46 protein-coding genes, 2 tRNA genes, 1 rRNA gene and 1 pseudogene (1 of these 50 cut by a window edge) are annotated in these 52,475 nt (G+C 71.2%); 23 read left to right on the top strand and 27 right to left on the bottom strand.

Translation table 11 applies throughout. The features are described 5' to 3' along the window. Window positions 1-162 precede the first annotated feature (162 nt). Window positions 163-278, top strand: a 5S ribosomal RNA gene (rrf, locus tag FYW99_RS27990). Between the two features lie 982 nt (window positions 279-1,260). On the opposite strand, the gene FYW99_RS27985 is transcribed toward rrf, so the two are convergent. Further along, window positions 1,261-1,569, bottom strand: a complete 309-nt coding sequence (locus FYW99_RS27985; RefSeq protein ID WP_061082896.1) for a hypothetical protein — start codon at window positions 1,567-1,569, stop codon at window positions 1,261-1,263. A 726-nt stretch (window positions 1,570-2,295) separates the two neighbouring features. Between FYW99_RS27985 and FYW99_RS27980 the strand changes: the two genes are divergently transcribed. The 5 genes and pseudogenes from FYW99_RS27980 (at window position 2,296) to FYW99_RS27965 (ending at window position 6,053) form a co-directional block, all read left to right on the top strand. Beyond that, window positions 2,296-3,153 carry a helix-turn-helix domain-containing protein gene (locus FYW99_RS27980; protein ID WP_150254992.1) on the top strand — a complete coding sequence of 286 codons (858 nt, stop codon included), beginning with the start codon at window positions 2,296-2,298 and terminating at the stop codon, window positions 3,151-3,153. Between the two features lie 183 nt (window positions 3,154-3,336). Beyond that, a complete protein-coding gene (locus tag FYW99_RS32620) occupies window positions 3,337-3,459 on the top strand; it encodes a DLW-39 family protein (protein WP_014912962.1) in 123 nt (40 codons plus the stop codon). A gap of 262 nt (window positions 3,460-3,721) precedes the next feature. Beyond that, window positions 3,722-3,794, top strand: a tRNA-Ala gene (locus FYW99_RS27975). A gap of 899 nt (window positions 3,795-4,693) precedes the next feature. Continuing rightward, window positions 4,694-4,987: pseudogene (locus FYW99_RS32615) on the top strand (WhiB family transcriptional regulator); the annotation flags it as partial. Between the two features lie 421 nt (window positions 4,988-5,408). Then, window positions 5,409-6,053: a DUF1707 and DUF4870 domain-containing protein gene (locus FYW99_RS27965; protein WP_150254990.1), complete on the top strand. Its 645-nt coding sequence runs from the start codon at window positions 5,409-5,411 to the stop codon at window positions 6,051-6,053. Window positions 6,054-6,276: 223 nt separating this feature from the next. On the opposite strand, the gene FYW99_RS27960 is transcribed toward FYW99_RS27965, so the two are convergent. Next, window positions 6,277-6,903 (bottom strand): hypothetical protein, encoded by a 627-nt coding sequence (locus tag FYW99_RS27960; RefSeq protein WP_150254989.1) that lies wholly within the window; start codon window positions 6,901-6,903, stop codon window positions 6,277-6,279. A gap of 406 nt (window positions 6,904-7,309) precedes the next feature. On the opposite strand from FYW99_RS27960, the gene FYW99_RS27955 reads away from it, so the two are divergent. Both FYW99_RS27955 and FYW99_RS27950 read left to right on the top strand, forming a co-directional pair. Beyond that, the gene (locus FYW99_RS27955; protein WP_150254988.1) at window positions 7,310-7,834 is read left to right on the top strand and encodes a peptidylprolyl isomerase; all 525 of its coding nucleotides are present in this window, start codon (window positions 7,310-7,312) and stop codon (window positions 7,832-7,834) included. A 37-nt stretch (window positions 7,835-7,871) separates the two neighbouring features. Further along, a complete protein-coding gene (locus tag FYW99_RS27950; RefSeq protein WP_223839684.1) occupies window positions 7,872-8,792 on the top strand; it encodes a rhomboid family intramembrane serine protease in 921 nt (306 codons plus the stop codon). A 246-nt stretch (window positions 8,793-9,038) separates the two neighbouring features. Here the strand turns inward: FYW99_RS27950 and FYW99_RS27945 are convergent, their stop codons facing one another. The 8 genes from FYW99_RS27945 to FYW99_RS27910 all read right to left on the bottom strand — a co-directional run bounded on the left by FYW99_RS27945 (window position 9,039) and on the right by FYW99_RS27910 (window position 18,842). Continuing rightward, complete coding sequence (locus FYW99_RS27945) at window positions 9,039-9,293, bottom strand: cell division protein CrgA (RefSeq protein WP_013156232.1); 255 nt, start codon at window positions 9,291-9,293, stop codon at window positions 9,039-9,041. Window positions 9,294-9,667: 374 nt separating this feature from the next. After that, complete coding sequence (gene pknB, locus FYW99_RS27940) at window positions 9,668-11,503, bottom strand: Stk1 family PASTA domain-containing Ser/Thr kinase (RefSeq protein ID WP_150254987.1); 1,836 nt, start codon at window positions 11,501-11,503, stop codon at window positions 9,668-9,670. A 78-nt stretch (window positions 11,504-11,581) separates the two neighbouring features. Further along, window positions 11,582-13,090, bottom strand: coding sequence for a serine/threonine-protein kinase (locus FYW99_RS27935; protein WP_150254986.1), 1,509 nt, complete (start codon window positions 13,088-13,090; stop codon window positions 11,582-11,584). Beyond that, the gene (locus FYW99_RS27930) at window positions 13,090-14,544 is read right to left on the bottom strand and encodes a peptidoglycan D,D-transpeptidase FtsI family protein (RefSeq protein ID WP_150254985.1); all 1,455 of its coding nucleotides are present in this window, start codon (window positions 14,542-14,544) and stop codon (window positions 13,090-13,092) included. The genes FYW99_RS27935 and FYW99_RS27930 overlap by 1 nt, the downstream gene beginning before the upstream one ends. After that, window positions 14,541-15,950 (bottom strand): FtsW/RodA/SpoVE family cell cycle protein, encoded by a 1,410-nt coding sequence (locus FYW99_RS27925; protein WP_150254984.1) that lies wholly within the window; start codon window positions 15,948-15,950, stop codon window positions 14,541-14,543. The genes FYW99_RS27930 and FYW99_RS27925 overlap by 4 nt, the downstream gene beginning before the upstream one ends. A gap of 6 nt (window positions 15,951-15,956) precedes the next feature. After that, window positions 15,957-17,306: a Stp1/IreP family PP2C-type Ser/Thr phosphatase gene (locus FYW99_RS27920; RefSeq protein WP_150254983.1), complete on the bottom strand. Its 1,350-nt coding sequence runs from the start codon at window positions 17,304-17,306 to the stop codon at window positions 15,957-15,959. Then, window positions 17,303-17,818, bottom strand: coding sequence for an FHA domain-containing protein FhaB/FipA (locus FYW99_RS27915; RefSeq protein ID WP_190394839.1), 516 nt, complete (start codon window positions 17,816-17,818; stop codon window positions 17,303-17,305). Before FYW99_RS27915 ends, FYW99_RS27920 begins: the two co-directional genes overlap by 4 nt. Window positions 17,819-18,074: 256 nt before the next feature. Beyond that, entirely contained in the window at window positions 18,075-18,842 is a 768-nt protein-coding gene (locus FYW99_RS27910) for an FhaA domain-containing protein (protein ID WP_449289648.1), read from the bottom strand. A 230-nt stretch (window positions 18,843-19,072) separates the two neighbouring features. On the opposite strand from FYW99_RS27910, the gene FYW99_RS27905 reads away from it, so the two are divergent. Continuing rightward, window positions 19,073-19,155, top strand: a tRNA-Leu gene (locus FYW99_RS27905). A gap of 273 nt (window positions 19,156-19,428) precedes the next feature. On the opposite strand, the gene FYW99_RS27900 is transcribed toward FYW99_RS27905, so the two are convergent. The 9 genes from FYW99_RS27900 to FYW99_RS27860 form a co-directional block, all read right to left on the bottom strand. Then, window positions 19,429-20,172, bottom strand: a complete 744-nt coding sequence (locus FYW99_RS27900) for a cupin domain-containing protein (protein WP_150254982.1) — start codon at window positions 20,170-20,172, stop codon at window positions 19,429-19,431. Then, window positions 20,169-21,224, bottom strand: a complete 1,056-nt coding sequence (locus tag FYW99_RS27895; protein WP_150254981.1) for a DUF6807 domain-containing protein — start codon at window positions 21,222-21,224, stop codon at window positions 20,169-20,171. The genes FYW99_RS27900 and FYW99_RS27895 overlap by 4 nt, the downstream gene beginning before the upstream one ends. Before the next feature lie 50 nt (window positions 21,225-21,274). Continuing rightward, on the bottom strand, window positions 21,275-23,161 hold the full coding sequence (locus tag FYW99_RS27890) for an ABC transporter substrate-binding protein (protein ID WP_150255008.1): 1,887 nt from the start codon (window positions 23,159-23,161) through the stop codon (window positions 21,275-21,277). Window positions 23,162-23,226: 65 nt separating this feature from the next. Then, window positions 23,227-24,384, bottom strand: a complete 1,158-nt coding sequence (locus FYW99_RS27885) for an ABC transporter ATP-binding protein (RefSeq protein WP_150254980.1) — start codon at window positions 24,382-24,384, stop codon at window positions 23,227-23,229. Continuing rightward, a complete protein-coding gene (locus FYW99_RS27880) occupies window positions 24,374-25,459 on the bottom strand; it encodes an ABC transporter ATP-binding protein (protein ID WP_150254979.1) in 1,086 nt (361 codons plus the stop codon). Before FYW99_RS27880 ends, FYW99_RS27885 begins: the two co-directional genes overlap by 11 nt. Before the next feature lie 5 nt (window positions 25,460-25,464). Beyond that, complete coding sequence (locus tag FYW99_RS27875; RefSeq protein ID WP_150254978.1) at window positions 25,465-26,643, bottom strand: ABC transporter permease; 1,179 nt, start codon at window positions 26,641-26,643, stop codon at window positions 25,465-25,467. Window positions 26,644-26,646: 3 nt separating this feature from the next. Further along, entirely contained in the window at window positions 26,647-27,648 is a 1,002-nt protein-coding gene (locus FYW99_RS27870; RefSeq protein ID WP_026115342.1) for an ABC transporter permease, read from the bottom strand. 76 nt (window positions 27,649-27,724) lie between these two features. Further along, the gene (locus FYW99_RS27865) at window positions 27,725-28,840 is read right to left on the bottom strand and encodes a Gfo/Idh/MocA family protein (protein WP_150254977.1); all 1,116 of its coding nucleotides are present in this window, start codon (window positions 28,838-28,840) and stop codon (window positions 27,725-27,727) included. Between the two features lie 150 nt (window positions 28,841-28,990). Next, window positions 28,991-31,411 (bottom strand): beta-xylosidase/alpha-l-arabinosidase, encoded by a 2,421-nt coding sequence (locus FYW99_RS27860; protein ID WP_150254976.1) that lies wholly within the window; start codon window positions 31,409-31,411, stop codon window positions 28,991-28,993. Window positions 31,412-31,751: 340 nt separating this feature from the next. On the opposite strand from FYW99_RS27860, the gene FYW99_RS27855 reads away from it, so the two are divergent. Next, entirely contained in the window at window positions 31,752-32,375 is a 624-nt protein-coding gene (locus FYW99_RS27855) for a TenA family protein (protein ID WP_150254975.1), read from the top strand. A 126-nt stretch (window positions 32,376-32,501) separates the two neighbouring features. Here the strand turns inward: FYW99_RS27855 and FYW99_RS27850 are convergent, their stop codons facing one another. Further along, window positions 32,502-33,053, bottom strand: coding sequence for an SSI family serine proteinase inhibitor (locus FYW99_RS27850; RefSeq protein ID WP_150254974.1), 552 nt, complete (start codon window positions 33,051-33,053; stop codon window positions 32,502-32,504). Window positions 33,054-33,130: 77 nt separating this feature from the next. Here FYW99_RS27850 and FYW99_RS27845 point away from each other — a divergent pair, with 77 nt between their 5' ends. The 7 genes from FYW99_RS27845 to pheA all read left to right on the top strand — a co-directional run bounded on the left by FYW99_RS27845 (window position 33,131) and on the right by pheA (window position 40,343). Further along, a complete protein-coding gene (locus tag FYW99_RS27845; RefSeq protein WP_150254973.1) occupies window positions 33,131-33,463 on the top strand; it encodes a rhodanese-like domain-containing protein in 333 nt (110 codons plus the stop codon). A gap of 469 nt (window positions 33,464-33,932) precedes the next feature. Next, window positions 33,933-35,918, top strand: coding sequence for a sensor histidine kinase (locus tag FYW99_RS27840; protein ID WP_150254972.1), 1,986 nt, complete (start codon window positions 33,933-33,935; stop codon window positions 35,916-35,918). A 124-nt stretch (window positions 35,919-36,042) separates the two neighbouring features. Further along, on the top strand, window positions 36,043-36,660 hold the full coding sequence (locus FYW99_RS27835; protein WP_150254971.1) for an ATP-binding protein: 618 nt from the start codon (window positions 36,043-36,045) through the stop codon (window positions 36,658-36,660). Window positions 36,661-36,772: 112 nt separating this feature from the next. After that, on the top strand, window positions 36,773-37,129 hold the full coding sequence (locus FYW99_RS27830; protein WP_013156254.1) for an STAS domain-containing protein: 357 nt from the start codon (window positions 36,773-36,775) through the stop codon (window positions 37,127-37,129). Between the two features lie 11 nt (window positions 37,130-37,140). Further along, a complete protein-coding gene (locus FYW99_RS27825) occupies window positions 37,141-37,989 on the top strand; it encodes a glycosyltransferase (protein ID WP_150254970.1) in 849 nt (282 codons plus the stop codon). Window positions 37,990-38,025: 36 nt separating this feature from the next. Continuing rightward, a complete protein-coding gene (locus FYW99_RS27820) occupies window positions 38,026-39,306 on the top strand; it encodes a DUF4446 family protein (protein WP_223839683.1) in 1,281 nt (426 codons plus the stop codon). An 89-nt stretch (window positions 39,307-39,395) separates the two neighbouring features. Further along, window positions 39,396-40,343: a prephenate dehydratase gene (gene pheA, locus FYW99_RS27815; RefSeq protein WP_150254969.1), complete on the top strand. Its 948-nt coding sequence runs from the start codon at window positions 39,396-39,398 to the stop codon at window positions 40,341-40,343. 154 nt (window positions 40,344-40,497) lie between these two features. Here the strand turns inward: pheA and FYW99_RS27810 are convergent, their stop codons facing one another. Continuing rightward, the gene (locus FYW99_RS27810) at window positions 40,498-40,671 is read right to left on the bottom strand and encodes a mechanosensitive ion channel (protein ID WP_150254968.1); all 174 of its coding nucleotides are present in this window, start codon (window positions 40,669-40,671) and stop codon (window positions 40,498-40,500) included. A gap of 111 nt (window positions 40,672-40,782) precedes the next feature. Here FYW99_RS27810 and serS point away from each other — a divergent pair, with 111 nt between their 5' ends. Continuing rightward, window positions 40,783-42,054, top strand: a complete 1,272-nt coding sequence (gene serS / locus FYW99_RS27805; RefSeq protein ID WP_150254967.1) for a serine--tRNA ligase — start codon at window positions 40,783-40,785, stop codon at window positions 42,052-42,054. 145 nt (window positions 42,055-42,199) lie between these two features. On the opposite strand, the gene FYW99_RS27800 is transcribed toward serS, so the two are convergent. Further along, window positions 42,200-42,745 (bottom strand): bacterial proteasome activator family protein, encoded by a 546-nt coding sequence (locus FYW99_RS27800; protein WP_150254966.1) that lies wholly within the window; start codon window positions 42,743-42,745, stop codon window positions 42,200-42,202. A 33-nt stretch (window positions 42,746-42,778) separates the two neighbouring features. Further along, window positions 42,779-43,753, bottom strand: a complete 975-nt coding sequence (locus tag FYW99_RS27795; RefSeq protein WP_150254965.1) for an NAD(P)H-quinone oxidoreductase — start codon at window positions 43,751-43,753, stop codon at window positions 42,779-42,781. 813 nt (window positions 43,754-44,566) lie between these two features. Here FYW99_RS27795 and FYW99_RS27790 point away from each other — a divergent pair. The 3 genes from FYW99_RS27790 to FYW99_RS27780 all read left to right on the top strand — a co-directional run bounded on the left by FYW99_RS27790 (window position 44,567) and on the right by FYW99_RS27780 (window position 48,200). Further along, window positions 44,567-46,078, top strand: a complete 1,512-nt coding sequence (locus FYW99_RS27790; protein WP_394350382.1) for a MinD/ParA family ATP-binding protein — start codon at window positions 44,567-44,569, stop codon at window positions 46,076-46,078. Window positions 46,079-46,186: 108 nt separating this feature from the next. After that, on the top strand, window positions 46,187-47,095 hold the full coding sequence (locus tag FYW99_RS27785) for a universal stress protein (RefSeq protein ID WP_150254963.1): 909 nt from the start codon (window positions 46,187-46,189) through the stop codon (window positions 47,093-47,095). 178 nt (window positions 47,096-47,273) lie between these two features. Then, the gene (locus FYW99_RS27780) at window positions 47,274-48,200 is read left to right on the top strand and encodes a universal stress protein (protein WP_190394837.1); all 927 of its coding nucleotides are present in this window, start codon (window positions 47,274-47,276) and stop codon (window positions 48,198-48,200) included. A gap of 75 nt (window positions 48,201-48,275) precedes the next feature. Here the strand turns inward: FYW99_RS27780 and FYW99_RS27775 are convergent, their stop codons facing one another. The 3 genes from FYW99_RS27775 to FYW99_RS27765 form a co-directional block, all read right to left on the bottom strand. Next, window positions 48,276-48,650 (bottom strand): VOC family protein, encoded by a 375-nt coding sequence (locus FYW99_RS27775; RefSeq protein ID WP_150254962.1) that lies wholly within the window; start codon window positions 48,648-48,650, stop codon window positions 48,276-48,278. Window positions 48,651-48,721: 71 nt separating this feature from the next. After that, window positions 48,722-48,928: a hypothetical protein gene (locus FYW99_RS27770; protein WP_150254961.1), complete on the bottom strand. Its 207-nt coding sequence runs from the start codon at window positions 48,926-48,928 to the stop codon at window positions 48,722-48,724. Then, a complete protein-coding gene (locus tag FYW99_RS27765; RefSeq protein ID WP_223839681.1) occupies window positions 48,918-49,163 on the bottom strand; it encodes a GntR family transcriptional regulator in 246 nt (81 codons plus the stop codon). The genes FYW99_RS27770 and FYW99_RS27765 overlap by 11 nt, the downstream gene beginning before the upstream one ends. Window positions 49,164-49,661: 498 nt before the next feature. Here FYW99_RS27765 and FYW99_RS27760 point away from each other — a divergent pair, with 498 nt between their 5' ends. Next, window positions 49,662-49,895 carry a hypothetical protein gene (locus FYW99_RS27760; RefSeq protein WP_223839679.1) on the top strand — a complete coding sequence of 78 codons (234 nt, stop codon included), beginning with the start codon at window positions 49,662-49,664 and terminating at the stop codon, window positions 49,893-49,895. 1,275 nt (window positions 49,896-51,170) lie between these two features. On the opposite strand, the gene FYW99_RS27755 is transcribed toward FYW99_RS27760, so the two are convergent. Further along, window positions 51,171-51,665 carry a hypothetical protein gene (locus tag FYW99_RS27755; protein WP_150254959.1) on the bottom strand — a complete coding sequence of 165 codons (495 nt, stop codon included), beginning with the start codon at window positions 51,663-51,665 and terminating at the stop codon, window positions 51,171-51,173. Window positions 51,666-52,065: 400 nt separating this feature from the next. On the opposite strand from FYW99_RS27755, the gene FYW99_RS27750 reads away from it, so the two are divergent. Further along, on the top strand, window positions 52,066-52,475 hold the 5' end (the start) of the coding sequence (locus tag FYW99_RS27750) for an nSTAND3 domain-containing NTPase (protein WP_150254958.1). It continues 1,831 nt past the right edge of the window; 410 of the gene's 2,241 nt are visible here — the first part of the coding sequence; the start codon lies at window positions 52,066-52,068; its stop codon lies beyond the right edge, outside the window.

Below are 52,475 nucleotides of genomic sequence, written 5' to 3'. Positions count from 1 at the left end.
GGGTGTGGAAGCCCTGTGAGGGGTGGAGCTGACCGGTACTAATAGGCCGAGGGCTTGTCCGCTGCAGATAATTGGATGTTCGCGCACACTTTTCACGGATTTCCGCCGTGGATGACTCCTTGCCGGGTTGGTGGGTTGAGTTGTTCGGGGTGGTGTGGTTTCCGTGGTGGTTATTGCTGGAGGGTCACACCCGGTCTCTTTCCGAACCCGGTCGTTAAGTCTCTTTGCGCTGATGGTACTGCCCTGTGGTGGGGTGGGAGAGTAGGTCGCTGCCACGGTTTTTTGTGAGGGTGGGGGATCGTCTGTGGGCGGTCCCCTGCTTTTTTGTGGGGGGAGGGGTCGTCTTACGGGGCGGCCCCTTCTTTTTTGTGGGTGTGTTTGTGCGTTTGTGAACGCGGGTGGTGGTGCGGGGGTGTGGGTGGGCCCCCTGTTTCCAGTCAACCGTGTGGGGCCTGCCGGGGCCAGGGCGTGCTGCGTGCTGTGGACAACCCACACGAGGCCCTTGCGGGAAGCTGCTCCGGCTGACGCCCCGCCTCCAGCGGGCGAGACCTCTCGTGGGTGAGGCGGACGACGCTCCCGCTGACCCCGGGCCGCGGGGATCGAGGAGCGGGCCCTCCTCAGAGGCGAGGAACAGGCACCGTCACGGCAGAGGTGGACGAGGGACGTGCACGTCCTCCTCACCGGGCCCGACGGGCAGCCGAGCCCGACAACAGGCGCAACGCGGAAGCGCGAGTCACGGAAGTCCCTTCTCGGCGCACGCTGAACACCGTGGTCACGGCCTCGTTGTGCGCCTGGGGGTGAAGGGGTGGGGGCCCGCGTCGGGGGACTGCTTCTGGTTAGTCCTCGTCGGCTTCCGGAATGTCGATGAGCTGCCGCAGCAGCGCAAAGAAGTCTTCTTCGCTCATCGCTGACCAGTCCACGTACTCGTTCATGATCTGCGATTTTCCCCAACCGGGGGCTGATAAGCCTGTGTGCGCCGTATTGGTTCGGGAAGTCTCGGTTAACGAGGCGTTAGCGCAGGTGGTCGGCTTGGTCTTCTCAGGCCCGAGGAGCCCACCGGATCAGCTGAAGGACCCACCAGATCACCCCGGAACCTCAGCCGAAAGGAACCGAAACCTGTCCCGGTCAGCTTCCCCGCGGCAGGGCGCACAGGACACACACGACGCAACGGCTGTTCGATACCCCCCGTCGCGCTCGCCCCCGGGCTGCGCTCCCGTCCCCCAGCCCCCGGCAGCGTCTCAGAACACCCCCAGCAGCGCCTCAGACGCGCTGCTGGAGGGCTCCCCGGCACTCGGGGCACCGGCACCGCTTGTTGTACCCGGTGACGGTTCCATGCGGCAGGGAGGGGTCTCGCTGCTCGGTGAGCGTGAAGTCGAGCTGGTCGCCGAAGGCCGTGAGAATACGGCCGGTCGAGAAGATCTGGGCCGGGCTGACATCGAGTTCAGCCGCCGCCTCGTCGATGTGCTTCCCCATCCGGAGTTTCGCGATGAGACGGGAGCGGGTGCTCGGCGGCATCTCCGCCTCCGCGTTCGCGATCAGCTGCTCGGCGTCGTCAATGGGGTAGCTCATGGGTGTCCTCTATGTGTACGGTTACGCCCGCCGAGGCAGGCACCTCAAGCATCGTACGCTGTTTCTCCACGCTGGCATCAAGGTGAGACATACAGGACAGGGGCAACCAGGCGGTCCTCCCACCTCTGGAGCCACCGCACCTCTGGAGCCACCGCACTTCTGAGGTCACCGCACCCGCGGAGATACGGACCCGCAACACGCCAGCGGCCCCGACCCTCCCGTGGATTCCGGTCGCGTCCCGGGAACCCGGGCCTCCCAGGGGCCTTGAGGGTCTGAAGGGCCTGCGACTGATGTCATTCCTGGCTAACTTGTCTGGTGCGCTTGTTATTCCTGTTGCCCTTGTTGTCCCTGTTGTTCCTGTTTTTCAAGCGCCCAGAGAAACACTCTGTACCTCTCCTCCAGCCCTCGTCCTTCCCACGGTCTACCTCCGCCCCCAATCCTGCTCTGCTCGCACCTCCACTTCCGCTCCCAGTTCCGCTCCGCTCCTGCCGCACCTCACGTGTCCTCGTACGCCTTCAACTCCCCTTCACCCTCCCGACCCCCTCCAGCTCTCCCCCGGCTCTCGCCCTCATGACAAAAGACGGGTTTGTCGTTCTCCCACCCGGGTTTCCGCCCTCCGTAATGCATCGAATCGGCAGCTGTTTTCTAGAAACTCATTGCTAGATGCTAGGTAGCGTGTTTCTCTGGTGGTACACCTCCGCCACTCTGCGTCATGGGATCATCGTTATGACCAGCCCCACGGTCCGTCGTCGACGGCTGTCCGCCGAACTCCGCCGCCATCGCGTACGGGCGGGTATGACCCTCAGCGATGTCGCGGACGAGCTGGAGTGGTCCCCTGCCAAGCTCGGACACATCGAAACCGGCATCCGCAAGTGGCCGTCGGTCATGGAGATCTCCGCCCTCCTGCGCCTGTACGGCGTCACCGGCGGGCAGCGAGAGGCCATCTTGACCCTCGTCCGGGAGTCCCGTCTCCGCCCGTGGTGGACCGAGTACGAGGACGTCCTGTCCTCCGCGTACGTGGGCAACGAGGCGGGCGCCGTCTCCGTGCAGGCCTACGCGGGCATACTCGTCCCCGACCTCCTCCAGGTGCCCGACTACACCGCGGCGGTGGCGCGGGCCCTGGGCCACGGCGAGCGCACCGTCGAACGCATGGTGGCCGCCTACCTCAAGCGTCAGGAGGTCCTGGACCACGGCGGCCCCGACCTCGGCTCCTCAGGGGGCCTGGTCCGCTACCACGCCATCGTCGAGGAAGACGCCCTCCAACGGGTGTCCGGGGACCGCGAACTGCTGCGCGCGCAGACCAGCCGCATCGTGGAGCTGGCCACCGGGTCCGAGCGGGTGACGGTGCAGCTGCTGCCGACCTCGGCCGGCCCGCACCCCGGTGTCGCGGGGCCCTTCTCCGTCCTGGAGTTCGACGAGGACGAGGCCGCCCTGGCCTACGTCGAGGCCACCCAGGGCGGCTCCATCGTGGAGGCGGAGGAGTCGGTCGCGGCCTGCAAGCGGGTGTGGTCCGAACTCACTCGGATCGCGGCCTCCCCGCAGGCCAGTATGGGTATTCTGCGTCGGATGGCACTGCTGACCTGAGGTCCCGCGTGCGCTCTTCACGTATCGGGCCCAGAAGTTGGTGGAAATCGGTCCACTGTGGCGGGGACCGCTCCCGGCGGCTTGCTAGTCTGCTTGGTGACAACCTCATAAAGTTCTCCGCGGAGCCCCCGTCCCGGACGGGAGCCCGCGTTGACGCACCGGATCAACGAAAGGGTCCAGACAGTGAAGAAGATCATCGTTCTGGCGCTGGTGGCCCTCGGGGCTTTCGCCGTCTACCGCAAGATCCAGGCGGACCGCGCCGAGCTCGACCTGTGGACCGAGGCCACGGCGGCCAGCGAGAGCTGACCGACGGACCTCCTGGCCGCCTGACGCGGCCGTGGGGCTTCCACAGGGCGAACCGGGGACTGGCGCGCGCGCCGTCCCGGCCCGCTCGTGAGTGACACGAAGACGTGGGTGGGCCGAATAATCCCGAGGTGCGACCCACGGCTTTGTGCTGCTCTCAGCTCCGAACCGTGGCTCCGCGTGTGGGACCCCGGTCGGGTGAGCGGGACCGCCCTCCGATGAAGGTATGCTCTCCAGAGTGACCAGGGCTTGTGCCCGGGCTCATGGGGCCATAGCTCAGCTGGCAGAGCGCCGGTTTTGCATACCGGAGGTCAGGGGTTCGACTCCCCTTGGCTCCACCCAGGAAAAGCGCAGACAGGCGTTGTGACGGGGACTCCCTACGGGGGGTCCCCGTTTCCTTCTGGGGCACTGGGTCGGCTGCGGGCCGCGCGGTGGCGGAGCCCGTCACCTCGGGGCCTCTCCTGTGCTCTGGCCCTCGGTTCCCAGAACCCGGGGGCGGTCGCCCGGTGCGGTGCCTCCGGACGCGGTCGAGCCCTCGTGGTGCCCCTCCGCGGGAGGATCTTCCGCCCCTCCCGCGCGAGCCGTGCGGACCATGGCGGATACGTCGCGAAAAGGCGTAATGGGCGTTTCGTGTCGACCTGGAAAACCTCTTCCTTCGCCGAAGTCCACGAAACTGACTTTGTTACTAATCGGTAGTTCCGGTTCGTCCCCCACGGTGGAAAATGGGGGGACGGCGTGGTCCCACCATGTGTGCGACCGAGGGGTCCGTATAGCCCGTTCGGATGACATGGATGACGCAGAGTCCACTTCGCCCGGTCGCGTCCGGGTACCCGGTCCCACCGGTCGGACGCTATGAACCCGCAGGTCATCGCGCATGGAATGGAAAGCCGGGGCGGTGTCCTGGCGTCTTCGTGCCTCAGGCTCGCTTCTACCATATGCAGTTACTCTGCGTGTGTGTATGATGACACTTCCCCTAAGTGCAATGGTCCTACTGGGCCATATGAGAAATAGGCCTCTTGGGGTCTGTTGGTGAACTGGGACGAACCGTAGTTTCGACACCAGCGACAACGAGGAAGACAGCGCGCCGAAACGATCGACCCCCGAAGGCGAGCCTGGCGGCCCCCGCCCGGCCTCGTACCACCGTCCTCGGATCGGCCCGCGTCTCCTCACCCGCCGACGGTCGCGCCAGTCGGCGGATTCCGATCACCACACATGCTGATCTTGGGAGTGGGGCAACATGTGGAATGAGAAGATGGCGGCCCGTGCCAAATGCCGCGAGATCGACCCGGACGCGCTGTTCGTGCAGGGTGCTGCGCAGAACCGCGCCAAACTGATCTGCCGGGGCTGTCCGGTCCGGACGCAGTGCCTGGCAGAGGCGTTGGACGGCCGTATCGAGTTCGGTGTCTGGGGAGGCATGACCGAACGTGAGCGCCGCGCCCTGCTGCGCCGACGCAAGGACGTCACCAACTGGCACGAACTGCTCACCAGTGCCGAGCGCCAGTACGAGCGGGAGCAGGCCGAGCAGGACCCCCCGACCGTTCCGACCCCGGTCGCGGTCCCGGCCCTGACCTCGTCCCCCGCCCCGGGACCGGCCCCGGTCACGGCCTCGGTTGCCGCTCCGGCTTCGGTTCCGTCCGCGGAATCGACCAGGGCCCTCGCACCGGTCCCGACCCGGATCCCCGCCGCCGTCGCCGCTCGGTGACAACGGGCTTCCGGGGAGGGGAGCCCCGGTAGCCCGGCAGCCGGTGGCTCCGAGTTCCGGCAACCCGGCGTCCTGGGAGCCGGAAACCCAGCAGACGAAAGTCGATGCGGTCTCCACCGAAAGGGGGAGGCCCGGATCAGGGGAGGATCAGGGACGGCCCCGATAGCCGTAGCCGTTCCTATGGCGCATCATGAGGGGAGTACGGCCGAACCGTGCCGTACTCCCGTCGCCGTTGGGAGTGGGAGTGGCTGTGCAGGACCCTCAGTATCCGGCGAGGCGCCCCTGGGAACCGCAGGCCAGGCCGCAGATCCGCCTCACCGACGCCGAACGCGACGCCGCGATCACGGTTCTTCAGGAGGCCTTCGGCCGCGGTCAGCTCGACGAGGAGGAACTCGACGAGCGCACCGACAGGGCCATGCGGGCCAAGTTCGGGGCCGACCTGGCCCCCCTCACCGAGGACCTGGGCGTCACCCCCGCGGGGACGCCCCAGGCAGCGGCCACCGGCCCGTTCGGCCTGTTCACCGGCCAGGGCGGCCGCCAGAGGACGGACTCACGCGAGCCCCTGCCGAGCACCTCGGCCGAACGGGTCGTGGCCGCGGTCGGGCACGCGGGGAACTACTTCCTCCCCGTCATCGCCCCCCTGGTGCTCCTCCTCGTGAGCGACCGGATCTCGCCCTACGTGCGGCGCCAGGCCATGGAGTCGCTCAACTTCCAGCTCTTCTGCGTCATCACCGGGCTCACGAGCCTGGCCCTCTTCTGGCTCGTCGCGCCCCTGCTGGTGACGCTGGCGGTCGCCCTGGGCTGGGCGATCCTCCCGGCCATCGCCAGTATCTCCAGCCTCCTGGGCCACAACTGGCGCTACCCCCTGACCATCCGCGTCCTCAAGGGCCCCTGAGGGCCCGGCCGGAGCCGGGGCGGGGTGTCCGGGAGGGAAGCCGCCTCCGGGACGCGGCGGTTCTCGAACACGCCGCCTCCGGACACCCCCCGACGGACTCCCCGGCACGACGAAGCCGGGACGGAGGGATCCGTCCCGGCAGGGAGGGAGGGTAGCCAGTCCGGGGGCGGGGTCTCCCCCGCACGGCACGGCTGTCCGTCTCTCGTCGCTCCTGCGAACAGCCCTAGTGTCCGGGCTTGCCGTTCTCCTTGGCACGGTTCTCGCCCGCGGCGGTGCGAACGGTCTCCTTGGTCTTGTTCTTGGCGGTCTTGGCCGCCTTGGCGGTCTCCTCCGCGGCCTCCGTGGCCTTGTCCGCCGTCGCGGAGGCCCGCTCCTCCAGGTTCTCCCGCGTCTCGCGGACCTGGTCGCGCGCCTGGTCCAGGTGCTCCTGCCACTCGGCGTCCTGGGACGCCTGGCGCATACGGACCAGCGAGTACACGACGATGCCGCCGACCACGGCGGCGCCGCCGATCAGAATTCCCCGGGGGACCCGGCGGTTGCCCCGCCGGAACAGCATCAGCCCACGGCGACCCGGGTTCGGGTCCACGCGGTGGGCGGCCGCGGTGAGCACCTCGGCGACCCGCGGTGCCACGGTGTCCTCCACGCGCAGCGCGGCGTTCTCCAGCCGGGGTGCGGTCCAGCCGCGCGCCTGGAGGAGCTTCAGAGCGGCCTGGTCGCGTGCCTGGTCGGCATACGGGCCAAGCCGGTCGGCCTGTTCCCGGGCCTTTTCCCGGGCCATGCCCTGTAGGCGGGCGAGGCTCGCCTCAGTCTCTTTCTTGCGTGCCTTGAGTCGCTTGGAAGTGATAGGCACGTCGTCAGCTCCTTCGGTCGTTCACCGGTTCTACGGTCTCCATCCGGTGAGGCCGACGCTCGACGCCACACGGATGGTTTCCCCGTCGTCCTTACCCGTTACCCGGGTGTTATCTCAACATACGTCCTCTCCGTGTGTGATCTTCGTTTCGACACCGCCCGAGGGTTTTTCTCCTGTCCGCCCGCCGCGAACGGCGGGCCCGGGAGGAGGGAGGACCGCCCTGCGGAACCGAGAGGACACCCACGGTGAAGGAAGGTCCGTCCCGCCGAGGACGGAGCCCCGGCCGCGGCGGGCGGAGGAGCGGCGAGCTGCCCGGACGCCGCGGAACCGCGGCGGATCCAGGACGAGCCCGGGGGACGGACGGGTAACGTGAGCACGTAAACGAAGTCGATCGAAAGGTACGTAGGTGTCGGACTCCACGGCTCAGCCCACCGCGCGGCTGAACACCTCCAAGGGAACCATCGTCGTCAGGCTGTTCGAGAAGGAGGCGCCGGAGACGGTCGCCAACTTCATCGGCCTGGCCGAGGGCTCGAAGCAGTGGGTGGACCCCACCACGGGCAAGCCCTCCAGCAACAGCCTGTACCAGGGCACGATCTTCCACCGCGTCATCGACGGTTTCATGATCCAGGGCGGTGACCCGCTCGGCACCGGCCGCGGCGGCCCCGGCTACAAGTTCGAGGACGAGATCCACCCGAACCTGCGCTTCGACCGCCCGTTCCTGCTGGCCATGGCCAACGCGGGCCCCGGCACCAACGGTTCGCAGTTCTTCGTCACCGTGGACAAGCCGTACTGGCTCGACGGCCGCCACACCATCTTCGGTGAGGTCGTCGAGGGGGACGACGTGGTCACCGCGATCTCCAAGGTCGACACCGACTCCCAGGACCGTCCCACCGAGGACGTGGTGATCAACAGCGTCGAGATCACCCGATAGCGGTGACGGCGCCCCGGCTCCGAGGAGGAACCCGCCCATGACCGCATCCCCACCGCCGTCCGGAGCGGCTCCGGAGCCGGAGCGCCCGGCCCCGCGCACCTGCTACCGCCACCCCGACAGGGAGACGGGGGTCAGCTGCAGCAGGTGCGAGCGGCCGATCTGCCCGGACTGCATGGTCGAGGCGTCCGTGGGCTTCCAGTGCCCCGGCTGCGTCTCGGAGGGGAACCGCGGGGTGCGTCGGGCCAGGACCACCTTCGGAGGCAGGGCCGTCGCCAAGCCGTACGTCACCTGGACGATCCTCGGCATGATGGTGGCCGGGTTCCTCGCCCAGCTGGGTACGTCCACCCCGATCGGGCAGGCGGGCGCCTCGCCACTGGTCTGGGAGTTCGCCATGCTCGGCATCGGCCGGGTCGAGGACGGAACCCTGCTCGGGGTGGTCCCGGGCGAGTGGTACCGGCTCCTCACGGCCGCGTTCCTGCACGGCAGCATCTTCCACCTGCTGTTCAACGGGTACGCCATGTACCTGCTGGGAACGCAGCTGGAGCGCTGGCTGGGACACGTCCGCTTCCTGACCCTGTGGGTGCTCGGCGCGCTCGCGGGATCGGTGCTCAGCCTCCTGGCGGAGCCCAACCAGTTCTCGGTCGGCGCCTCCGGAGCGATCTTCGCCCTGTTCGGGGCGGTGCTCGTCATCGGCAGGCGCCTGCGCCTGGACCTGCGCATGATCGGCGTCCTGCTGGCGGTCAACCTCGTGCTGACCTTCGTGGTCCCCAACATCTCGTGGACCGCGCACATCGGCGGACTGGTCGCCGGGCTCGTGCTCGGCGCCGTGTTCGCCTATCTGCCCGGAAAGTCCGCCGGGAACCGGGCCCGCACGGTCACGCACGTCCTGCTGGCGGCGGCGTTCGCCGCTCTGCTCGTGGCCCTGGTGGCCGCGGCGCCGCTGATCATCCTCGGCTGACGGGGAAGGGGTCGGGGCCCCGGAGGAGACTTCCTCCGGGGCCCCGACGTTCACGGACACCCTTGCGCGACCCCTGGTCCCCGACGTGTGCGGGCATGCCGAAGAGAGCTACCCACAGCCTGTGGATAACTCTGTGGAAAACCCGTGTCGTTGCTGTTCATCGGGGTGCGGACATGCCTGTGGAGGAGAGCACCCGGAGGAGGGCCCGCGGTCGTCGTCGGGCGATCCGACCGCCCGGCCGAGGGGTCAGTGCCAGCGCGTGGACAGGATGACGGCCACGATGATGCCGCTGAAGCCGATCAGCAGGTTCCAGTTCTGCCAGTCCTGCATGTAGGGGATCTGGCTGCCCGCGATGTAGTAGACGGCGATCCACAGGATGCCCAGCGTGAAGAAGCCGAGCATGGCCGGTGCCAGCCAGCGCGGACTGACCTTGGGCTTCTCCTTCGAAGGAGGCGGCGTGTAGACGGCCTTCTTCTTGCGATCGCTGCGGGACTTGGGCACGGTCGCTGCTCCAGTACGTGGGGCGGGTTCCTGAACGAGAACACAGTCTACGCCCCGGGGGGAGCCCCCGTCACCGGCGGGACGCACCGGATCCGCGTCAGCTTCCGGGGACGCCGGGCCGGGTCCTTCTTCGGCGGCGCCTCCCCAGCACTCCGCACGCCGACGCCCGCACCGCCCGCCACCGCGCCGACGAAGCCGGTCCCCGTGGTGCGGTCCGCTCTGCCGGGCCGCGAATGAGCATCCTTCCAGGACACGGGACCGTACACGACGACCGCTCCTGCACGGAATCCGTCCGCTTCGCGGCGACCGCCCGCACACGGCGGCGGGCCGCCCCGTGCTGTCGCACGGAACGGCCCGCTGTCACGTCCGCTCCCTCAGTCCCTGCGCATGGACGGGAACTCGAAGCCGTCGTCACCGCCGGGAGGGCTCTCGCCGCCGTTCTCACCGTCGGGAGGGGTCTCCCCGCCCCCGTTCGGAGGGGACTCCCCGCCGTCGTCGCCGCCGGGCGGCGGCTCCTCCGTGGCCGGTTCGGTCGCGAGCACGACGTTCACCGTGCTCCCGGGCGCCACGCTCTGCCCCGACCCCGGGTCCTGCCGGATGACCGTGCCGACCGGCCCCTCCGTGCTCGGCTCCTCGGAGAAGGAGGCGCTCAGGTCCCTCTGCGCCAGCGCCGACTCCGCGCCATCACGGGTCATGCCGACCAGGTCGGGCACCTGCACCTCGTTGGGGCCCGAGGAGATCAGCAGCGTGATGTCGGTGTCCGGCGCGACCGACTCCCCGGCACTCGGGTCGGTGCCGATCGCCTGGCCCTCGGGCACGCTGTCGTCCGCCCTCTGCTCGGAGGTGACGTTCTCGAAGCCCGCGTCGTTCAGCGTGCCGGTCGCGTCGGACTCGGACTGGCCCTCCACGGACGGGATCTCCATGGCGTCCGGGCCGCTGGAGACGTGCAGGACGATCTCCTCGTCCACCGGGACCTCGTCGCCGGCGGGCGGGTCGGTCTCGATGACCTGGCCCTCCTCGACGTCCTCGCTCGCCTGCTGCTCCTGGGTGACGCTGTCGAAGCCCGCCTCGCTGAGGGACGTCTGGGCCTCCGCGACGGTGGACCCCGCCACGTCCGGCACCGCGGCGGTCTCCGTCTCGGGGCTCCCGCCCATCCTCAACAGCACGAATACCAGGATCAGGGAGGCGATCACGCCGACGCCCAGCAGGACCCACAGCGCGGTCTTGCCGCCGCGGTTCTTCCCGCGGTCGTCGTAGCGGTCGTCGTAGTCGTCGTAGTCGTCGTAGTCGTCGTACCGGTCGGCGGGCGCGGGCGGCATCGCCGTCGTGGCGCCGGCGGCGGCCATGGCCATGGTGCCCGCCTGGGTGGGCATCCCCGCCAGGCCGCGCTGGATGTCCGCGCGCATCTCGGCCGCGTTCTGGTACCGCTCCTCGCGGTTCTTGGTCATCGCCCGGAGGGTGACGTCCTCCAGCCAGTGGGGGATCTGGGGGTCGATATCGCTCGGCGGGATCGGCTCCTCGCGCACGTGCTGGTAGGCGATCGAGACGGGCGAGTCGCCCGTGAACGGCGGACGGCCGGTGAGCAGCTCGTAGAGCACGCAGCCCGTGGAGTAGATGTCGCTGCGCGGGTCCACCCGCTCGCCGCGCGCCTGCTCCGGGGACAGGTACTGGGCGGTGCCGATGACCTGGGAGGCCTGCGTCATCGTCGCCTGGTTGTCGTCCATGGACCGGGCGATGCCGAAGTCCATCACCTTGACGTCGGCGCCGCGGGTCAGCATCACGTTCGCGGGCTTGATGTCGCGGTGGACGATCCCGTTGTCGTGGCTGTACTCCAGCGCCTTGAGGATGCCGTCGACCAGCTCCGCCGAGCGCTCCGGCAGGAGGCGACGGTCGTCGTCCAGCAGCTCCTTCAGGGTCCGCCCGTCCACGTACTCCATGACGATGTAGGGGATGGACACCCCGTCGATCATGTCCTCGCCGGTGTCGTACACCGCGATGATGGCCGGGTGGTTCAGGGAGGCGGCGGACTGCGCCTCCCGCCTGAACCTGGCCTGGAAGATGTGGTCCCGGGCCATGTCGTGTCGGAGGGTCTTGATGGCGACGAGCCGGTCGAGACGCAGGTCGCGTGCGCGGTAGACCTCGGCCATGCCGCCGCGCCCGACGATGGTGTCGAGCTCGTAGCGTCCGCCGAGGAGCCGGGGCTGGGACATGTCGTGTAGTGATCCTCGTGTCTTCCGGAGGCCGCCCGCGGGCCGCCGCCTACCCTGAACGACTCTCGCTCACGGTCTCTAGGTGCTGCCTTCTGGGCCTTCTCCGCCGCCGATTCCGCCGCCGCCGTCCTCGCCGCCGCCGTTGCCTCCCCCGCCGTTGCCCGGGGGAGTCTCCTCGCCCCCTGGCGGTCCCGGGGTGCCGTTGTCGGGCGGAGGGCTCTGGCCGCCCTGGGAGTCGTCGTCCTCGCCGTCCTCGGGGGCGTCGCTCTCCTCGTCGCCCTCCTCCGGTGAGGGGATCGGGCTCTCCACCGGCTCCTGCGGCTCCGTGTTCCAGCCGGTGTCGCCCTCCGGGGCCACGGGGACGTCCGCCGGGGCGGACTCCACGGGCTCCTCGGTCTCCTCCGGTGAGGAAGAAGGGGTCGCCGCGGGAGGGTCGACGGTGTCGCGCATGTTGTCCACCTCGGACCTCCCGTTGGACAGGAATCCGGCCACCACCGCGGCCGCGATGATGATCGCCGCGGCCGCGGCCGCGAGGATCACGGGCACGCTGACGCGGCGGCGCCGCTCCGGTGCCCCGGCCAGCCTAGCCGACGCGTCCTCCTGACCGGTGACGGTGGTCGGCTGACCTCCGGTCCGGTACGTCATCGCACCCGAGCCGGGTCCGGTCACCGCTCCCACCACCGCGGTCTGGGCCATGCCCTGGAAGCCGGTGGAGGGCGTGGGCGGACCGGTTCCGGCGTTGGAGCGGATCACCGCGGCCGTGTGCGCGACCTCGCTGGCCGACGCGGGCCGGTCCTCGGGCTCCTTCAGCAGCAGGGAGGACACCAGGTGGTCGACGTCCGCGGGCACGTCGTCGGGCAGTTCCGGCGGCTCCTCCCGTGTGTGCGCGAGGGCGAGCGCCACCGGGGTGTCGCCGGTGAACGGCGGTGTTCCGGCCAGGCACTCGTAGGCCACCACGCCGAGGGCGTACAGGTCCGAGGAGGAGGTCGCGGGCCTGCCCGAGGCCTGCTCGGGGGAGATGTACTGGGCGGTACCCATGACCATGCCGGTCTGGGTGAGGGTGACCGACATGTCGCCGCGGGCGATGCCGAAGTCGGTCAGCTTGAGCTGGCCGTCCGGGGTGACCAGCAGGTTGCCCGGCTTGATGTCGCGGTGCACCACGCCGCGCGCGTGCGCGGCGGCCAGGGCCTTGGCCGCCTGGTACACGAAGTCCAGGGTCTGGTCCGCGCTGAGGTGGCCCTGCTCGCGCAGGACCTGGGAGAGCGGTTCGCCGACCACGAGTTCCATGATCAGGAAGGCGCGGCCGTTCTCCTCGCCGTAGTCGTAGACCTGGGCGATCCCGGGGTGGGAGAGGCCGGCGGTGATCCGGCCCTCGGTGCGGAACCGCTCCCTGGCCGTCGGCTCGGCCATCTGGGAGGGGTGCAGCAGCTTGACCGCCACAGGCCGGTTGAGCAGGGTGTCGGTGGCCTTCCAGACCGTACCCATGCCACCGGAGCCCACCTGCTCCTCCAGGCGGTAACGGTCGCTCAGAACGGTCCCGGTGAGGTCACCGGGACCGTTCTGGGAAGACGGTTCGTAGGCGCTCACTACTGAACCACTGCCTCCATCATCTGACGGGCGATCGGGGCGGCGATCTCGCCGCCGCTGCTGCCGCCGTACTCGACCACGACCGCGACCGCGATCTGCGGGTCGTCGGCCGGGGCGAAGCCGATGAACCAGTTGTGGGTGGGGCTGTCCGGGCCGGTCTCGGCGGTACCGGTCTTGCCCGCGACCTCCATACCGGAGATGGCCGCGTTGGTGCCCGAGCCGCCCGGCCCGGTGACCAGGGTCATCATCTCGGTGAGGGCCTCGGCCGTGCTGGCGCTGACCGCCTGCGAGTAGCTCTCCGGGCTGGTCTGGGTGACCACGGACAGGTCCGAGTCGCGCACGGTGTCCACCGCGTAGGGCTTCATGACCTCACCCGAGTTGGCCACGCCCGCGGCGACCATCGCCATCTGGAGCGGGGTCGCCTGCACGTTGGACTGGCCGATGCCGGCGCGGCCCAGGATGTTGCGGTCGGTCTCCACCGGTGCGCTGCTCGGGATCACCGACAGCGGGACGTTCAGATCCTCCTCGCGGTTGAACCCGAACGCGGTGGCCTGCTCCGACAGGGCCTCGCCGCCCATCTCGATCGCCCAGTTGGCCATCGAGGTGTTGCAGGAGATCTGGATCGAGTGCGCCAGGGTGTCGGGCTGGCCGCCGTTGCAGGTCCCGCCCGGGGTGGCGTTGGGCAGTGTCCCGCCCAGCTCCAGCACGTCGGGCGCCTCCTGGGTGCTCTCCTGGGTGGCGTCCAGGTGCTCCATGGCCGCCGCGGCGGTCACCACCTTGAACGTCGAGCCCGGCGGGTAGAACTCGTGCAGGGCCCGGTTGAGCAGCGGCTTGCGCGGGTCGGCCTCCAGCTCCGTGTAGTTGGCCACGGCCGCCTCGGTGTCGGTGATGCTGACGACCTCGTTGGCGTCGTAGGACGGGTAGGACACCGCGCCCAGGATCGCCCCCGTGCTGGGGTCGAGCGCCACGGCCGCGCCGTTCTTGTCGCCCAGGTTCTGGAAGCCCTCGTAGGCCGCCTGCTGCACCTCCGGGTCCAGGGTGAGCTGGACCTGGGCGCCCTCGGGCTCGCGGCCGGTGATGATGTCGCGGAAGTTGCGCACCGCCAGCCGGTCGTCGGTGCCGTCGAGCAGTGAGTTCTCGGTGAGTTCGATGCCCGAGGCGCCGTAGGTGCGGAAGGAGCCGACGATCGGCGTGTACAGTCCGCCGCCCTCGTACATGCGCTGGAACTTCGCGGACTGGCCCTCGTCGGCGATGTTCTCCGAGTAGGCCACGTTGTCGTCCGCGACCAGGATGGGGCCGCGGGCCTCGCTGAGCCGTTCGGTGAACTGGCGCCGGTTGAGGGGATCCTCCTTGATCGCCTGCGCCTGGAAGCCCTGGAGCCAGGTGACGTTGGCCATCAGGATCAGGATCAGGAGGAAGGCGAAGATGCTGAGTCTGCGGATCGGTGTGTTCATCGTCGGATCACCTGTGTCGCGCCCTCGTCCTGGATGGCCTGCGGTGCGGGGCGCCGGGCGTTGTCACTGATGCGGAGCAGGATCCCCATCATGATCCAGTTCGCCATCAGCGCGGAACCGCCCGCCGCCATGAAGGGCGTGGTCGAGCCGGTCAGCGGGATCACCCGGGTCAAACCGCCCAGGACGATGAAGACCTGGTACGCCAGGAGGAAGGCGACACCGCTGGCCAGCAGCTTGTTGAACGCGCCGGTGGCCGCGAGCGCCATGCGCATGCCGCGTTCCACCAGCAGGCCGAGCACCATGAGGATGGCGAGCAGGCCGGTCAGGCCCAGCTCCTCGCCGATCGTGGCGAGGATGAGGTCGCTGTCGGCGGCGAAGGTGCTGTACAGCTCCCCCGCGCCGAGGCCGGTGCCGAAGAGGCCGCCGTAGGCCATGGCCACCAGCCCCTGCACGAGCTGCGCGCTGCCGCCGACCGCGTCGTAGACCTCCTGGTCGAAGGCGTTGAACCAGATGTTGACGCGGGCCTGGACGTGCCAGAAGAGCAGGTAGGCCACGAACGCCCCGCCGACGAACAGGACCAGGCCGATGGTCACCCACGAGGAGCGCTGGGTGGCCACGTACAGCATCGCCAGGAAGGTGCCGAAGAGCAGCAGCGAGGTGCCCAGGTCGCGCAGGAGCACCAGCATGCCGATGGCCAGCACCCAGCCGACCAGGATCGGTGCCAGGTCGCGCGCCCGGGGCAGTTCGATGAGGGTGAAGCGGCCGACCTTGATCGGCTTGCCGACGATCTGGAGGACCTGGCGTTTGCTCATCAGATAGGACGCCAGGAAGATCACCAGCGCGATCTTGGCGAACTCCGACGGCTGCATGGTGAACGGCCCGATGCCGATCCACAGCCGCGCGCCGTACACCTCCTGGCCCAGGCCGGGGATGATCGGCAGGGCGAGCAGGACGATCGCGACCAGACCGCTGACGTAGGTGTAGCGCTGGAGGACGCGGGGGTCCTTGAGGAAGATGATGATGAGGAAGCACAGGACCAGGCCGACAGCGGTCCACATCAGCTGCGAGCCGACCCCGGCGCGCTCGATGTCCTCGGCCTCGCCCGCCTGGATCCGCCAGATCATCGCCACGCCGATCCCGTTGAGGAACAGCGTGCAGGGCAGGATCAGCGGGTCGGCGTAGGGCGCCACGAAGCGCATCGCCACGTGCGCGGCGGCCGACAGGGCCGCGAAGGTCAGGCCCACCGTCCACATCGCGGAGGGGACCTGGCCGTTGAGGTTGACGCCCGCGATCGCGATGCCCGCCATGGTGATGACGATGGCGAAGAGGATGAGGACCAGTTCGGCGTTGCGCCTCTTGACGGGCGGCAGCGCGGTCGGCGCCTCGGGTTCGGAAGCCTTACTCACGTGGGCTCACCCGGACCCTTCCTCGGCCCGGGCCCCGGTCGCGTCCTCGCTCAGCACGTCGACGCTCGCCCGGGCGTCGTCCAGGCTCTCCGCGGGCAGGGTGTTCTCCACCGAGCCGCGGTCGGCCTCCGAGAGCGAGTCCAGGGTGATCTCGGTCTCCTCCACCTCCTCCGACAGGCTGAAGCCCGCGATGTCGGTGTTGATGCCCTGGTAGATGCTGACGGTGTCCCCCGAGGGGGAGGGGCCCACGTAGTACTGGCTGTTCACGTACCGGCTGCCGAAGTAGTACGTGGCTCCCGCGACGACGGCGACCACGACCAGGAACACCAGCACCATCGGCCACCAGCGTCTGGGGCGGTACTCGGGCTCCGGACGGCTCCGCCGGTCGGCCGGCGGAGCCTCGTAGTCGTCGTACTCGCCGTTGTAGGACTCCTGGTAGGCGCCGCCCGCGGCGTAGGCGTCCGGTCCGGGCTCGTCCCGGACGGGGTCCATCTCGGCGGTGTCGCCGGATCCCCCGCGCAGTTCCTGCGCCCGTCTGGCGGGTGTGTCGTTGCCCTGGTCGACGTTCTCGCGGCGCTGGTCGGCGGCGCCGACCACCTGGGAGGTGCGGGTGGGCCCCTCGCTGTCGGTCTCGGCCTCGATGACGTCGGCGACGACCGCGGTGATGTTGTCCGGGCCGCCTCCGCGGATGGCCAGCTCGATGAGCTTCTTGGCCGCGCCGCGCGGGTCGGCCTCGGTGGCGAGGGTCTCGTGGATGGTCTTCTTGCTGACCACGCCGGAGAGTCCGTCGGAGCAGAGCAGGTAGCGGTCGCCCGCCTTGGCCTCGCTGATGGAGATGTCGGGGTCGACCGGGCTCTTGCCGTCCAGGGCGCGCAGGATGAGGGAGCGCTGCGGGTGGGTGGCGACCTCCTCCTCGGTGATCTTGCCCTCGTCCACCAGGGTCTGCACCAGGGTGTGGTCGTGGGTGATCTGCTCGAAGCGGGGGCCGCGCATGAGGTAGGCGCGGGAGTCACCGATGTGGATGAGCGCCACCCGCGGACCGGCCCAGAGCATGGCCGTCAGGGTGGTGCCCATGTTCTCCAGCTGGGGCTCCTCCATGATCCTGCGCGACAGGGAGGCGTTGGCCTGCTCGACGGCGCGCTGGAGCACCTCGGCCATCTCGTCGGACCGGGGCGGCTCGGAGTCGAGGCGGCGGATCGAGGAGATCGCGATGGAGCTGGCCACCTCACCGCCCGCGTAACCGCCCATGCCGTCGGCGACCGCGAGGAGGTTCTGGCCGGCGTAGCCGGAGTCTTCGTTGCCTTCGCGGAGGCATCCTACGTCGGAGTACGCCGCGTATCGGAGAGCGATTGTCATTTGCGCAGTTCCAGGACGGTTTTGCCGATACGGATGGGCTGTCCCACCGTGATGGGCTGAGGGCGGTTCAGCTTCTGCTGGCCGAGGTAGGTGCCGTTCGTCGAGTTCAGGTCCTCCACGAACCAGCGGCCGTTGTCGGAGTAGACGCGCGCGTGGCGGCCGGACGCGTAGTCGTCGGTGATGACGAGCGTGGAGTCCGGGGCGCGTCCGATGAGGATGGGCTGCGAGGCGAGGTCGACGCTGGTGCCCTTGAGCGACCCCTGGGTGACGACCAGGGCCGTGGGCTCGTTCCGGCGCGCGCGGGGCTGTCGGGGCGGCCGGGCGGGCTGCGCCGAGGAGTACGACGGGGAGGGGTCCCGGTCCCGGCGCGGCGCCGCCGGGCGCGTTTTCTTCCGGGGCTTCTTCTTGGAGCCGAAGAGATCCGTGCGGATCACACCGATCGCGGTGAGGACGAACAGCCAAAGCCCCGCGAGATACACGATCTTGATCAGTATGAGGGTCAAGTTGGACATCGAACTGCTCTTCAGCCCCTGTCGTGCTTCGGCCGGGATGGCGGTCATCTGCGCCGCCACCATGTCTGCCCACCTTCGGGTCGGTGAGTCTCGAGGTCGCTGGACGCGGCCTGCGGCCGCGGCCATTGTGCCCGATCGGTCAGGTCTTCGCGGAGACTACCCTCCCGGCCGGATATCTGACAGCGGGCCTGAGCCCGGCCCGCCCCTTGTCAGACGCCCACGGAACCGCGTTGGTTTTCGGATCCGCCGCCGGGCGTCAGTCGCGGCGGAACGTCATGGTGGTGCGGCCGAGGCTGATCCTGCTGCCGTCCACCAGGCGGGCCTGCCTGACCTGCTGTCCGTTGACGAAGGTCCCGTTCGTCGACCCCTTGTCCACCAGAATGGCCTCCTCGCCGTCCAGCCGGATCTCCACGTGGTGACGGGAGACGCCGTTGTCGACCAGGCGAAGGTCGCAGTCGGTGCCGCGGCCCAACAGGGTGACCGGGGTGGTCAGCTCGAAGGACTGCTGCATTCCGTGGCTGGCGATGGCGCCCTCGGCGGCGGCGCCGCCGGGGGAGATCAGCAGGCGCGGACGTCCGGTCTGCTGCTGGCCCCCACTCGGGCCGGGGTCGCCGACCGGCTGGCGGACCTCGCCGTCCTTGCCGACCATGGTGCCGCGCACGACGCCGGAGCGGATGCGGAAGCGACCGGTCTTGAGGCCTTCGTCGGACCTGAAGTGAACGCGGACCGGCCCGACGAAGGAGTAGCCCTGCTCCGTCGCGTAGTCGCGTGCCAGCTTGGACAGCTCCTGCCCCAGGCTGTCGGCGTAGACTTCGAGGCGCTCTTTGTCGCTGGTGGCCAGTTCGACGATGAAGTCGTTCGGCACCAGGGTGCGGCCCTGGGCGACGATCGCCGCACGCTCGTCCATCTCACGCTGGACGGCGCTCGCCACCTCGACCGGCTGGAGCTCGGACTTGAAGGCCATCGCGAAGGTGCCTTCGATCATGCCCTCAAGCCTGCGCTCGAAGCGTTGGAGCACTCCCACGAGGTACCTCCCTTTTGTACTCCACTTCGTATGTGTAGACGATCGTAACCGGGCCAAGGTGCCCCTGGTTTCAGGCGCACCCCGGGACGGCCGCCCGAGGGCCGCGAACCGGTGGTCCGAAACGCGTGTGCGACCCACCTTCAGACCGTGCTAGCCTTATCCATGTCGCCAGGGGGAAACGGACGAAAAGCCCGGTTCACCTGGCAACACAACTGAATGGCATGTCACTCGGGCGGGTGGCGGAACGGTAGACGCGCACGGTTCAGGTCCGTGTGTCCGAAAGGATGTGAGGGTTCAAATCCCTCCTCGCCCACGTTGCGCGGGTTGCTGCTCGCCGACCTCCGGTCGGCTCGCGGCAGCCCGCGGTTTGTTTTTCGGGGACGAACCCTTCGTACCCCAGGTGGGATCAGGATACTCGGTGAGGGCCACGTGACGGCTTCGCCGGGTTCTCGCTTTCCTGGTCTCCGCACAGGTTCCGGTCCTGTGTCCGGAACCGAAGCACACCACGGACCGGAACGGGGCGGCATCCCCGCACGAACCCGGTCCCGGTACCCGTGTCGTCAGCTCCGGTTCCCCCGTCCCCTCCTCAGTCGGCCCTCCTCGCCCCGTCGAGGTCCCACACCCGCAGGTGCCCGCACATACCGTTGCGCAGCGGCCCGGGAGGGGAGTCGGCGGTGTAGACGGCCGAACCGGAGAGGTGTTCCCCGTCACCCCGGCCCAGCGCCTCCAGGTGTCGCACGGTGGTCCGCGCCTGGTGGACCGGTCCCCTGTCGACGTGGTGGTGCCAACCGGCGGCCCGGTCCCGGACCAGTTCCGTGGCGGCCCGGTACAGCCCCTTCAGCGCGTCCGGTCCCTCCCTCTCCACCCGTTCCCTCAGCTCCAGGTAGCCCTCCACGGCGAGGTCCCGGCGCTCCCGCGCCGCACGCTCGGCCGAGGTGACGGCCCGGGGCAGCACGGTGGCCCGGCGGTAGGCGTCCGGATCGACCAGGATCCTGTCCGGGTAGGTGAGCACGGCGTCGCCCGACTCCGGCAGACCGGCGTTCTGCATGATCACCAGGATCTCCAGGTCGCCGCTGTCGTTGACCAGCCGGTGCACGGTCCCCGGGGTGAACCACAGCAGGCTGCCGGGCCGCAGCGGGGTCCTCTGGAACCCCGCGCCGCTCAGGGTCTCCAGCACGCCCTCGCCCCGGAGCACCACGTACCCCTCCGCCGAGGCGGTGTGCAGGTGGGGCGAGCCCCCCGCGCGACCGTCGACGGCGGGCCAGTCGTAGACCCGCAGGTGGGAGACGGCGGTGCCGCCGGGGAACCCGGGGACGCGCGGGGCGTTCATCGCGCCTCCCCGCCGGAGTCCCCGCCCGTGCCGCCGTCGGCGCCCGCCCCAGCACCCGGGACAGGGCCGGGGGCGGCGCGCTCGGAGGCCGCGTCCGCCAGTTCGCCCAGGCCGAGGTCGGCCAGGGCCCTGGCCCCCTCCGCGCCCCGGTCCCCGTCGGCGACGACGACCGCGTAACGGTAGGCGAGGGAGCCCCCCGCGGGGACGGTCACCACCTCGTCGAAGAAGGGGGCCGGGCACACGCAGGCGAAGATCCCGCTGCGCACGAACCACTTCACGGGGTGGCCGGGGTTGTCGGGGGCGTCCACGAACGTCAGCGTCGACGCCCCGTCCGTGCCGTCGTGGCGGCCGGTGAAGGCCAGCCAGGGCGACCGCGTTCCCATCAGGTCGTCGTCACCCTCCCTCCCCTCCGTGTAGGCGCGGCCCCCGCTGAAGGAGCGGGGTCCGCGCCAGAACAGGCCTCCGTACCCGGCGTTGGGCCGTCCCTCCGTGGTGGGGCTGCCGAAGGCGACCTCCTCCTCCGTCAGGTTGGTGAAGGAGGTCGTGAACACCATCGTCCAGGCCCCCCGGCCGGGGGCCGCGGTGAACCGCAGCCCCCGGCGCTCGGAGAACCAGGTCTCGCCCTGCTCGGTCACCCACTCCAGTCGTTCTCCGATCGAGACCCGTTCCGGTGAGGCCTCGATCCGGTCGAAGGAGCGGTGCTCTGTCGAGCCGTCGTTGGCGAGCTGCCGGTACCCCGTGTCCCGGAGGTAGGTCGGGCCGCCCCAGAAGTTGGCCGGTCCGACGTTGGGCAGCGACCACGCGATCCCCTTGTGCCACACGTGGTCGTGCGGCCGGTACAGGCTGACGGTGTCCCCGCCCAGGGTGCGGATCGGGTGGAGGTAGGGGCGCGGCGACTCCAGCTGCACGTCCCAGGGCCGGTACACGTAGCGGACGAGTTCGCTCCCGTCGTGGGTCAGGCGCAGCGAGCGCCCCTGCTCGTGGACCAGCCCCAGGCCGCTCCCGGCGGGTTCTCCGCCGCCTGCCGTGGTCGCCGTGGTGTTCGCGGACATGTCCTTACCCTTCTGTCGCCGTGGGGGGGGAGGGGGGAGGGCCGCGGCCGTCACTCCTCGATGAAGTACTGCTCGGGGTTGGTCGGCCCGGGGTCGTTGTAGTTGCCGGAGGAGGGCATCGACTCGGGCACGTTGTGGAAGTGGTCCGCGACGATCCCGTAGCCGGTCGGGCTCAGGCTGACGCCCATCGCGTAGAACTGCTCCTGGGAGGCCGCCAGGAACTCGCGCATCAGCTCCTCGCGGGCCTCGGGGTCGGGCTCGGCCTGGACGGCGTCGTACATCTCCAGGTGCTCGCGCACGTCGGCGGGCGGCTCCTGGGAGCGCGGGTCCTCGCCGTCGGAGACGTACCACTGGGCCCACGGGATGGCGAAGTTGGACTCCCCGCTCTGGGTGGGCGCGTACCAGCGGGGGTCGTACATCGCGTCCATCATGCCGTTGTCGCCCGACCACACGTTGGCGTCGTGCTCGTTGTTCTCCCGGCGGGTCTGCCACAGCGAGCGGTCCTCGGTGTTGAGCTCCACGTCGATGTCCAGCTCCTGCCAGAAGCCGACGACCATCTCCATCGAGTCCACGATGTCGGGGCGGAAGTCCGTGGGCACCGACAGCGTGAAGCGCACCGTCTCGCCGCGCGGGCTCGTGCGGAAGCCGTCGGAGTCGCGCCCGTCGTAGCCCGCCTCGTCGAGGAGCTCGTTGGCCAGGTCGAGGTCGTACTCGGTGTACTGCTTGGCCAGCTCCTCGTTGTGGAAGGGGCTGTCCTCGCGGGGCGCGCCCTGCCAGGGCTCGCCCTGCTCGCGGTAGACGACGTCGATGATGTCCTGGCGGTTGATGGCGTGCGAGAGCGCCACCCGGAAGTCGCGGTCGTTGAAGGTCTCGCGCAGCTCCTCGTCCTCGTGGGTGAGGTTGAGGGAGATCATCGCGGTGTTCATCTCCGCGGGCCGCAGCTCGAAGAAGTCGTAGCCGCCCGACTCGCGCGCCTCGGCCAGGGTGGGCCTGTTCTCCAGGGTGTTGAAGTGCCGCGAGTGCATGTCGAACTCGCCGTTGAGCGCCCTGACCAGCATGACCTCCTCGTCCGGGAGGATGTCGAAGACGACCCGGTCGATGTAGGGGAGCTGGTTGCCCTCGGTGTCGACCTTCCAGTAGTAGGGGTTGCGCTCCAGCACCATCCGCCCGGAGTCGGCCAGCGGCTCCACGACCTGCCACGGGTACATGGTGGGGATGTCGGGGTTCTGCCAGTACTGGGCGCTGTTGATCACCCCGGCCTTGTCCTCGAACATCTCGACCCAGCCGGCGTACCCCTCCTCCTCGGCCAGCTCGTCGGCGTCGGGGTTGTACTCGATGTGGAACTGCTCCAGGTAGTGCTTGGGCTTGGTCACCACCTGGTACTGGAGGAGGTCGTACCCGGCCCAGAGGGCGTCGGGCTCGTCGAAGGTGATGGTGAGGGTCTGCTCGTCGACCTTCTCCGCGGTGCCGGGATCGGCGGCCGCGACCGGCGTCAGCGCCTCGTTGTTGTAGATGTCGTTGAAGGCGAACACGACGTCGTCGGAGGTGAACGGCTCGCCGTCGGACCAGCGCAGGCCCGCGCGCAGGGTGAAGGTCAGCTCGGTGGCGTCCTCGTTGTACTCCCAGGACTCGGCGAGGTTGGGGATCACCTCCTGCCACTCCGGGTCCCAGCGGGTGAGGTTCTCGTAGCCCACGGTCCTGCCGAGCCAGGGCCAGTCGCCCACGCCGAGGATGGCGGTGTTCCACTCGCCGCCGTACACGCCGACGCGGTCGTGGGGCTCCACCACCAGCGGCTCGTCGGGCAGCCGCTCCTCCAGCGGGGGCAGGTCGCCCGACTCCACGAGGGCGGCGAGCATCGGCGCCTCGCCGGTGCCCTCCACCCGTTCGCCCTCCTCGACCTCGGGATCGAGGGAGAGGAAGGTGCACCCGGCGGTCATCACGACCGCCGCCGCTCCCGCGGCGGCGCCCAGCCACCGCCTCCCGCCGCCTGCCGTTCGTCGTCTCATGAGTCCTTCTCCTGCCTCGTGGGGGGTTCCCGCGTCGCGCGGGCCGGGGGACCGGTGGTCGCGGTGCCGGGCGCGGAGTCCGCGGTGATCCCGGCCAGGTCGAGCTCCTCGGTGTGGTGGCACGCCACCGTGCGGCCCGGCGCGACGGTGCGCGGCGCGGGGTCCTCGGCGGCGCACAGGTCGGTGGCGTATCCGCACCGGGGGTGGAAGGGGCATCCGGACGGCGGCCGCGAGGGGTCGGGGACCTCGCCGGTGAGCCGGACGCGCTCGCGGGTGCCGCGCAGCCGCGGGTCGGGGATGGGCACGGCGGAGACCAGCGCCTCGGTGTAGGGGTGCCGCGGCCGCCGGAACAGCTCGTCGGTGGGCGCCACCTCCACGATCCGGCCGAGGTACATGACCGCGACCCGGTCGCACACGTGCTCGACCACCGACAGGTCGTGCGAGACGAACAGGTAGGTCAGCCCCAGGTCGTCCTGGAGGTCCTGGAGGAGGTTGAGGATCTGCGAGCGCACGGAGGTGTCCAGGGCGCTGACCGCCTCGTCGGCCACGACCAGGCGCGGCCCCGGGACCAGGGCGCGTGCGATGGCCGCCCGCTGGCGCTGGCCCCCGGAGAACGCGTGCGGGTAGCGGCGCAGGTGGTCGGGGTGCAGCCCCACCCGCTCCATGGCCTCGCACACGCGCGCCTCCAGTTCCTGCCCGCGCAGCCCCAGCAGCATCCGCAGGGGTTCCCCGACGATGTCGCGCAGGGTCATCCGGGGGTTGAGGGAGGACTGCGGGTCCTGGAAGACCATCCGCACCTCGCGCCGGTAGACGGCGGCGTCGTCGCCGGACAGAGCCAGGGCCTCCAGGACGCGGCCGTCGGAGGCGCGGTAGCGGATCCGACCGGTGGCCTCCGGGCGGGCCCGCATGATGCTCGAACCCAGGGTGGTCTTGCCGCACCCTGACTCCCCGACCAGGCCGAGGGTCTCGCCCGGGTACACGTCCAGGTCCACCCCGGCCACGGCCCGCACGTGGCGGGGGCCGCGCCGGGAGCGCCCGCGCACGGGGTAGTCCACCCGCAGGCCGCGGATGCTCAGGACGGGTTCGGCCGCGGGCGCGGACACGGGTCCGTGCGGCGCGGGGTCCGGCGGTCCGGCCGGTGTCTCAGTCGGCATCGACGGTCTCCTTGCCGGTCGGTTCGGCGCCCGCGCCGCCGGGAGGCGGGGTGCCCCCCTCCAGGAGGCAGCGCACCCGGCGGCCGGGCCCGGGGGCGGTGACCGGGGGGACGGTGGTGTCGCACAGCCCCTCCACGGCCTCGGGGCAGCGGGTGCGGAACACGCAGCCGGTGGGCTGGTTCCCGGGGTCGGGGATGGCGCCCCGGATGGTGGGCAGGCGGTGTGAGCGGGCCGCGCCGATCCGGGGGACCGCCTCCAGCAGGGCGCGGGTGTAGGGGTGGCGGGGGTCGTGGAAGATCTCGTCCACCGGCCCCTGCTCGACCACCGTGCCCAGGTACATGACGGCGACCTCGTCGGCGATCTCGGCGACCACGCCCATGTCGTGGGTGATGAAGAGCAGGCCCATGCCGGTGTCGCGGCGCAGGTCGGCGAACAGGTCGAGGATCTGGGCCTGGGTGGTCACGTCCAGCGCGGTGGTGGGCTCGTCGGCGATGAGCACGCGCGGCCCGCACGCCAGGGCCATCGCGATCATGACCCGCTGCCGCATTCCGCCGGAGAGCTGGAAGGGGTAGGAGTCCACGACGCGCCCGGCGCCGGGGACCCGCACGCGTTCGAGCAGGTCCACGGAGCGTTCGCGGGCCTCCCGGCGGGACACGCGGCGGTGCACGCGCAGGGACTCGCCGATCTGGTTGCCGACGGTGTGCACCAGGGACAGCGAGGACATGGGCTCCTGGAAGACCATGGCCACCTCGCGGCCGCGCACCGCGCGGATCTCCCTGCCGGTGGGGCGCAGGGCGGCCAGGTCCAGGGGCTCCCCGCCCTCTCCTTCCGGGTGCAGCAGGATCCTGCCGCCCACCACCTCGCCGGGCGGTTCCACCAGTCGCAGTACCGAGCGGGCCATGGCGCTCTTGCCGCAGCCGCTCTCGCCGACCACGCACAGCGTGCTGCCACGGCGGACCGCCAGGTCCACCCCGTCCACGGCGCGCACCACGGTGTCGTCGGTGGTGAAGTGGGTCCGGAGGTCCTGGATGTCCAGGACGACGTCGTCGCGGGTCTGGGCCGTCACGGCGGCCACCTTCCTCACCTGTACGGGTCGGCGGCGTCGCGGACGCCGTCGCCGACGAAGTTGAGCACCAGCACCGCCACCGTCACCGCGGCCCCGGGCAGCAGCAGCCAGGGGGCGCCCGCGATCGAGTGGATGTTCTGCGCCTCCTGGAGGAGGACGCCCCAGCTCACGACCGGTGGTTGCAGACCCAGGCCCAGGAAGGACAGCGAGGTCTCGGCCAGGATCATGAACGGCACGGCCAGGGTCAGCGAGGCGATGATGTGGCTGGTGAAGGACGGCAGCATGTGGCGGGCGATGACCCGTCCGGTGCCGCAGCCGTCCAGCCGGGCGGCCGTCACGAAGTCCTCCTGGCGCAGCGACAGGAACCGGCCGCGCACCACGCGCGCCAGGTCGGTCCAGCCGATGAGCGACAGGAGCACGGTGATGGCGACGTAGGTCTGCACCGACCCCCACTCGCGGGGGACGGCGGCGGACAGGCCCATCCACAGCGGGATCGTGGGGATGGACATCAGGAACTCGATGACGCGCTGGATGGCGTTGTCGACGCGTCCGCCGAGGTAGCCGGACAGGCCGCCGAGTACGAGGCCCAGGACGAAGGACAGCGCGACCCCGGCCAGGCCGATGGACATCGACACCCGGGTGCCGTGGACGATCCGGGAGGCCATGTCGCGGCCGTTGCGGTCGGCGCCCAGGAAGTACACGTCCTGGTCGGGGTCGCTGGCGCCGATCAGGTGGATGTCCGAGGGGATCAGGCCCCACATCTCGTAGGGCTCGCCGCGCACGAACAGGCCGACGGGGATCTTCACGGACTCGTCGACGGTGTAGGTGTTGGCGAGCGTCTCGGGGTCGCGCTCCACCCGGTAGCCGTACACGTACATGCCCAGGTCGAAGCCGTCGGAGGTGTCCACGACGTGCAGCGCCTGCGGCGGGGCGTAGGTGCGCTCGGCGTTGTAGGCGTCCGGTGTGCTGGGCGCGACGAACTCGGAGAACACCGACACCAGGACCAGCGCGCACAGCACGAGCGCGCCGGCGACGGCCAGCCTGTTGCGGCGGAAGCGCCGCCGGAAGAGCACGCGCTGGGGCGCCTCCCCCCGCGGGTCCGCGGTGGCCGGGGGCTCGGCGGCCCCGGGTCCGGCGGCGGTGGCGCCCAGGGGCTCCTCGGGGGGCGGGGGGCGGTCGGGCAGGGCTGCCATGGGTCACACCCTCTCGACGTGGTGGTGGCGGATGCGCGGGTCCCACCAGGCCAGCAGCAGGTCGGACAGCAGGGTGCCGACGACCGTCAGCACACCGAGGACGAGGATGAAGCTCCCGGCCAGGTACATGTCCTGGTTGCGCAGGGCCTCCACCAGCAGTGGTCCGGTCGTCTCCAGGCTCAGCACGATGGAGACCATCACCTCGCCGCCCACGAGCGTGGGCAGGATCCACCCGATGGTGCTGATGAAGGGGCTGAGGGCCATGCGCACGGGGTACTTGAGGATGACCCGCCACTCGGGCAGGCCCTTGGCGCGGGCCGTGGTGACGTAGGGCTTGCGCAGCTCGTCCAGGAGGTTGGCGCGCAGCACGCGTACGAGCGCCGCCGTGCCCGCTGTGCCGATGATGAGCACCGGTATCCACAGGTTGGACACCACGTCCAGGACCTTGCCCAGGTTCCAGGCGGCGTCGGCGTACTCGCGCGAGACGATGCCGCCCACGCTCTGGCCGAAGTAGCGGAAGGACACCCAGGCGAAGATCAGCGCGAGCATGAAGTTCGGCGTGGCCAGGCCGACGAACCCGACGAAGGTCACCGCGTAGTCGCCCGGCGAGTACTGGCGGACCGCCGAGTACACCCCGATCGGGAAGGCGATCGCCCAGCTCAGCAGGAGGGTGACCAGGGCCAGGGCCAGGGTGAGGCCGATCCGGTCCCACATCAGGTCGGCCACCTCGCGGTGGTACTGGAAGGACTGGCCGAAGTCGCCCTCCAGGACGATCCCGGAGATCCAGTTCCAGTACTGGACGAGGAAGGGGTCGTTGAGCCCGTACCTCTCCTCCAGGGCGCGGATCTGGGCGCTGTCCACGCCCTGTCCCTGCGCGGACAGCTCGGCGATGTAGGCGGTGAGGAAGTCGCCCGGGGGCAGCTGGATGACCAGGAACGCGACCAGCGAGATCGCCAGCAGGGTCGGGACCATGTACAGCACGCGGCGGATCACGTAGCGGCGCACGGCGTCCCCCTCGGCGCGGGCGACGGGCGGGGGCCGCCCGGACGGCCCCCGGGGCCGCGCGCCGGCGGGCGCGGCCTCACCACCGGACCGCACCGCCGTCCATGCGCGCGTGGAACGGCGACTCCGGCCCCAGGTCGGCGGGGGTGACGGGCCGCCCCTCGAAGGCGGAGGCGTAGACCCCGGCGACCAGGCGCATCGTCCGCAGCGACTCGGCGGAGGACACGGGCGGGGCGGTGCCCTCGCGCAGCGCCTCCAGCACCCGGGCGATCTGCGCTCGGTGCCCGCTGTCGGTGCCGTGCTCCCCCGCCTCCCAGGCGGCCGCGACCTCCTCCTCGAACCCCGGGGCGGGGGTGATCCGCCAGTTCCCGTCGCCGTAGCCGTAGAGGTGGACCAGCTCGACGGTCGCCCGCTCGAAGTCGATCCGGATCCGGCTCTCCTCGCGCGGGGAGACCAGGCTGTTGACCACGCTGGCCACCGCCCCGTTGGCGAAGTCCACCCGGGCCAGGGAGACGTCCTCGGTCTCGACGTCGCGCGCCTGGCGGCGGGCGACCGCCGACACCTCCGTCCACGGGCCCAGCAGGAAGAGCAGCAGGTCCATCTGGTGGATGCCGTGCCCCATGGTCGGGCCGCCGCCCTCGGTCTCCCACCTGCCGCGCCACGGCACGTCGAAGTACTCCTGGGGCCGGAACCACGTCGTGTGGCAGGCCGCCACCAGGGGCCGCCCCAGCACACCGGCCTCCGACAGCGCCCGCACCCGGCGGGCGCCCGAGCCGAAGCGGTGCTGGAACACCGTGGCCATCCACGGCCCGCGCCCGCCCCCCTCGGCCGCAGCCATCCTCTCCGCCTCGGCCAGGCTCAGCGCCGGCGGCTTCTCCACCAGCACGGAGGCGCCCGCGCCCAGACAGGCCTCCACCTGGGACCGGTGCAGGCCCGGCGGTGTGCACACGTGCACCAGTTCCGGACGCTCCCGGTCCAGCATCTCGGTCAGGTCGGTGTACCCGGCCGGGACCGCGAAGCGGGAGCGGAACACGTCCAGGGCGCGGGTGTCGACGTCGACGGCGGCGACGACCGCGGCCCGGTCCGGCAGGGACAGCAGCGCTTCCGCGTGGAAGCGGGCGATGTTCCCGGTTCCCACGAGCGCGACGCGGACCGGGCCCGTGGGCGGACCGGCCGTCGGGGAGGGGGTGCTCATGTGTGGTTGTCTCCTCTGGCAGCGGGGGGTACGGGGGGTGGAGGAGTGCTCGGACGAAGGGGCCGTAGCCGGGGTGGTAAGCGCTTGCTCAGTGGGTGTGGGTGTGGGTGTGGGTGTGGGCGGGGGCCGCGCGGGGCGCGGCCCCACCGCTCAGCCGCGCGCGGCGACCTCCCTCCGGTCGGCCCGCTCGTCCTGGTCGACGGGGTCGAGCTGGACCCCGCAGGCCAGGCGCCGGGTGTGGTCCACGACGCGCGTGGGCCCGTCGAGCAGGACCGGCACGGTGTGCCGGACGTCCTCGCTCGACGCGGACAGCAGCAGTTCCAGGCGGCCGGGCTCGACGACGCGCCGTCCGTCCGGGCCGGTGTAGGAGGCCAGGTCGGCGTGGACGGAGAAGTCCACCGCCCGCGCCTCCCCGGCCTCCAGGTGCACCCGCGCGTAGCCGACCAGCTGCCTGCGGGGCCTGGCCACCTGGGCGACGGGGTCGTGCAGGTAGAGCTGGACGACCTCGGTCCCGGCCGCGCCGCCGACGTTGCGGACGGTGCAGCCGACGGTGACCTCCCCGTCGGTGCCCACCCGGGGGACCTCTCCCGGACGGACGGGGCCCGCGTCCACGCGCGGGTCCTCCCAGACGAACCGTGTGTAGGACAGGCCGTGGCCGAAGGGGTGGCGCGGGGTCGGGTCCACCGAGCTGACCTCGCTGCGGTGGGCCAGGTCGGGGCCGAGGTAGGTGGCGGGCTGACCGCCGGACGTGCGCGGCACGGACACCGGCAGGCGTCCGCTGGGGTTGACCCGGCCCGAGAGCACTCCGGCCACCGCGGGCATGCCCTCCTCACCGGGGAGGAAGGCCTGGACGACGGCGGCCAGCCGGTCGGCGACCGGGCCCAGTACGTAGGGCCGTCCGGACACCACCACCGCGACCACGGGGGTGCCGGTGTCGGCCAGGGCCTCCAGGAACTCCTGCTGGACCCCGGGCAGGCGCAGGTCCTCCGCGTCGCAGCCCTCGCCGGAGGTGCCCCGGCCGAACAGGTCGGAGCGGTCGCCCACCACGGCCACGCACACCCGGGCGCGCCCGGCCGCCAGCAGGGCCTCGGCGAAGCCGTCGGTGGAGTCGCCGTCCACCGAGCACCCGGCGCGGTGCTCGACGCGGACGCCGGGCAGTTCGGCGCCCAGGGACTCCAGCAGGGTGGGGATCTCCACGCCCACGGCGGTGCCGGGGTGGCGCCTGCCCACGTGGGCGGGGAAGGAGTAGCAGCCGAGCACGGCGTCGGCGGTGTCGGCGAGCGGCCCGACCAGGGCCAGGTCCCCGGTGTCGGCCAGGGGGAGCGCGTCGTCGGTGTTGGAGAGCAGGACCACCGAGTGCTCGGCGAGTTCGCGGGCCAGCGCGCGGTGCCCGGCGGGGTCCAGGTCCACGGGGACGGCGGGGTCCTCGGGCTCCGGAGACCACCCGGCGTCGAGCAGGCCCAGCCCGCACTTCTGGAGGAGCACGCGCCGGGCGGCCCGGTCGACCAGCTCCTCGGACACCTCGCCCGAGCGGACCAGGGCGGTGAGCAGGTCGCCGTAGCAGTGCACGGTGGGCAGTTCGACGTCCACGCCCGCGGTCAGGGCCAGGGCGCCGGCCCGCTCGGCGGAGTCGGCGACGCGGTGCAGGGTCTGGAGGAAGGCGACGCCGAAGTAGTCGGCCACCACGGTGCCCTCGAAGCCCCACTGGTCCCGCAGCAGGCCGGTGAGCAGGCGCGTGTCCGCGGCGGCGGGCACCCCGTCGTTGTCGTTGTAGGCGGACATGACCGACCCGGCGCCTCCGTCGCGCACGGCCATCTCGAAGGGGGGCAGCAGGACGTCGGCGAACTCGCGCGGGCCGATCGAGACCGGCGCCAGGTTGCGGCCGCCCCGGGAGGCCGAGTAACCCGTGAAGTGCTTGAGGGTGGCCACGATCCCGGCGGACTGGAGGCCGCGCACGTAGGCGGTGCCCACGGTCGCCACGAGGTGGGGGTCCTCGCCGATGGTCTCCTCTGTGCGGCCCCAGCGGGGGTCGCGGGACACGTCCAGCACGGGGGCCAGGCCCTGGTGGACGCCGACCCGGCGCATGCTCCCACCGATCTGCGCGGCCATCCGCTCGACCAGGTCGGGGTCGAAGCTGGCGCCCCAGGCCAGGGGGACCGGGTAGATCGTCGCGGTCCAGGCGGCGAACCCGGCCAGGCACTCCTCGTGGGCGAGGGCCGGGATGCCGAAGCGGTTGGCGGCCATGATCTCCCGCTGGCTGCGGGCCAGCGACGCCCGGCCGGCGGCGGGGTCGACCGGCAGGGTGCCGAAGGGCCGGGTGAGCTGGCCGAGGCCGTACTCGATGACCTTCTCCCAGGCGGGGGGCTCCTGGGTGAGGTCGTGCTGGTGCGGTGCGACGGCCTCGCCCGAGGCGTCCGCGCTCACCCACACACCGTGCAGCTGGGCGACCTTCTCCTCCAGGGTCATCGATCCCAGCAGTCGCTCGACGCGCGTCGCGTCGGGGAGGGAGGGGTCCCGCCAACCGTCGTCGGCGTCCTCCCGGTCCGCGACGTGTTCCGAGGGTCCGGTCATGTGGGTGGGCCTTTCTGTGCTCAGTGGGGATGCGGGGATGTCGTGTGTCCGGGTGGTGGTCCGCGCGCCATGGAGATCCGAAACTTTCGAAACTAGTATCGAAACTTACTGACGGAGAATGTACGTAGTCGCGGTAGGCAGGTCAACCCCTGTGGGAGATATAGGTCACATGTTGGTGTTGACCTGCGACATTCGAAAGGGGTCGATGGGCTGCCGGGAAAGGGTTTCGTCAGGCGGATCCACGGGAACCCGAAAAAGCTCGAAAGTTTCGGAAAGGCTGCCGGGTCACGCTGTCCGGGCCGCCCGGGGCTGCCGAAAGGGCGGATGGGACACTTCGGGCGTGGGAATTCTCGAACGACTCCATGAGATCGGGCGGCCGCTGGTCGCCGAGCAGCTGGCGCACCCGACCGTCGCCGGGATCGCCCGGGGGGACCTGGACGAGCGCGCCTTCCGGTACTGGCTGGAGCAGGACCACCTCTACCTGCTCGACTACGCGCGGGCCTTCTCCCGGCTGGCCTGGCAGGCCCCCGACGACCACCTCGCCGACCTGGTGGGCATCGCGCACAGCACCCTCAACGAGGAGCTGGAGCTGCACCGCTCACTGTCCGGGGAGTTCGGCGCGGACCTGACCACACGGGACAAGGGTCCGGCCTGCGCGGCCTACACCGCCTGGCTGCTCGACGCCGCCGCCGACTACCGAGACGGGCTCGCCGCCGTGTACCCGTGCATGTGGGGGTACAACCAGCTCGGGCTCGCGCTCGCCGACGACCGCCCGGAGGAGCCGCGCTACCGCCGGTGGGTCGACACCTACGCCGACCCGGAGTTCACCACCCTCACCGAGCACTACGGGCGGATGCTGGAGGAGGCCGCCCCGGATCCCGGGCGCGCCGAGCGCCTCTTCCTGGAGGGCATGCGCCACGAGGTCGCCTTCTGGGACACGCCCCACACCGCGCGCACCAGCTGAGCCGCGCACGCGACGGGGGCCTCGCGGGTCTTCTCGCGTCAGCGGGCCGTGCTGAGCCGCGCACGCGCGACGGGGAGCCGGGCGGCGCGGCCCGGCTCCCCGGTCTGCCTTCGGGTACCTCCCCCGTCAGGGGTTGAGCACCGTGGACAGGGTCTCGAAGCGCTCGATCTCGCAGCCGTTGCGCTTGTTGAACTCGGTGTCGACCTCGGTCCCGCCGACGTGCCCGGTCACGTGGACGACCTCGGGGCCGCCCACCTGCATCGTGCACATCGTGTCGGAGGTGTCGCCGCTGGTGAAGGGGCCGGTGCCGACCTCCTCGATCTCGGCGCACGCCGCCTCGGGATCGGGGTGGTCGCCGCCCGCGGGGGAGCAGGTGAGGGTCCACACCCCCTCCTCGTAGCCCTCCGCGGGCACCAGGGCCTCGTCCCCGCTGAGGGTGCGTTCGATGGTGAGGCTGGTCTCGGCCTCCCCGCCGCCGGTCTCCCCCGGGGCGGGGGCGTCCGTGGCGGAGGAGGGGTCGCCGGGGGACGCGGAGGGGCTGGTCTCGTCGGTTGCGGACTCGGACTCGGGTGCGTTCACCTCGGCGGGTTCGTTGCCGCAGGCCGTGAGGAGCAGGCCGAGGGCTGCGAGAGCGGCGAGGCGGGTCGGCAGTGCCGTCGCGAAGGTGTGCTGAGCCATACAGTTCGGACGCGGGGGGTTCCCGACGGGTTCCCCGCATCTCACATTTCTCGAAGTACACGGATACAGGGGGTCACATGTTCGGCAGCGGTGTTCCGGAGGCCAACGTCACCGAGGTGCCCGAGGACGCCTACCTCCTCGACGTCCGCGAGGACGACGAGTGGAACGCGGGCCACGCGCCCGACGCGACGCACATCCCGCTCGGTCAGCTCAACCAGCGCGCGGGCGAGGTCCCGCGCGACCAGCGGGTCTACGTCGTCTGCCGCGTGGGGGGCCGGTCGGCGCAGGCCGTCGCGGCGATGAACCAGGCCGGGTGGGACGCGGTCAACGTCTCCGGCGGCATGCAGGCCTGGGAGCACGCCGGACGCGGCATGGCCGCGGAGGGCGGCGCGGAACCCCGGGTGATCTAGCAGCGTCCCTTTGGGGCTTCGCCCCGCCCGCCGCCCGCCATCGCCCGCCGGTGGCGCTTCGCGCCGGGGCGGGCTACCACCCTCAACGGGTGCGAAGCGCGGTGCTCTCCTCGTTCGGGCGCCCAAAGAGCGGGAACCTTCGGTGTCTCCCGTGCGATGGCTCGTTCCTCGCGATCGCACGTCCGCCACCTCCAGAACCCCGCGGGCGCCCGAACAGAGCCCCCTTGGGCCTCCGCTTCGCTTCGGCCCGTGTGCGGGCACCCGGGGAGCGGGAACCTTCGGTGTCTCCCGTGCGATGGCTCGTTCCTCGCGATCGCACGTCCGTCACCTCCAGAACCCCGCGGGCGCCCGAACAGAGCCTCAGGGGTCGAGCCCCTTGGACGGCCGGATCCAGCGGCACCGGAGCCGATTTGGCTCCGATTGCGCAAAGCCCTGCCCCCGGGCCGCTTCCGGGTGGCACTATGACGTCGTGAGTTCCGAGCGCGCGCCCCTCAGCGCCGAAGCCGTGCTGGCCGCCTCAGCGGACGCGGTGGTCTGCGTCGACAGCGAACTCCGAGTCACCCTCTGGAACCCGGCCGCCGAACGGTTGTTCGGCTGGCGTGCGGAGGAGGTGCTCGGGGGCGAGCTGCCGATCGTCCCCGCCGAGCTGCGGGCCGAGCACGGCGCGGTGCTCGAACACGTGCGCGCAGGAACCCCGCTGTCCATCCACAGCCGCCGGATGCGCAGGGACGGCACGGTCGTCGACGTGCGGATCAACACCAACCGGGTGCCCGGCGCGGACGGCGGCGTGGCCGGGTGGGTGCTCAACCTCTACCCCTCCGACAGCGACGTTCAGGCCCGCTCCTCGGCGATGGAGCGGGCCCGCCTCGTGCGGCGGCTCACCGACGTGGTCGTCGACATCAACGCCGACCTCAGCCTCAAGACCGTGCTCGACCGCATCTCCCGCGGCATCACCGAGCTCACCGGGGCCGACGCGGGCGGCTTCGTCCTGCTCAACGAGGACCGCGTGGAACTGGTCAGCATCTCGGAGCTGTCGGAGGACCTCCAGGGGTTCAGCTCGGCGCTGGACGACAGCCTGTTCGGCGAGCTCCTGCGCAGCGGCAAGTCCGTGCTGCTGGCCAACGAGGACACCCGCGGACTCCAGGACCTGGTCTGGGCCGACCTGCCCGGGCTGCACACCATCGCGCTGGGCGTGTCCAACGTGCACGGCCGCCCCTACGGCGCCCTGTACGCGCTCTACAGCCAGCGCAAGGTGGGGCACGTGGAGCTGGAGCTGCTCGAACTGCTCGCCGCGCACGCCGGGGTGGCGATCGGCAACGCGCTGGCCTACGAGGAGCTCAACCGCCAGCGCGTCCACGAACAGGCCGTGGCCGACTCCAGCGCCGACGGGATCGCCGTGCTCGACTTCGGCGGCCGGGTGCGCAAGTGGAACCGGTCGGCGGTGGAGCTCACCGGCTACACGGCCGAGGTGATGGAGGGGCGCCACCCGCCCTTCCCGCTGCCCGCCTGCCACGGCCAGCCGGTCAAGCACAAGCTCCGCGACGGCCGCTGGCTGGAGATCCTGATGGCGCAGATCCCGCGCACCCACGAGTGGGTGGTGGACTTTCGCGACATCACCGCGCAGAAGGCCATGGAGGACGAGCGCGAGGCGTTCCTGGCCACGAGCGGGCACGAGCTGCGCACCCCCATCACCGTCATCCACGGCTACGCCACCACGCTCCTGCGCAAGTGGTCCCGGCTCAGCCCGGACTCGCAGTACCAGGCCGTCGGCACCATCGCGGAGCGCTCCTCGGCCCTGGCCGCGCTGGTGGACCGGCTCCAGCTGGGCTCGGACGTCGCGCGCGGCGAGATGCGGGTCGGCCGCGACCGGTTCGACCTGCCCGAGGTGCTGCGGCAGGCGGTCAGCGCCTTCCGGCCCCTGTCCGACCGGCACGACGTCACCCTGGACGACCTGCCCGACCTTCCGCCCACGGCGGGCGACCCGCTGGCCACGAGCATGATCATGGACCAGCTGCTCGACAACGCCCTCAAGTTCTCGCCCCGGGGCGGGGCCGTGCGCGTGGGCGTGCGGGAGGAGGGCGACGCCGTCGCGGTCGTGGTCGACGACGAGGGCGTGGGGCTGCGTCCGGGCGACGAGGAGCGGATCTTCGACCGCTTCGTGCAGTCCGGGGTGCGCGGCGAGGAGTCCCGCTTCGGCGGACTCGGGCTCGGCCTCTACATCGTGCGCCAGCTGGCCAGGGACCAGGGCGGCGACGTGACCGCCCAGCGCCTGGAGCGCGGCGCGCGCATGCGGTTCACCGTGCCGCTGTACCCCGGTGAGGGCGCGGAGCCCTCCACACGCAGCGAACCGCTCCACAGGCAACCTGAGTCCCAGGAAACAACAAAAAACTCATCAACCCCTGAACCCCTGTCCCGTCAGCGATCCCCGCGCCGACGTGCGAGTCGTACTCCGTGATTCATCTCGTGGTGGGTTTCCTTCCGAGGTGAACGGGGCATTTCCACCCCTGGTGGAATTCGCTGGCACACATCGGGCGGGTTCCGGACGGCCCGAGGAAGCACCAACGCGCAGGGATTTCGACGTGTCAGGAGACCACAGCCCACTCGACGCGGGTGACTGCCCGCACAAGGTCGAGCGGAGCGTCACGCTCCCCCACACCCCCGCCACCGTGGCCGGTGCCAGGCAGCGGCTCTGCCGCGACCTCCGCGCCCTGAGGATCAGCGAGGAGTGCGTGGACGACGCGGCCCTCGTCCTCAGCGAGCTCGTCAGCAACGCCCTCCGCCATGCCAGACCCCTGCCCGCCCCCGAGAACCCCGAGGACAGCGTCGGCGTGTCCTGGCGGGCCGAGGTGGACCGCGGGTCGGGGGCGTGCGGCTGGGTGGAGATCGCCGTACGCGACGGCGGCTCCAGCACCATGCCACGGGTGGCGCGGCCCTCGGTCTCCGGACTGGGCGGCCGGGGCCTGGGCATCGTCCAGTCCCTGTCCGGCCGCTGGGGCACCGAGATGGACGCGACCACCACCACGGTCTGGGCGGTCCTGGAGATCCCCGCCGAGGGCTCCGCGGGCGAGGAGGAGGACACGGCCCGGGGACTGCCGGAGGGCTTCGGGGCGACGAACCCGTACCCGGACGCCGCCGAGGTCGTCGAGCTGCGGCTGGGCGCCGCGGACAACGCGAGGGCCCGGAGCGCCCTCCTCTGAGGGAGCCCGCTCCGCGGTGACGGCGCCGCCACCGGCGGAGGAACGTCACCGATGTCGCGAAACACCGCCAACGAGGTGGCCCGGCGCTGGTGCGGCCGCTACAGTCACGACTGTGGAGTTGAAGATATCAAGCCGGTCTCAGCAAGACGTCGCGGTGGTAACCGTGGGCGGTGAGATCGACCTGTACACGGCACCCCAGTTGCGTGACGAGCTCATCGGAGCCCTGGAGGACGGGGCACGGCGGCTGGTCGTCGACATGTCGCGGGTGGAGTTCTGCGACTCGACCGGCATCAGCGTGCTGCTCTCCGCCATGAAGCGCTCCCGCGACAAGGACGGCGACCTCGAACTCGTGGCGCCGAGGCCCGCGGTGACCAAGGTCCTGGAGGTCACCGGGCTGGACGCGGTGTTCGTCATCCACCCCGACCTCGACGCGTTGCCGGTGGCCGCGGGGACCGGCACCGCCCAGTAGACGGGACGCGCGTGCTTCGTGGGGAGGGCGCCGGTCCCGAGGGGGCCGGAATCGCCGTGGTCATCGCCGCCAAGGACGAGGCGGTGCGCGTGGGCAGCACCGTCAGGGCCGCCCGCGCACTGCCCGGGGTGGACCTGGTCGTCGTGGTCGACGACGGTTCCGCCGACCGCACGGCCGACGTCGCGCTCGAAGCCGGGGCCCGGGTGCTCAGGCACAGCCGCAACCGCGGCAAGGGGGCCGCGATGGAGACGGGCGCGGAGGGCGTCCGGCTCATCGAGGAGCACGAGGCGGGGGACGGATCCCCGCGCTCCCCCCGGCACCTGCTGTTCCTGGACGCCGACCTGGAGGCGACCGCCGCGGAGGCGGCGCCGCTCGTCGAACCGGTCCGCGACGGCAAGGCCGACATGACCATCGCCCTCTTCCCCGCGACCCGCATGCGCCTGGGCGGCCACGGGTTCGTGGTGCGCCTCGCGCGCGGCGGCGTCCGCAAGGCCACCGGGTGGGAGCCCGAGCAGCCCCTCAACGGCCAGCGCTGCCTGACGCGCGCCGCCTTCGAGGCGGCCAGGCCGTTGGCCCCCGGTTTCGGAGTGGAGACCGGCCTGACCATCGACGTGCTGAGGGCGGGCCACCGGGTGCTGGAGGTGGAGGTGCCCCTGGAGCACCGGGCCACCGGCACCGACCTGCGCGCACAGCTGCACCGGGCCCACCAGTTCGCGGACGTGGCCCGAGCGCTGGCGGTGCGCGAACTGCGGCCCACCGTGCGGCGCGGGTGGGACCGGACCCGTGAGCGCACGCGCACGGCGGGACGGCAACTGTCCCGCAAAATCGGGCACATGACTTGGAGAAACCGCCCGAAGTAACCCCATGAGCGCAGTGTGTAGCTATACGCTCGCTCCGTGTTCACTACGATCCTGGCTTTGACGGGAATGCTCTCGGGACTGGGTGCGCTCGCCCTCGGCTGGCACGCGCTGTCCAGGACCCGTGTGATCAGCAGCGAGTCCCAGGCACTCGCCCAGCGGGCGTCCGCGGTCAGCGCCTCGGGCGTGGACCCGTTCGCCGTGCGCGACGTGGCGGTGCTCCACTACGACGCCCTGGAGGAGATGTCGGGCGCCCGCTCCTTCTCCCTGGCCCTGCTCAACAGCGAGGGTGACGGCGTCGTCGTCACCTCCATCAACGGGCGCACCGAGTCGCGCACCTACGCCAAGGCGGTGGTGGGCGGGGACTGCGACACCCTGCTCAGCCCGGAGGAGCACCGGGTCGTCCGGTCGGCCCGCCTGGGGGAGGGCGTCGGCGCCGCCGCGGGGAGTTCCCCGACGCGGGCGGTGTCCTCCGCCGGTGTCCAGCCGGTGCCCCCGCCCGCGGCCCGGGACGAGCCCGGGTCCCCGGCCGGGCGGGACGAGGAGCGCGGCGCGCGTGAGGGCGCCGAGGCCGACGTCGAGACCGGTGCCGTGGAGGTCGTCGAGGGGGGCGCGGGCCCGAAGCGGCGCAGGGACGCCCCGGCGGCCCCGACCCGCACGGACGCGGCCCGACAGGACGTGGAAGCGGCTCACGCGGCTCCGTCAGCACGGAAGGCCTCCGCGACCGCGTCTGCCGCGGATGACGACCGAGAGGTTTCCGGGGTCCCGCCAGCCTCGCCCGCCCTGTCCGTCGCGGGCGAACAGGCGGTCGCGTCGGCCACCGGAGCTACTTCAGCCCCGCCAGCGCAGGCTTCCTCCGCTGCCACGTTCGCCACGGGCGACGACCGGAATGGCCCGGAGGCCGCAGCAGCAGCCCGGACCGCCCCGCCAGCCGGGGTCGTCCCGCCAGCCCGGACCGCCCCGCCAGCTGGGACCGTCCCGGCAGCGTCGGCCGACTCAGCTGCCACGGGCGACGACCGGGAGGAACGCGAACCCCGCGGCCTCGCCTCCGTCATCCGCAGGACGATCGAACGTGTCGGCACCGACCGCCGGGCCCCCGTCGAGGCCGTGCGGTCGGGAGTCGGAGCGGCGAGGCCGGTCGTCTCAGCCAACGTCACCGTACGGTCGGGGCCCTCCGCCACCGCGGCGGGGAGCGCGGGAACCTCCGCCACGGGGACCGCGACGGCCGCCGAGCCGCGCCCAGGGGACCCGACCGGCGGGAAGACCGGCGGGGACGGTGCCCGGGAGGCGGACGCCCCCGCGTCGGAGGCGCGCAGGTGACCGCGCCGAAGCGACCCGGCCCCGGCGCCGGGCCCGCGTCGAGTCCCGAACCGCCGCTCCCGGAGCACCGGTCCGTATAGCCTGGTGTTATGCCCAACCGCTACGCCTACCTCGGCCCCGAGGGCACCTTCACCGAAGCCGCACTGCGCGACCTGCGCCCGGACGCGCCCGACGAGGCCCGCGTCCCCTGCGAGGGGGTCGCGGCGGTCTTCGACGCGGTCCGCTCCGGCGCGGTCGACGGCGGCGTCGTCCCCCTGGAGAACTCGGTCGAGGGCGGCGTCAGCGCCACCATCGCCGAACTCGTCAACGGCGATCCGCTCCTCGTCACCGGCGAGACCGCGGTCCCCGTCGAGTTCGCCCTGTTCGCGCGGGGCGGGACGGTGCTGGAGGACGTCAAGCGGGTGGCCACCCACCCCCACGCCCTCGCCCAGTGCCGGGGCTGGCTCGCCCGCAACCTGCCCGAGGCGGACACGCACACCGTCTCCTCCACGGCCGCAGCCGCGCGCGCCGTCTCCGAGCCCGGCGCGCCCTACGACGCGGCCATCTGCGCCGTGATCGCCGGAGAGCGCTACGGACTGCACGCCCTGGCCTCCGGCATCGGCGACCGCTCCGACGCCGCCACCCGCTTCATCTACCTCTCCCGGCCCGGCGTCCTGCCCGCGCCCACCGGAGCCGACCTGACCTCGCTCGTCGCCTTCATCGCCGACGACCACCCCGGCGCCCTGATCGAGGTGCTCAACCAGTTCGCCGTGCGCGGGGTCAACCTCACCCGGCTGGAGTCACGCCCCACCGGTGACCGGCTCGGCAGCTACTGCTTCTGCATCGACGCCGAGGGGCACGTGGCCGAGGCCCGGGTCGGCGAGGCCCTCATGGGCATCCGGCGGGTGTGCCGGGACGTGCGCTTCCTGGGCAGCTATCCGCGCAGCGGCCGGGCCACCGAGAACGATCCACTGCTGCGGCCCCGACCGGCCACCGACGCCGACTTCGCCGAGGCAGAGCAGTGGCTGGCGCGCATCCGCGCCGGTCAGGTCGACTGACCCCGACCCGACCCGACCCGACCCGACCCCGGCTCCGGGGGCGGTTCCTCTTCTCTCCGCGGCCCCGGCGACCGCTGGCCGCCCGCCCCTCGTCCGCCGGGGCCGCCGTCCCGCTCCCCTCCCCGAGTCCGGCGGCCCCCCGGTTCCCCGGTTCTCAGACCCGGGCCGCCTCCATCGGGCCGCCCCAGCGGACCTCCTCCCCCGCGTCGGCGCGGTCCAGTTCCAGGCACAGCGCCAGCCTCAGCGCGAAGTCCTCAGGACGCGTCGCCCCCAACACCTCCAGCACGCACGCGAGCTCCTCCGCGGTCATCTCGTTCAACGGCTTCACGGTCGTCCCCCTCCTCGGTCTCTCATAAGAATGACGAGGTCAACGGGTATCCATGACGCGGTTGCGGAAAAGATGTCGGGAGGATGGGGCCCGGGCGGTAACCTGCAAGACGTGATCGACCTTCGCGCTCTTCGAGAAGACCCCGAACGACTCCGCGCCTCGCAGCGGGCCCGGGGGGAGGACCCCTCCGTCGCCGACCGCCTGCTCGGGCTCGACGCCGACCGCCGCTCCGCGCTGTCCCGGTTCGAGACCCTGCGCGCCGAGCAGAAGAGCGTGGGCAGGTCCGTCTCCAAGGCCTCCCCGGAGGAGCGCGAGGAACTCCTGACCCGCGCCAAGGCACTGGCCGCCGAGGTCAAGGAGGCCGAGGCCGAGGCCGGTCGCCTCGCCGACGAGCTGGACGCACTCCTGTCCGGCGTGCCCAACCTCGTGGAGGAGGGCGCACCCGAGGGCGGCGTGGACGACTTCAGGGTCCTGGAGACCGTCGGCGCCCCGCGCTCGTTCGACTTCACCCCGCGCGACCACCTGGAGCTGGGCGAGATGCTCGGCGCCATCGACATGGAGCGGGGCGCCAAGGTCTCCGGGGCCCGGTTCTACTTCCTCACCGGCGTGGGCGCCCAGTTGGAGCTGGCGCTGCTCAACATGGCCATGAACCAGGCCGTCCAGGCGGGCTTCACGCCGATGATCCCGCCGGTGCTGGTCCGGCCCGAGACCATGGAGGGCACCGGCTTCCTCGGCTCGCACGCCGACGAGGTCTACCACCTGCCCGCCGACGACCTCTACCTCGTGGGCACCTCCGAGGTGCCGCTGGCCGGGTACCACTCGGGGGAGATCCTGTCCGCCGACGCCCTGCCCAACCGCTACATCGGCTGGTCGCCGTGCTTCCGCCGCGAGGCGGGATCCTACGGCAAGGACACCCGCGGCATCATCCGCGTCCACCAGTTCCAGAAGGTGGAGATGTTCGTCTACACCCACCCGGACCGGGCGCACGAGGAGCACAAGCGGCTCCTCGCCTGGGAGCGGGAGATGCTGGACAAGCTTGAGCTGCCCTACCGCGTGGTGGACATCGCCGGCGGCGACCTGGGCACCAGCGCCGCCCGCAAGTACGACTGCGAGGCGTGGGTCCCCACCCAGGAGACCTACCGGGAGCTGACCTCCACCTCCAACTGCACCGACTTCCAGGCCCGCCGCCTCAACGTGCGGTTCCGGGGCGAGGACGGCAAGCCCCGCTTCGCCGCCACCCTGAACGGCACACTGGCCACCACCCGCTGGATCGTCGCCATCCTGGAGAACCACCAGCGCGAGGACGGCTCCGTGGTGGTTCCCGAGGCGCTGCGCCCCTACCTGGGCCGCGACGTCCTGGAGCCGGTCGCCAAGGGCAGGTAGGCGTCCCGGGCCCGGTGCCCGTACACCCGGGACCAGCGGACCCGTCCGCACGGCCGTCGAGCCGCAGGGACCCGGCACCGGTACGCGCGGAGCCCGCCCCCGGCCGGGGGCGGGCTCCGCGCTCGGTGTTACAGGAACGGACCGGTCACAGGTACGGACCGGAGCCGTGCGGCTCCTCGTCCAGGCCGCCGGGAGCGCCCGGCCCCTGGGCCTGCAGACCCGCCAGGCCGGGCGGCAGGGCCTTGCGCATGTTCTCCAGCTGGGCGCGGGCCGCCATCTGCTGGGCGAACAGGGTGGTCTGGATGCCGTGGAACAGCCCCTCCAACCAGCCCACCAGCTGCGCCTGCGCGATGCGCAGCTCGGCGTCGCTGGGGGCCGCGCCCTCCGCGAACGGCAGGGTCAGCCGCTCCAGCTCCTCGATCAGCTCGGGGGCCAGACCGTCCTCCAGCTCCTTGATGGACGAGGTGTGGATCTCCTTGAGCCTGGCCCGGCTCGCCTCGTCCAGCGGAGCGGCCTTGACCTCGTCCAGGAGCTGCCGGATCATGCTGCCGATCCGCATCACCTTGGCGGGCTGCTCCACCATGTCGGCGAGGGTGCGCGGCTCCTCCGCGCCCTCCTCGCCGTCCCCGTCGCGGTCGGTTCCCATGACCAGGATCCGAGCCTGTTCCTCCGGGTTCTCTGCGTTGCTCATCAGTCCCCTTACGTGGATGTCACCGGCACGCTGTCAACGGGGAAGAAGGATCTTTCCGGTGTGCGCGCTCGTTTCCATGACGCGGTGCGCCTCCGCCGCGTTCCGCATCGGGACCGAGCGGTCGACGACGGGGCGGACGACTCCCTGTTCCACCAACGGCCACACCTGCTCGAGTACTCCCGAGACGATGGCTGCCTTCTCCTCCAGGGGGCGGGAACGCAGGGTCGTCGCGTGGACGGAGAGCCTCTTGGCGAGCATACGTCCCAGATCGGCCTCGGCGTGGCGTCCGCCCATCAGCGCGATGATCACCAGGCGGCCGTTCGTGGCCAGCGAGCGCAGGTTGGCGTCCAGGTAGGAGCCGCCCATGATGTCGAGGACGAGGTCGGCGCCGCCCGCCTCGCGCACGCGCTCGGTGAAGTCCTCCTCCTTGTAGTTGATCAGGATCTCCGCGCCCAGTTCGCGGCAGCGCTCCAGCTTCTCCCGGCTGCCCGCCGTGACCGCCACCCGGGCGCCCAGGGCGCGGGCGAACTGGACCGCGAAGGTGCCGATGCCGCTGCCGCCGCCGTGGACCAGGACGGTCTCCCCGGCGCGCAGGCCGCCGACCATCACCAGGTTGGACCACACGGTGGCGGCCACCTCGGGCAGCGCGGCGGCCTCCACGAGGTCCACGCCCGCGGGGATCGGCAGCAGCTGGCCCACCGGGACGGCGACCTTCTCGGCGTAGCCGCCCCCGGACAGCAGGGCGCACACCTGGTCGCCCACGGACCAGCCCGAGCCCTCGGTGCCGGGGCCGAGCGCGGCGACGGTGCCCGAGCACTCCAGGCCGGGGTACTCGGAGGCGCCGGGCGGCGGCGGGTAGTTGCCCTGGCGCTGGGAGACGTCGGCCCGGTTGGCCGCGCTCGCGGCCACGTCCACCAGGACCTCCCCCTCGCCGGGGACGGGATCGGGAACCTCGGTCCAGGCCAGGACCTCGGGTCCGCCCGGTTCGCTGATACGGATCGCGTGCATGAGCCAGACAGTACCCGGGGAGGTTCCACGACAGGCAACGGATTCCTCTGTTCACCTGCTCGTAAGGATGCTTCGTTGGGGTCGGGCGGGTAAGAGTGATCCCAGGGAGCGGAACCCGTCTCTTCCCCGCTGGGGTATCCCTCCCTCCACAGCACGCCCCCTTCACGCAGGAGAACTCCGGTGGCACACCAGGAACACAACGGGTCGGGTCGAAGCTCTGAGGAGGGCCCCGGACCCGAGGCCGGGGAGCACGTCGAACCGGACCGCCCGGCGGGTGACCCGGAGGAGTACGACCCGGACGCCGCCGCGCCGGGGCCGACCGCGCACGAGCCCTCGCCCCACGACCAGTGGTTCGGCGGCTTCGAGGGCGAGGCGCCGCCTCCGCCGCCCTACGCCCGGCTGCCCGAGGACACGCCGCCGCGGGGAGCGGGGCACCAGACGCCGCCTCCGGCGGAGGATGCGGGTGGGTCGGAGGAGTTCGGCGGGGAACCGGAGCGGACGGCCTCCGGTGCTTTTGGGTCTCCGGGGGTTTCTGGTGTCCCCGGGTCGGAGGGGGTTCTGGAGGAGCCTGAAGCCGAGATTCCCTTAGCTTCTTCTGGGATTTCTGGGTCTCCTGGGATTTTTGACTCTCCCGAGGTGTCTGAGGACTCCGGCATTCCTGGGTCTTCCACGGGGGCCAAGCCGCTGCTGTCCCCACGGCCCTCCGGCGCCTCCGGGCCCTCGGAGTTCCTCGCGGGCTCGGGGGTCTCCGCCGCCGCTGCCGAAGACGCCGCCGACGCCGACGACGGCGAGGAGGACGGCACGCTCCGCCTGCTGCCGGGAGCCGCACGCAGACGCCCGCAGCGCCCGCAGCGGCAGCGCCTCCAACGTCCCACCCGGCCGGGCGGAGAGGACCCGCTGGCGCCCCGCAGGCCGAGCCGCGACTCCGACGTGCCCGAACCCGAGCAGCTGCCTCCCCTGGAGACGGAGCGCGACGACACCCGGGGCGGACCGCGGACCACGGGGCCGGTTCCGGCGGGACCGGAGACGGGATCGGGTCCGCGCCCCGTTCAGGGGCCAGGACCTGTCCAGGAGCCCGACCCGCGCTCCGTTCAGGGAACCGGTCCAGGACCTGGTCAGGGGTCCGTTTCGAGCCCCGTCCGTGGACAGGGGAACGGGTCCGCCCCGGACCCCGCTCCCCGGTCCGCCCCGGACACGGGTCTGGGCGCGTGGCTGGACGAGGACCCCGGCCCCTTCCGGTCCGCGCCTGCACCGGGCGAACCCGTTCGTCCGGCACCGCCCCGAGCTCCCGAGCCGCCGTCCGCGCTCACCGGCCCCCGGGCCGACCTCGCGCCGCCGCCCGCCCCGCCCGCTCCCCCGGGTTCACCGGCCCAGCGCCGTCCCGAACAGGAGCGGCAGACCTCCGACGCGCTCAACGCGGCCACCCTCGTGCGCAACCGGCGCCAGGGCCCCAGCGGCGGGTGGCGCAGGGCCGTGCACGCCGCCACCCTGGGCCTGGTCAACCCGGGGGAGTCGGCCAAGGTGCTGCGCCAGCGAGAACTGGTGGCCCGCGCGAGCACGCCCGTGGCGACCGGGCACCACCGGGTGGCCGTGCTCAGCCTCAAGGGCGGGGTCGGCAAGACGACCACCACGGTCGCCCTCGGCTCGACGCTGGCCTCCCTGCGCGGCGACCGGGTGCTCGCGGTGGACGCCAACCCCGACCGCGGCACGTTGTCCGACAAGGTGCGGCTGGAGACCGCCGCGACCATCCGCGACCTGCTCAACGAGCGCCATCTCGTGTCGCGCTACGCCGACATCCGCGGGTTCACCTCGCAGGCGCCCAGCAGGCTGGAGATCCTGGCCTCCGACCGCGACCCGGCGGTCTCCGAGGCCTTCAGCGACGCCGACTACCGGGAGGTCTCCCGGATCGTCGAGCACTTCTACTCCATCTGCATCACCGACTGCGGCACCGGCCTGCTGCACTCGGCCATGCGCGGGGTGCTGGGACTGGCCGACCAGGTGGTCCTGGTCAGCTCGGCGTCCGTGGACGGTGCCCGCAGCGCCAGCGCCACCCTGGACTGGCTGGAGGCGCACGGCCACGGCGCCCTCGTCCGCAGCGCCGTGGTGGTGCTGTCGATGGTGCGCTCCGACAGCAAGAGCAGCGTGGACCTGAACCGGCTGGAGGAGCACTTCGCCGGGCGGTGCCGCGACGTGGTGCGGGTGCCCTGGGACGGGCACCTGGAGGAGGGCGCTGAGGTGGACCTGGAACGGCTCGCCCCCGCCACGCGGGACGCCTACCTCCAGTTGGCCGCGTCGGTCGGGGAGGCGTTCGCCTGGCAGAGGTGAGGCGGCCGCGGGCGGGGCTCGGCGCGCGGACGGCCCCTCCTTCGACTCCTCCCTGTTTTCCGGGGCCCGCTTTCGGACAGGGGAAGCACGAGGGGGAAGGGGTTGGGGATGAACGCACAGGAACGACCGCCCGCGGTCGTGGTCGGGGTGGACGGCACACCCGCCTCCCACGCCGCCCTGGTCTGGGCGACCGAGGAGGCCGCCAGACGCGGCACGCAGCTGCGGATCGTGCACGGCCTCGGGATGCCGGTGGTGATCGGCGCCTACGGGACGGCCGGACGGGTGGCCGTCGAGGACCAGCGGGAGGCCGGGCACGACCTGCTCACCGCGGGCGCCGCGTACGCGCACCGCGCCCGGCCCGGACTGGACGTGGCGACCGTCCTGGCGCCGGAGGACGCACCCGCGGTCCTGCTCAACGACGCCCTGCCCGAGGACGTCGTCGTGGTGGGTTCGAGGGGACTGGGCGGGGTCCGGGCGATCATGCTCGGCTCGATCAGCGTGCGCGCCTCCTCCCACGCTCCCTGTCCCGTGGTGGTCGTCCCCAACCAGGAGAAGCCGCCGCCGCGGCGCGGCCGCGTCGTGGTGGGTGTGGACGGGTCCGAGTCCTCCCGCCGCGCGCTGGGCTTCGCCCTCCAAGAGGCACTGGTGAGCGGCTCGGAGGTCGTGGTGGTCAACAGCTGGGAGGTGCCGCTGCCCGCCGACGCCGAGTCGCTGGCCGCCGACGCCCGGGCCCTGCACGAGGAGATGTTCGACCGCCAGTCCGAGGAGGTGGTCGCTGGCCTGCTCGCGGAGGTGGTCGACGACCGGACCGAGCACCTGGAGATCAGTGCGGTCCGGACGCAGGCCAACCCCGTGGACGCCCTTCTGGAGGCGGGGCGGGACGCGGACCTGCTGGTGGTGGGCTCGCGCGGACGCGGGGGCGTGCGCGGGCTGGTGATGGGCTCGGTCAGCCAGGGGGTGCTGCAACACGCCCCGGTGCCCGTGGCCGTCCTGCCGCCGCGGTCGGGGGACGAGTGACCGCCGGGGAGGGGCCGACGACCGGAGGAGCGGCTGGAGGGAGAAGAGCGGCTCAGCGGGGAGAACGGTGCTCCAGGGGCGATCTGAGGGGAGCGGGTGGCCCTACGGGGGTCCGTGCCGCTCCCGGGAACGGCCGCCCTCCCCGGCGATGATGGACAGCGTTACCAAGGGGGAAACCATGCCAAGCAACGAGGAGCACCCGCCCAGGGTCGTGGTCGGCGTCGACGGCTCCGACCACTCGCGGGCGGCGCTGGAGTGGGCGGCCGCCGAGGCGGACCGCAGGGGCGTGACGCTCCGGGCCGTCCACGCGCTGGGAATGCCGCTGATCGTGTCGGCCGGCTCCGTGCCCGCCCGCTTCGATCCCACCGCGGAGATCTCGGAACAGGCCGACGAGGTGCTGACCAAGGCCGCGGAGCACGTGCGCCGTGTCCGGCCGTCGGTGACGGTGGAGACCGAGACGGCCCTGGAGGAGCCGCCGCTGGCGCTGCTGAGCCACAGCCGGACGCACGACCTGCTCGTGCTCGGCACGCGGGGTCTGGGTACGTTCGCCTCGGTGTTCGTGGGCTCGGTGAGCATCCGCGTGGCGGCCCAGGCGGCGTGCCCGGTCGTGGTGGTGCCCTCGCACGGGGGCAGTCCCGCGACGACCTCGCTCGGCCGGGTGGTGGTCGGCGTGGACGGTTCCAGGAACGCCCGCCGGGCGCTGCGCCTGGCCGTGGACCTGGTGCGGGAGAGCGGCGGCGAACTCGTCGTGGTCAACAGCTGGGAGGTGCCCTACCCCTACGACCCGATCGCGATGACCTCCATGGGTTACGAGCCCCAGGAGAAGCTGTTCGACCGCAAGTCCGAGGAGCTGGTGGGCGAGATGCTGATCGACGTCACCGGCAGGCGGCGAGAGGATCTCGACTTCGACGTCAGCGTGGTACGCACCCAGGACAGCCCGGTCAACGCGCTGATCGGGGCCGCCGAGGGAGCCGACGCGATCGTGGTGGGCTCCCGGGGCCGGGGGAGCGTGCGCGGGCTGCTCCTGGGCTCGGTCAGCCAGGGCGTGCTCCACCACTCCGAGATCCCGGTGGTGATCCTTCCGCACCACGCCGAGGAGGAGTAGCCGGGGAGTAGCCGGGGACGCCCGCCCGGGTGTCCCCGGACGGGAGTCCCCGCGGGTTCAGGCGCCTTCGCGGGTTCAGGCGTTCCCGGCGGCGTACTCCAGGCAGAAGGGGTGCCCGGCGGGGTCGGCGTAGACCCGGAACAGGTCGCGGGGGTCGTCCTCGGCGACCGCGAGCCTGCGTGCCCCGAGCGCCAGCACGCGCTCCTCGGCCGCCTCGATGTCCTCCACCCAGACGTCGAGGTGCGCCTGCTGGGGCTGTTCGGGGTCCGGCCACGCCGGGGGCTTGTGGTCGGGCGCGTGCTGGAAGGCGAGCCGCGGCCAGTCCTCCCCGACCACCACCCAGTGCTCCTCGCGCTTGGTGACGGGGAGTCCGAGCAGTTCGGCGTAGAAGTCCGCGAGCGCGCCGGGGTCGGGGCAGTCCAGGGCGATGGTGTGCAGTCGTCCGATCATGGTTTGCACCTGCCCACCGGAGTCTCGACGATGCGCCGACATGTCGACACGTCACCGGAGCGGGGCCCGGGTCACCGCCCGCTGCGGGGCTTCCCCGGTCTGGTGCGCTCGTGGACGGCGAACCCCAGACAGACCAGCCAGGTGACGAGGACGTCCCAGGCGAGGAAGGCCAGCCAGCCGCCCAGGTCAGGACCCAGCGCGATCCACGCGGCGCTGCACGCGACGAGGGCGGCACTGAGGATCAGGAACCAGGGGCGCGGTCGCTCATCAGTTGGCATGTCGTCGTGGGAACTCCCGGACGGTGGACCCGATCCCCGGTTCGGTACGCGTCAGCCCTCGGTCGCGCAGCCCGGAGAGCGCCTTCTGCGCCGTCGCGGAGGCCACCTGGAACTCGTCCATGAGCTTGAGCACCGACGGGACGCGGCTCCCGGGCGGGTACTCGCCCTCTCGGATGCGTCTCTCCAGTTCGTCCGCTATCTGCACCCACCGGGGCAGACCCTCACGCCACTCCATGTCAGGGACGCTAGGCATCCTCAGAACACCTAGCAATGCTGGCATGCCTAGCGTGCTATAGCTGAACTGGTCTATCATCGGGAATTGAACATGAGGCGGCCCGGTGGTGCGGCGAACACCCCCGGGCCCAGTCCACCTGGTGAAAGCAGGCAGACAAGTGCACATCGTAACGGCCTTGGTGGCCGTCTTCCTTCGTTGTCTCCGTCCGGCGCGGGGACTCCATGCAGCGCCGCGCGTCCTCGCCCGGGAGGTGCGGGCCGAGGCCCGCAGGCGCCGCGCCTCCCGGGTGCGTCGCTACGCCGCCGATCCCGGCACGGTCGCGAGCGCACCGACTCCCCTTCCTCCGGTCCCCGCTCCGCACCCGGCTCCCGACGACGACCGGCGCGGGTCTCTGCCCCCGGCTGGCCCGTCAGAGGCCCTCGTACGCGGCTACTACCTGGCCCACGAGGCGCGGCACCAACCGGTGGGAGACCTCCTTATGGGAATGGGGGCGGCCTCATGAGTACGCCGGTTCCGCCGGACGTCCTCGGGCCCGTGTCCGAACCGGACACCGCCACGGACCTGTACGACACCCTGTCCGAGGCGCTGCGGACGCGACCGCGCCACGTCGGTGAGGCCTACGCGGCGCTGCGCGAGGCCGATCGGCTGCTGTCGCTGCTGGACGCACACCTGCGCGCGGGCGGGCCGCTGCCCGAGCCGTGGCGCACGGCAGGCGGCCTTCGAGACGGGTAGCGACCGGGCTTGGAGAAGAGCGTCTGTGGCCGACGAGGACTTCTCGACAGGCTGACAGAAGGGGCGAGGGCCCTCGGTTCCGCGGGTTATGGGATACGAACCCACGAAACCCCGCTGCACCGGGGGCCTTGACCACCTGTCGACAAAACGACGAATCGGCTGGTAGGTGGGTGCGTGACCACGGTGGCGGACGTCATTCCGAGGACGGGGTGGCCGAGCGAGCTGAGCCCTCGCCGCTGCGCGTGGTCTACTCCTGGTCCCGCTGCGTTCCCGCGTCGTCGTCGCTCGGGGTACCGTCATCCCCACGTCGTCGTGCGGCAAGGGCGTCCTCGCGGTCCTGTCTGCGGAACCTGAGGAAGTAACCGAGGCCTGTCCCTCCGAAGCACAGCGCGGCCACCGCATTGGCCCACGCCGCCCAGGTGGGCCCGTCCAATGCGAAACGGCCCACGGCCTGGAACGCCCACACTCCGCCAGTCACCAGGTTGCACCAGACGAGGAAGGGTCTCATCCACCCGGCTGGACCCCGACGCTCGAACTCACGAGGCATGACTACGACTCCTCGTACGGGCGGGCGGAGCGGTGACGTCGTCGCCGGTACAGCAGAACCAACGAGCCCGAGAAGGGACTGAGCAGGTGCGCTGGCCGCATCCTGCCGGGGGGTCGTCAGCGATGGTTCTCACGGAGCCTTTCGTGGTCACTGCCGGTGCGGTCCGGGTGCTGGGACGAGCGGGCGGTGAAACCGGGTCAGGCAACCCAGCTGTACCGGTCCGTGGGTCCGCCGAACAGACCGCGAGCCGACAAGGGGGTGTGTCCGGTCGCTCCCCTGAAGACCTACCTGTCCCGACCCGTGCCAAACCGGAACCGCCGATTCAGCGCGGGGACGCGTCCCGTGCCCGCTGCCCGTTTTCGCCCTCTGGTACGTGGACCTGGGGCCCGTCCTGACCCGGAAACGTCGAGGGCCGGTGGATCCAGGCCGTGTCCCGGCCCGAGCCCACCGGCCCCGGTCACTGCGGAGGGTGTGGGATTTGAACCCACGAAGTCCCGTTGTGCCGAGGGGCCCTGGCGACCTGTCGACAAACCGACGAAACGCCTTGTGACCTGCACGGATGTTCCGAGGGCTTCCCAGCGCTTCCGGCCCCTTCCCGGAGCCGTGTGCGATGAATGTGCGATGGAACCGCGCGCTCCGGACCGCCTCAGCGGGGAGACAACACCGCGCCGGTGCGCCAAAAAGCAGTAACCATGTTCCGGCTGGGCACGCCTTGGTCACGTGGTGGCCTACGGTTCCGGCCAGAACTGGGCGAGATACTGCTCGCGGCCTTCGAGTGCTTTCTTGGCCATGGTGAAGCCCGGACCGTGGATATCGTCGAAGCGGTCGAAGAGCGCGTGGTAGGCCTTGCTGACCTCGTGGCGGTTGCGGTAGGCGGCCCGGACCCGGTACCGGCCTGGTGTCGGCAACGTGAGCAGACCGAACTGTGCGCCTGCGGTCATCTCGCTGACACCGACCACTCCAGTGGTGCATTCGATGACGGCGGTGCGCGAGCCCTCCCAGCCGTCATTGGACCAGGCCGGTTCGGCCTCCCAGGACTCCAGGTCTAGGCGGACGCGGACGTTGGTTTGGAAGCTGTGGAGGAAGACGGAGCGCTCACCAGCGCTGAAATCCTCGCGCCCGGGCACAGGGGCCGTGTAGTCGAGGTCCTCGCCATCGATGATCTGGAAGATGCCGTAGTCGGGGTAGACGAGCGTGCTGTTGTGGCTGAGAAGGCGGCTCATGCGTCCTGTTCCGTCTCTGGGGGAGGGGACACCGAGCGTAGAGGGTCGTGCTGTCAGAGCACGGAAGCTTCCTCCTTGGCCACAGCGTTGCGGCACCACGGTTTTGGGCCGAGGTGCCCGGTAGCGCTGGTGTCCGCCACCCATGACAGTCGCATTCCGCTACCGGGTGCCTCGGGATCTGAGCACGTCATCAACCGATTTTGTTTGAACGGCAACCGTTCGTCTGTGGGCCGCGTCATGATGCTAAGTAGTACGGCCGTTGGCCGCGCGAGGGACCGGGCGGCAGCCCGCAGCCCGAGCGGCGGCCGGAGGCCGCTGCGACGGCGCTTGCGCCGTCGCCTTGATCCCATGCAGCTCAATTCGGCAAAATTTTCAGCTAGAGCGAGAGAGATTTTAAACGGTGGATTCTTTTGATCTTGGTAGATTGACAGACTTTGATTTTGAGGTCCTGTGCAAGGACATAATAGAGAACATCCTTGGCGAGAGATTTGAAATCTTTTCCAGGGGTGCTGACGGGGGAGTTGATCTTCGTCGATTGTCGGGAAATGGTGGCAAAATTATAGTCCAGTGCAAGCACTGGCATAATACACCTAGGTCGAAATTGGTAAAAGGAATGGGAGGGCCAGAAAAAGAGAAAATTAAGAAGCTGAGCCCTGACCGCTATATACTGATGACTTCAGCTTCTTTGACGCCCGACTCTAAGAAAAAAATATTTGATAGCCTAAACCCCTACTTAAAGGGTGAGGGTGACATATTTGGTGTCGACGATATTGTGACATATTTGAATCGCCATCAGGAATTAGTTGGCAG

The sequence above is a fragment of the Nocardiopsis deserti genome, from assembly GCF_008638355.1.
Lineage (GTDB): Bacteria > Actinomycetota > Actinomycetes > Streptosporangiales > Streptosporangiaceae > Nocardiopsis > Nocardiopsis alborubida.
This window is presented reverse-complemented; position numbering and strand designations above follow the sequence as displayed.

What these genes read in the sequence shown, in the direction of transcription:
- FYW99_RS27985 (WP_061082896.1), bottom strand. Translation starts at nt 1,569, where the DNA reads ATGAGCTACCCCATTGACGACGCCGAGCAGCTGATCGCGAACGCGGAG.
- FYW99_RS27980 (WP_150254992.1), top strand. Translation starts at nt 2,296, where the DNA reads ATGACCAGCCCCACGGTCCGTCGTCGACGGCTGTCCGCCGAACTCCGC.
- FYW99_RS27950 (WP_223839684.1), top strand. Translation starts at nt 7,872, where the DNA reads ATGACCGCATCCCCACCGCCGTCCGGAGCGGCTCCGGAGCCGGAGCGC.
- pknB (WP_150254987.1), bottom strand. Translation starts at nt 11,503, where the DNA reads ATGTCCCAGCCCCGGCTCCTCGGCGGACGCTACGAGCTCGACACCATC.
- FYW99_RS27930 (WP_150254985.1), bottom strand. Translation starts at nt 14,544, where the DNA reads ATGAACACACCGATCCGCAGACTCAGCATCTTCGCCTTCCTCCTGATC.
- FYW99_RS27920 (WP_150254983.1), bottom strand. Translation starts at nt 17,306, where the DNA reads ATGACAATCGCTCTCCGATACGCGGCGTACTCCGACGTAGGATGCCTC.
- FYW99_RS27915 (WP_190394839.1), bottom strand. Translation starts at nt 17,818, where the DNA reads ATGTCCAACTTGACCCTCATACTGATCAAGATCGTGTATCTCGCGGGG.
- FYW99_RS27900 (WP_150254982.1), bottom strand. Translation starts at nt 20,172, where the DNA reads ATGAACGCCCCGCGCGTCCCCGGGTTCCCCGGCGGCACCGCCGTCTCC.
- FYW99_RS27895 (WP_150254981.1), bottom strand. Translation starts at nt 21,224, where the DNA reads ATGTCCGCGAACACCACGGCGACCACGGCAGGCGGCGGAGAACCCGCC.
- FYW99_RS27890 (WP_150255008.1), bottom strand. Translation starts at nt 23,161, where the DNA reads ATGACCGCCGGGTGCACCTTCCTCTCCCTCGATCCCGAGGTCGAGGAG.
- FYW99_RS27885 (WP_150254980.1), bottom strand. Translation starts at nt 24,384, where the DNA reads ATGCCGACTGAGACACCGGCCGGACCGCCGGACCCCGCGCCGCACGGA.
- FYW99_RS27875 (WP_150254978.1), bottom strand. Translation starts at nt 26,643, where the DNA reads ATGGCAGCCCTGCCCGACCGCCCCCCGCCCCCCGAGGAGCCCCTGGGC.
- FYW99_RS27865 (WP_150254977.1), bottom strand. Translation starts at nt 28,840, where the DNA reads ATGAGCACCCCCTCCCCGACGGCCGGTCCGCCCACGGGCCCGGTCCGC.
- FYW99_RS27860 (WP_150254976.1), bottom strand. Translation starts at nt 31,411, where the DNA reads ATGACCGGACCCTCGGAACACGTCGCGGACCGGGAGGACGCCGACGAC.
- FYW99_RS27850 (WP_150254974.1), bottom strand. Translation starts at nt 33,053, where the DNA reads ATGGCTCAGCACACCTTCGCGACGGCACTGCCGACCCGCCTCGCCGCT.
- FYW99_RS27845 (WP_150254973.1), top strand. Translation starts at nt 33,131, where the DNA reads ATGTTCGGCAGCGGTGTTCCGGAGGCCAACGTCACCGAGGTGCCCGAG.
- pheA (WP_150254969.1), top strand. Translation starts at nt 39,396, where the DNA reads ATGCCCAACCGCTACGCCTACCTCGGCCCCGAGGGCACCTTCACCGAA.
- FYW99_RS27800 (WP_150254966.1), bottom strand. Translation starts at nt 42,745, where the DNA reads ATGAGCAACGCAGAGAACCCGGAGGAACAGGCTCGGATCCTGGTCATG.
- FYW99_RS27795 (WP_150254965.1), bottom strand. Translation starts at nt 43,753, where the DNA reads ATGCACGCGATCCGTATCAGCGAACCGGGCGGACCCGAGGTCCTGGCC.
- FYW99_RS27785 (WP_150254963.1), top strand. Translation starts at nt 46,187, where the DNA reads ATGAACGCACAGGAACGACCGCCCGCGGTCGTGGTCGGGGTGGACGGC.
- FYW99_RS27780 (WP_190394837.1), top strand. Translation starts at nt 47,274, where the DNA reads ATGCCAAGCAACGAGGAGCACCCGCCCAGGGTCGTGGTCGGCGTCGAC.
- FYW99_RS27775 (WP_150254962.1), bottom strand. Translation starts at nt 48,650, where the DNA reads ATGATCGGACGACTGCACACCATCGCCCTGGACTGCCCCGACCCCGGC.
- FYW99_RS27770 (WP_150254961.1), bottom strand. Translation starts at nt 48,928, where the DNA reads ATGCCAACTGATGAGCGACCGCGCCCCTGGTTCCTGATCCTCAGTGCC.
- FYW99_RS27765 (WP_223839681.1), bottom strand. Translation starts at nt 49,163, where the DNA reads ATGGAGTGGCGTGAGGGTCTGCCCCGGTGGGTGCAGATAGCGGACGAA.
- FYW99_RS27760 (WP_223839679.1), top strand. Translation starts at nt 49,662, where the DNA reads ATGAGTACGCCGGTTCCGCCGGACGTCCTCGGGCCCGTGTCCGAACCG.
- FYW99_RS27755 (WP_150254959.1), bottom strand. Translation starts at nt 51,665, where the DNA reads ATGAGCCGCCTTCTCAGCCACAACAGCACGCTCGTCTACCCCGACTAC.